General features: G+C 47.3%; 51 protein-coding genes, 1 other RNA gene and 1 pseudogene. 21 read left to right on the forward strand and 32 right to left on the reverse strand.

Features of this window, described 5'->3' with window-relative positions:
• A pseudogene (locus ABNT28_RS01000) lies at positions 1-854 on the reverse strand (glutamine--fructose-6-phosphate aminotransferase); the annotation flags it as partial.
• Between the two features lie 202 nt (positions 855-1,056).
• Between ABNT28_RS01000 and glmU the strand changes: the two are divergent.
• Positions 1,057-2,391 carry a bifunctional UDP-N-acetylglucosamine diphosphorylase/glucosamine-1-phosphate N-acetyltransferase GlmU gene (gene glmU, locus ABNT28_RS01005; protein WP_332924251.1) on the forward strand — a complete coding sequence of 445 codons (1,335 nt, stop codon included), beginning with the start codon at positions 1,057-1,059 and terminating at the stop codon, positions 2,389-2,391.
• A 47-nt stretch (positions 2,392-2,438) separates the two neighbouring features.
• Positions 2,439-3,887 (forward strand): bifunctional heptose 7-phosphate kinase/heptose 1-phosphate adenyltransferase, encoded by a 1,449-nt coding sequence (locus tag ABNT28_RS01010; RefSeq protein WP_348720863.1) that lies wholly within the window; start codon positions 2,439-2,441, stop codon positions 3,885-3,887.
• Positions 3,888-3,900: 13 nt separating this feature from the next.
• Here ABNT28_RS01010 and sbmA read toward each other — a convergent pair whose 3' ends face one another.
• From sbmA to miaA, 10 genes are all read right to left on the reverse strand, one after another.
• Positions 3,901-5,157 carry a peptide antibiotic transporter SbmA gene (sbmA, locus tag ABNT28_RS01015; protein ID WP_332924249.1) on the reverse strand — a complete coding sequence of 419 codons (1,257 nt, stop codon included), beginning with the start codon at positions 5,155-5,157 and terminating at the stop codon, positions 3,901-3,903.
• Positions 5,158-5,255: 98 nt separating this feature from the next.
• Positions 5,256-6,347 (reverse strand): rod shape-determining protein RodA, encoded by a 1,092-nt coding sequence (rodA, locus tag ABNT28_RS01020; RefSeq protein ID WP_332924248.1) that lies wholly within the window; start codon positions 6,345-6,347, stop codon positions 5,256-5,258.
• Positions 6,344-8,296, reverse strand: a complete 1,953-nt coding sequence (mrdA, locus tag ABNT28_RS01025) for a penicillin-binding protein 2 (RefSeq protein ID WP_332924247.1) — start codon at positions 8,294-8,296, stop codon at positions 6,344-6,346. Before mrdA ends, rodA begins: the two co-directional genes overlap by 4 nt.
• Positions 8,293-8,832, reverse strand: a complete 540-nt coding sequence (gene mreD / locus ABNT28_RS01030; protein WP_332924246.1) for a rod shape-determining protein MreD — start codon at positions 8,830-8,832, stop codon at positions 8,293-8,295. The genes mrdA and mreD overlap by 4 nt, the downstream gene beginning before the upstream one ends.
• Positions 8,832-9,746 (reverse strand): rod shape-determining protein MreC, encoded by a 915-nt coding sequence (gene mreC, locus ABNT28_RS01035; RefSeq protein WP_332924245.1) that lies wholly within the window; start codon positions 9,744-9,746, stop codon positions 8,832-8,834. Before mreC ends, mreD begins: the two co-directional genes overlap by 1 nt.
• A gap of 13 nt (positions 9,747-9,759) precedes the next feature.
• A complete protein-coding gene (locus ABNT28_RS01040; protein ID WP_013045582.1) occupies positions 9,760-10,797 on the reverse strand; it encodes a rod shape-determining protein in 1,038 nt (345 codons plus the stop codon).
• A 116-nt stretch (positions 10,798-10,913) separates the two neighbouring features.
• Positions 10,914-11,933, reverse strand: a complete 1,020-nt coding sequence (gene ilvC, locus ABNT28_RS01045; protein WP_332924244.1) for a ketol-acid reductoisomerase — start codon at positions 11,931-11,933, stop codon at positions 10,914-10,916.
• A gap of 87 nt (positions 11,934-12,020) precedes the next feature.
• Complete coding sequence (gene ilvN / locus ABNT28_RS01050; RefSeq protein ID WP_332924243.1) at positions 12,021-12,545, reverse strand: acetolactate synthase small subunit; 525 nt, start codon at positions 12,543-12,545, stop codon at positions 12,021-12,023.
• A 36-nt stretch (positions 12,546-12,581) separates the two neighbouring features.
• Positions 12,582-14,402 (reverse strand): acetolactate synthase 3 large subunit, encoded by a 1,821-nt coding sequence (locus ABNT28_RS01055; RefSeq protein WP_332924242.1) that lies wholly within the window; start codon positions 14,400-14,402, stop codon positions 12,582-12,584.
• Between the two features lie 191 nt (positions 14,403-14,593).
• Positions 14,594-15,526 (reverse strand): tRNA (adenosine(37)-N6)-dimethylallyltransferase MiaA, encoded by a 933-nt coding sequence (gene miaA, locus ABNT28_RS01060; RefSeq protein ID WP_348720865.1) that lies wholly within the window; start codon positions 15,524-15,526, stop codon positions 14,594-14,596.
• 105 nt (positions 15,527-15,631) lie between these two features.
• On the opposite strand from miaA, the gene serB reads away from it, so the two are divergent.
• A complete protein-coding gene (gene serB / locus ABNT28_RS01065) occupies positions 15,632-16,528 on the forward strand; it encodes a phosphoserine phosphatase SerB (RefSeq protein WP_348720866.1) in 897 nt (298 codons plus the stop codon).
• Positions 16,529-16,627: 99 nt separating this feature from the next.
• Here serB and ABNT28_RS01070 read toward each other — a convergent pair whose 3' ends face one another.
• The 3 genes from ABNT28_RS01070 to hflK form a co-directional block, all read right to left on the reverse strand.
• Positions 16,628-18,115: a DegQ family serine endoprotease gene (locus tag ABNT28_RS01070; protein ID WP_332924239.1), complete on the reverse strand. Its 1,488-nt coding sequence runs from the start codon at positions 18,113-18,115 to the stop codon at positions 16,628-16,630.
• Between the two features lie 155 nt (positions 18,116-18,270).
• Complete coding sequence (gene hflC / locus ABNT28_RS01075; RefSeq protein ID WP_332924238.1) at positions 18,271-19,158, reverse strand: protease modulator HflC; 888 nt, start codon at positions 19,156-19,158, stop codon at positions 18,271-18,273.
• A gap of 1 nt (position 19,159) precedes the next feature.
• Positions 19,160-20,287, reverse strand: coding sequence for an FtsH protease activity modulator HflK (gene hflK, locus ABNT28_RS01080; protein ID WP_332924237.1), 1,128 nt, complete (start codon positions 20,285-20,287; stop codon positions 19,160-19,162).
• A gap of 178 nt (positions 20,288-20,465) precedes the next feature.
• On the opposite strand from hflK, the gene ABNT28_RS01085 reads away from it, so the two are divergent.
• A complete protein-coding gene (locus ABNT28_RS01085) occupies positions 20,466-21,563 on the forward strand; it encodes an Mrp/NBP35 family ATP-binding protein (protein WP_332924236.1) in 1,098 nt (365 codons plus the stop codon).
• 15 nt (positions 21,564-21,578) lie between these two features.
• On the opposite strand, the gene ABNT28_RS01090 is transcribed toward ABNT28_RS01085, so the two are convergent.
• A complete protein-coding gene (locus ABNT28_RS01090) occupies positions 21,579-22,142 on the reverse strand; it encodes a dihydrofolate reductase (RefSeq protein ID WP_332924235.1) in 564 nt (187 codons plus the stop codon).
• Positions 22,143-22,150: 8 nt separating this feature from the next.
• Positions 22,151-22,945: a thymidylate synthase gene (locus ABNT28_RS01095; RefSeq protein WP_332924234.1), complete on the reverse strand. Its 795-nt coding sequence runs from the start codon at positions 22,943-22,945 to the stop codon at positions 22,151-22,153.
• Between the two features lie 115 nt (positions 22,946-23,060).
• Here ABNT28_RS01095 and ssrA point away from each other — a divergent pair.
• The 3 genes from ssrA (at position 23,061) to ABNT28_RS01110 (ending at position 25,689) form a co-directional block, all read left to right on the forward strand.
• Positions 23,061-23,448, forward strand: a transfer-messenger RNA (tmRNA) gene (gene ssrA, locus ABNT28_RS01100).
• A 68-nt stretch (positions 23,449-23,516) separates the two neighbouring features.
• The gene (locus tag ABNT28_RS01105) at positions 23,517-24,005 is read left to right on the forward strand and encodes a ClpXP protease specificity-enhancing factor SspB (protein ID WP_348720867.1); all 489 of its coding nucleotides are present in this window, start codon (positions 23,517-23,519) and stop codon (positions 24,003-24,005) included.
• A gap of 76 nt (positions 24,006-24,081) precedes the next feature.
• On the forward strand, positions 24,082-25,689 hold the full coding sequence (locus ABNT28_RS01110; RefSeq protein WP_332924232.1) for a fumarate hydratase: 1,608 nt from the start codon (positions 24,082-24,084) through the stop codon (positions 25,687-25,689).
• A gap of 9 nt (positions 25,690-25,698) precedes the next feature.
• Here ABNT28_RS01110 and glcF read toward each other — a convergent pair whose 3' ends face one another.
• From glcF to ABNT28_RS01145, 7 genes are all read right to left on the reverse strand, one after another.
• Complete coding sequence (glcF, locus tag ABNT28_RS01115) at positions 25,699-26,988, reverse strand: glycolate oxidase subunit GlcF (protein ID WP_348720868.1); 1,290 nt, start codon at positions 26,986-26,988, stop codon at positions 25,699-25,701.
• Between the two features lie 14 nt (positions 26,989-27,002).
• Positions 27,003-28,205 carry an FAD-binding protein gene (locus tag ABNT28_RS01120; protein ID WP_332924230.1) on the reverse strand — a complete coding sequence of 401 codons (1,203 nt, stop codon included), beginning with the start codon at positions 28,203-28,205 and terminating at the stop codon, positions 27,003-27,005.
• A gap of 63 nt (positions 28,206-28,268) precedes the next feature.
• Positions 28,269-29,756, reverse strand: coding sequence for an FAD-linked oxidase C-terminal domain-containing protein (locus tag ABNT28_RS01125; protein ID WP_348720869.1), 1,488 nt, complete (start codon positions 29,754-29,756; stop codon positions 28,269-28,271).
• A gap of 180 nt (positions 29,757-29,936) precedes the next feature.
• Entirely contained in the window at positions 29,937-30,062 is a 126-nt protein-coding gene (gene ykgO, locus ABNT28_RS01130) for a type B 50S ribosomal protein L36 (protein WP_009604061.1), read from the reverse strand.
• Between the two features lie 173 nt (positions 30,063-30,235).
• Entirely contained in the window at positions 30,236-30,796 is a 561-nt protein-coding gene (locus tag ABNT28_RS01135; RefSeq protein WP_348720870.1) for a hypothetical protein, read from the reverse strand.
• Positions 30,797-30,925: 129 nt separating this feature from the next.
• Positions 30,926-31,564, reverse strand: coding sequence for a peptide-methionine (S)-S-oxide reductase MsrA (gene msrA / locus ABNT28_RS01140; RefSeq protein ID WP_332924516.1), 639 nt, complete (start codon positions 31,562-31,564; stop codon positions 30,926-30,928).
• A 62-nt stretch (positions 31,565-31,626) separates the two neighbouring features.
• Complete coding sequence (locus ABNT28_RS01145; protein ID WP_332924515.1) at positions 31,627-32,826, reverse strand: phosphoglycerate kinase; 1,200 nt, start codon at positions 32,824-32,826, stop codon at positions 31,627-31,629.
• A gap of 215 nt (positions 32,827-33,041) precedes the next feature.
• Here ABNT28_RS01145 and ABNT28_RS01150 point away from each other — a divergent pair, with 215 nt between their 5' ends.
• A complete protein-coding gene (locus ABNT28_RS01150; protein WP_332924514.1) occupies positions 33,042-33,767 on the forward strand; it encodes an FkbM family methyltransferase in 726 nt (241 codons plus the stop codon).
• 134 nt (positions 33,768-33,901) lie between these two features.
• A complete protein-coding gene (locus ABNT28_RS01155; protein ID WP_332924513.1) occupies positions 33,902-34,984 on the forward strand; it encodes a hypothetical protein in 1,083 nt (360 codons plus the stop codon).
• Here the strand turns inward: ABNT28_RS01155 and ABNT28_RS01160 are convergent.
• A complete protein-coding gene (locus tag ABNT28_RS01160) occupies positions 34,981-35,370 on the reverse strand; it encodes a DUF6165 family protein (RefSeq protein ID WP_332924521.1) in 390 nt (129 codons plus the stop codon). The genes ABNT28_RS01155 and ABNT28_RS01160 overlap by 4 nt on opposite strands.
• Positions 35,371-35,581: 211 nt before the next feature.
• On the opposite strand from ABNT28_RS01160, the gene ABNT28_RS01165 reads away from it, so the two are divergent.
• Entirely contained in the window at positions 35,582-36,316 is a 735-nt protein-coding gene (locus tag ABNT28_RS01165) for an AzlC family ABC transporter permease (protein WP_332924512.1), read from the forward strand.
• Entirely contained in the window at positions 36,313-36,627 is a 315-nt protein-coding gene (locus ABNT28_RS01170; RefSeq protein ID WP_332924511.1) for an AzlD domain-containing protein, read from the forward strand. Before ABNT28_RS01165 ends, ABNT28_RS01170 begins: the two co-directional genes overlap by 4 nt.
• A 74-nt stretch (positions 36,628-36,701) precedes the next feature.
• Here the strand turns inward: ABNT28_RS01170 and ABNT28_RS01175 are convergent, their stop codons facing one another.
• Both ABNT28_RS01175 and ABNT28_RS01180 read right to left on the reverse strand, forming a co-directional pair.
• Complete coding sequence (locus ABNT28_RS01175; RefSeq protein ID WP_332924520.1) at positions 36,702-37,301, reverse strand: amino acid synthesis family protein; 600 nt, start codon at positions 37,299-37,301, stop codon at positions 36,702-36,704.
• A gap of 85 nt (positions 37,302-37,386) precedes the next feature.
• A complete protein-coding gene (locus ABNT28_RS01180; RefSeq protein ID WP_332924510.1) occupies positions 37,387-37,701 on the reverse strand; it encodes a 4a-hydroxytetrahydrobiopterin dehydratase in 315 nt (104 codons plus the stop codon).
• Between the two features lie 114 nt (positions 37,702-37,815).
• Between ABNT28_RS01180 and ABNT28_RS01185 the strand changes: the two genes are divergently transcribed.
• Positions 37,816-38,280 (forward strand): flavodoxin family protein, encoded by a 465-nt coding sequence (locus tag ABNT28_RS01185; protein ID WP_348720872.1) that lies wholly within the window; start codon positions 37,816-37,818, stop codon positions 38,278-38,280.
• Between the two features lie 10 nt (positions 38,281-38,290).
• On the opposite strand, the gene ABNT28_RS01190 is transcribed toward ABNT28_RS01185, so the two are convergent.
• The 3 genes from ABNT28_RS01190 to ABNT28_RS01200 are packed head-to-tail and all read right to left on the reverse strand — an operon-like array spanning position 38,291 to position 40,437.
• Positions 38,291-38,818, reverse strand: a complete 528-nt coding sequence (locus tag ABNT28_RS01190) for a copper chaperone PCu(A)C (protein ID WP_348720873.1) — start codon at positions 38,816-38,818, stop codon at positions 38,291-38,293.
• A gap of 24 nt (positions 38,819-38,842) precedes the next feature.
• Positions 38,843-39,994 carry an alpha-hydroxy acid oxidase gene (locus tag ABNT28_RS01195; protein WP_332924507.1) on the reverse strand — a complete coding sequence of 384 codons (1,152 nt, stop codon included), beginning with the start codon at positions 39,992-39,994 and terminating at the stop codon, positions 38,843-38,845.
• Between the two features lie 53 nt (positions 39,995-40,047).
• Entirely contained in the window at positions 40,048-40,437 is a 390-nt protein-coding gene (locus ABNT28_RS01200; protein ID WP_332924506.1) for a cytochrome c family protein, read from the reverse strand.
• Between the two features lie 219 nt (positions 40,438-40,656).
• Between ABNT28_RS01200 and ccmE the strand changes: the two genes are divergently transcribed.
• The 4 genes from ccmE to ABNT28_RS01220 are packed head-to-tail and all read left to right on the forward strand — an operon-like array spanning position 40,657 to position 44,700.
• Positions 40,657-41,109, forward strand: a complete 453-nt coding sequence (gene ccmE / locus ABNT28_RS01205) for a cytochrome c maturation protein CcmE (protein ID WP_332924505.1) — start codon at positions 40,657-40,659, stop codon at positions 41,107-41,109.
• Positions 41,106-43,082 carry a heme lyase CcmF/NrfE family subunit gene (locus ABNT28_RS01210; RefSeq protein ID WP_332924504.1) on the forward strand — a complete coding sequence of 659 codons (1,977 nt, stop codon included), beginning with the start codon at positions 41,106-41,108 and terminating at the stop codon, positions 43,080-43,082. The genes ccmE and ABNT28_RS01210 overlap by 4 nt, the downstream gene beginning before the upstream one ends.
• Positions 43,079-43,615: a DsbE family thiol:disulfide interchange protein gene (locus ABNT28_RS01215; protein WP_332924503.1), complete on the forward strand. Its 537-nt coding sequence runs from the start codon at positions 43,079-43,081 to the stop codon at positions 43,613-43,615. Before ABNT28_RS01210 ends, ABNT28_RS01215 begins: the two co-directional genes overlap by 4 nt.
• A complete protein-coding gene (locus ABNT28_RS01220) occupies positions 43,612-44,700 on the forward strand; it encodes a cytochrome c-type biogenesis protein CcmH (protein ID WP_332924502.1) in 1,089 nt (362 codons plus the stop codon). Before ABNT28_RS01215 ends, ABNT28_RS01220 begins: the two co-directional genes overlap by 4 nt.
• Positions 44,701-44,702: 2 nt before the next feature.
• Here ABNT28_RS01220 and ABNT28_RS01225 read toward each other — a convergent pair whose 3' ends face one another.
• On the reverse strand, positions 44,703-45,737 hold the full coding sequence (locus ABNT28_RS01225; protein WP_348720874.1) for a DMT family transporter: 1,035 nt from the start codon (positions 45,735-45,737) through the stop codon (positions 44,703-44,705).
• Positions 45,738-45,985: 248 nt separating this feature from the next.
• On the opposite strand from ABNT28_RS01225, the gene ABNT28_RS01230 reads away from it, so the two are divergent.
• Genes ABNT28_RS01230 through ABNT28_RS01250 form a run of 5 tightly spaced genes read left to right on the forward strand, consistent with a single transcriptional unit; the run spans position 45,986 to position 51,173 of the window.
• Positions 45,986-46,357 carry a GFA family protein gene (locus ABNT28_RS01230; protein WP_332924500.1) on the forward strand — a complete coding sequence of 124 codons (372 nt, stop codon included), beginning with the start codon at positions 45,986-45,988 and terminating at the stop codon, positions 46,355-46,357.
• A gap of 51 nt (positions 46,358-46,408) precedes the next feature.
• Positions 46,409-47,857: an aldehyde dehydrogenase family protein gene (locus tag ABNT28_RS01235; protein ID WP_348720875.1), complete on the forward strand. Its 1,449-nt coding sequence runs from the start codon at positions 46,409-46,411 to the stop codon at positions 47,855-47,857.
• A gap of 2 nt (positions 47,858-47,859) precedes the next feature.
• Positions 47,860-48,840, forward strand: a complete 981-nt coding sequence (locus ABNT28_RS01240; RefSeq protein WP_332924498.1) for a membrane dipeptidase — start codon at positions 47,860-47,862, stop codon at positions 48,838-48,840.
• An 18-nt stretch (positions 48,841-48,858) separates the two neighbouring features.
• Positions 48,859-50,556 carry a hypothetical protein gene (locus tag ABNT28_RS01245; protein ID WP_348720876.1) on the forward strand — a complete coding sequence of 566 codons (1,698 nt, stop codon included), beginning with the start codon at positions 48,859-48,861 and terminating at the stop codon, positions 50,554-50,556.
• Positions 50,557-50,558: 2 nt separating this feature from the next.
• Positions 50,559-51,173, forward strand: a complete 615-nt coding sequence (locus ABNT28_RS01250) for a DUF3726 domain-containing protein (protein ID WP_332924496.1) — start codon at positions 50,559-50,561, stop codon at positions 51,171-51,173.
• Between the two features lie 7 nt (positions 51,174-51,180).
• Here the strand turns inward: ABNT28_RS01250 and ABNT28_RS01255 are convergent, their stop codons facing one another.
• Positions 51,181-52,623, reverse strand: coding sequence for an aldehyde dehydrogenase family protein (locus ABNT28_RS01255; protein WP_348720878.1), 1,443 nt, complete (start codon positions 52,621-52,623; stop codon positions 51,181-51,183).
• 148 nt (positions 52,624-52,771) lie between these two features.
• A partial coding sequence (locus ABNT28_RS01260; protein WP_332924519.1) for an EamA family transporter occupies positions 52,772-52,931 on the reverse strand: 160 nt, incomplete at its 5' end.

Here is a 52,931-nt window from a genome sequence, read left to right on the forward strand (position 1 = left end):
TCACGCGACATTTTGGCTGATATGCGGCCATCATCCCCAGTCATGCCTGCTAATGAATTCAGAATGGCATCCGGTTGTTCATGGATTTCCTTTTCCATGAAATGACGATAGCCACCCTTATCGATCATGCCCGGGCTAGCGGCCACAATGACCGTCTCGCGGTTTGCCGGGGTACCATCGCTGAGAAAAATATCCACACCATCTGCACGCACAAGCGCATAATCATGATCTTTGAGATAAAGAACTTTACGTGTCAGATGCGCAAGTGCCGTTGCATCCGACCCGATATAAGAGCCGTCATCGCCCAGACCGATTGCCAACGGTGATGCATTGCGCGCTACCATAATCACATCAGGAAAATCTTGTGCAATAGCGGCAAAAGCATAGGCGCCTCTGATTTCCGCTAAAACCTTTTGCATAGCCTGGCTTGGATCCAGACCAGCATCAAAGGCCTCGACAAATAAATGCGCTAGAACCTCGCTATCGGTATCGCTGGCAAATGTATGGCCTTGCTCTATTAAACGAGCGCGGATTGGTCGATAATTTTCGATAATGCCGTTATGGACTATTGCCACCCGGTCTGATGCCACATGCGGATGCGCATTCATCTCGGATACACCGCCATGCGTTGCCCAGCGTGTATGACCAATGCCGACTGTTCCTGAAAGTGGGTTTTGCGTCAGAACCGCATCAAGATTTACAAGCTTGCCAACTGCACGACGAAGGTCAAAGGTCGCGCCATCAAGCGTAACAATGCCCGAACTGTCATAACCACGATATTCAAGCCTTTTTAGGGCATCAAGCAAAAGTGGACTACAAGCCTGATTTCCAATCGCCCCAACAATACCGCACATCGTCACACCTCTTCATATCTATGCCAAGGCATGATTATGCCAAGCTCATTCATGTTTTGTTGATAAAGACATTTTGCGGCAAATGAAAGGCATGCCATCGCTGTAACAACAGTTTTTCGACATAGGGCGTCAATTTACTAAAACATAGCATAGTTAATGGCATTTGTTTGGAATTTGGCGTGTTTCATTCTATAAGAGTGACATGAACATTGTCGCAATTATTCTAGCTGCCGGTCAAGGCACACGGATGAAATCTGCTTTACCAAAACCACTTCATCAGGTGGGCGGTATGCCGATGCTTGGTTGGTCACTCAATGCAGCACAGGCACTTGGGACAAAACGCATCGTAACTGTATTACCCCAGCATTCGGAAACAACCCAAAGTTGGCTTGGCGATATTGAATTCGCAATTCAGCAAGAAGCCCGTGGTACCGGCCATGCTGTATTGGCCGCCAAAGACAAACTGGGGGGATTTTCTGGTGTTGCGCTGGTCATGTTTGGTGATACGCCATTAATTACCGCCACCACCCTAAGCCAACTTACCCGCCATATTGCAGATGGTGCCAATATTGCCGTGCTTGGCTTTCATGCAGATGACCCGAGTGGATACGGACGGTTCATCTGTAGCGAAGACGGGCAGTTGAACGCAATTATAGAGCATAAAGATGCCAATGAAACTGAACGCCAGATAGATTTCGTAAATGGTGGTGTCATGGCGGTTGCATGCCCACTTATATTTGACCTTTTAGACGCGGTTTCTGATGATAATGCCAATGGTGAAATTTATCTGACCGATATAGTTCATATTGCGAATGAACGTGGACTCAAGGTAGCTACATGTGAAACTGATGAAGCTGAAGTCATCGGCGTCAATAATCGTGCTGACCTTGCCAAGGTCGAGGGTATCATCCAGTCACGTTTGCGTTCAATCGTTATGGATCAAGGTGTGACGATGCTTGCACCTGAAACTGTTTTCCTATCTGCAGATGCCGTAATCGAACAGGATGTCATTATCGAACCGCATGTCGTGATTGGTACAGGCACGCATATTGGTGAAGGCAGTATAATCAAGTCATTCTCACATCTGGAAGGTGCGCGCTTGGGCCCCTGCTGTATCATTGGTCCCTATGCACGGCTTCGCCCGGGAACAATAGCTGGGGATGGCGTCAAAATTGGGAATTTTGTTGAAACCAAAAACACCAACCTTGCCAATGGTGCCAAAGCCAACCATTTGACATATCTTGGTGATGCAACGATTGGAGAGCATGCAAATATTGGCGCGGGTACAATCACCTGCAACTATGATGGTGCCAACAAATTTAAAACCCTTATTGGTGATCGCGCCTTTATAGGGTCAAATTCGGCACTTGTTGCGCCTATAAGCATTGGTGCAAACGCCATAGTAGGTGCTGGCAGTACTATCACAAACGATGTGCCAGATAACGCCATTGCTATTGCCCGTGGTAAACAGAAAAATATAGATAATGCAGCCACCGTATTTCGCAAACGCGCACAAGACAAAAAACAAAACACATAGGCCGGAAGCGTGAACATACAGGCGTATCAAAATAAGGAAATGAATGGATGACTGCTGACCTTGCTACCATTTCACAGGCATTTTGCACCATTCAAGACAGCCATATTCTTGTTGTGGGTGATGTGATGCTTGATCGGTTTGTCGATGGACATGTCAGCCGCATTTCTCCCGAAGCCCCCGTTCCCATTCTAGAAAAATCAGCCGTCAAACAGATGCCAGGCGGCAGTGCCAATGTTGCCTGTAATTTGGCTTTTCTTGGTGCAAAAACAACATTGATCGGCGTCATTGGTGACGATGAATCTGGACAGCTTCTTGTTGCTGAACTGGGCAAGAATCCATCAATTACATTTCTGCCTCACATAGTTGCCGGACGCCCAACAACGTTAAAAACACGCTATCGGGCGGCAGGCCAGCAAATTTTGCGGGTTGATGATGAAGACATGTCACCGCTTGCATCTGATGCGACCAAAGCCATTCTTAGCCAGATTGAAGTCAGCCTGAAATCCACGCCGGCTGTTGATGCGGTGATTATTTCCGACTATGCAAAAGGATGTCTGACGCCAACCATCATTCAGAAGATTGTCGCTTTATGTAAAAAGGCAGGAATCAAATCTGTAGCTGATCCGAAACTGGCTGATTTTTCAGCTTATCATGGTGTGGATATTCTGACCCCCAATCTGGCCGAATTGCGTGCAGCCAGTGATGCAACACTGACCGATATAGATGATATAGTCACAGTCGCGCATGACCTTGTTATCAAACATGAACTTGGTGCCATTTTGGCAACATTGAGTGCCCGAGGCATGGTTTTGACTATGGCAGGCGGCACAACAATTCATGGGGCAGCAACAGCCCGGGACGTATTCGATGTATCGGGTGCTGGCGATACTGTTGTCGCCGCAGTTGCCGCATGTGTGGCGCAAAATATTGAACCTCCGCTTGCTGTTGATATTGCCAATCTTGCCGCTGGTGTTGCTGTTGCAAAATCTGGCACAGCCATTGTCAGCCCTGGCGAGGTTCTTGGCCAACTTCACGCGCCACAAATTGCGACTGACTGGCCCCATTGGGCCGAACAATGCCGACAATGGCGTGAAAATGGTGTCAAAATAGGATTTACCAATGGATGTTTTGATTTATTGCATCCGGGACATATTTATCTGTTGCAACAGGCCGCTTCGTATTGTGAGCGCCTGATCGTAGGGGTAAATAGCGATCGTTCGGTAAAGCGCCTAAAGGGCAATAGCCGCCCATTGCAGGCCTGTGACAGTCGCGCAAGCGTGCTGTCATCCCTCCCCTTTATTGATGGCGTTGCCGTGTTTGATGAAGATACGCCGCTTGATCTTGTCAGCATATTACAGCCCGATGTCATCATAAAAGGCGGCGATTATACAGCAACAGATGTTGTCGGCGCAGATATTGTCAATGCGCGCGGGGGTGAGGTTGTGATCATCCCCACCCTTGGCACATTTTCTAGTAGCACGATTATCAACCGGTAAAAATTCCAGTTCACTAATCCTCTATTTTCCTTTGCGCATCAAGATAGTCCTGATCGATTTTTGGCAATGGCATATCTGCCATAGCAGCCTCGAATGATGCCAGGCGTTTGTGAATAGATAATAATTCAACGATTGTAGGCCATGAATTGACCAAAAACTGGAATGAAGACGCGACCTGACCAAAGGCTGTCAAAATCTGCTGTAAAATACCATAGGTGATTTTGGCAGCGACAATTGTTGGGACCAGAATAAAATAGGCAAACAAATTATCGGCCTGTAAATATAATGATCGCGTGACGTTGAAATACAGATAGTGAAAATAAAGTTTGAAATAGTTCCGCCTTACATTCATGAACAACTCTTCCAAAGTTATTGGAGCCGCACGGTTGGAATCATCTTCACCAAGTACGAGTTCTTTTCTGAATGCCGCTTCAACGCGCTGGTTTTTAAAATAAAGACCTGGCAGTTTAACGCCAACCACCGCCAGCAAAACTGTTCCAAATAGAGACCAGAACAAAACAGCTGTCATTAATGGCGCTGGTATCTCTCCCACGATTGGAAGCTCGGTCACATGCACAGACAATTCAAACAAAATTGGAAGAAAGGCAAATAATGTCATTATGGAATCAACGATTGAGACGCCCAGCCCTTCAACAATGCTAGCAAATCGTTGCGTGTCTTCCTGAATACGCTGTGATGCGCCTTCAACATGACGCACACGATTCCATTGTGCGGTATAATATTCATTCATCGCTGTACGCCAACGAAACACGTAATGACTTACAAAAAAACGCGTGAATGTGAAGATTGCAACCGCGATAAAAGCGATTTCGGCAAACGTTCCCATAAGCGCATAAAAATCACCAATAGTGACGTTACCTTCACCCATTAACGAATTTTGAAGCGTGTCACCAAACGGACGGCGCCAGTGATTGATGGCGACAGACACCTGAACGCCATAATAAGTGCTGAACAGGATAAGAGCTGACCCAAGGATTGACCATCTATGCCATTTGCTGGGGGATATTTTTTGCCAGAACAACCAGAACGGAACCGTTGCCAAAATATAATATAGATAGAACCATAAAAAACTTGGCGTGACGAAAAAACCCATCCCTATGACTGGTGGCGCCCCTTCTTCCGCAAACTCAAACCCAAGAAGCGTGCCAACATCTGTCCCTAGGGTGAACCAGAACAAAACCACAATGGTTGCCCATATGAGCAAGCTTGAAAAAAACAATTTTGGTCTAGGGAAAAACGATTCAAACATCTTATTCCTTTCCATGCACAGCGGGTAAAATCATGCTTGTACAGGTTTTGTTATAATTTCATCAGTAAACTACATTAAACTAATTTAGTCTTTTAATTTTACTGTTCAATGCGATCATGCACACTGGCGCTCGCCACAATGCCGATACCAACAAATACCGTAAGCATGGCAGTGCCCCCATATGAAATCAGCGGCAGCGGGGCGCCAACAACAGGCAGTAAGCCTGTCACCATGGCAACATTAACGAACATATAAAGAAATAACATGACGGCAATGCCAACACAGGTTAGCTGGGCAAATCGTGACGCCACGCGGTAGCTGATATGCAAAATCGCGGCAACGATCAGCATATATATCAGCAATATAAACAAATTGCCGACAAGGCCAAATTCCTCACCAATCATGGTAAAGACAAAATCCGTCTGTTTTTCTGGCAAGTAGTTCAGATGGGCTTGACTGCCTAGCAGAAAACCTTTGCCAAACATGCCCCCTGACCCCAATGCAATTTTTGACTGGGTAATCTGATAACCCGTTCCAAGCAGATCAGCCTCAGGGTTCAGAAATGTCATAACCCGCGCTTTCTGATAGGCATGCAAATTCATCCATAAGACAGGAATGGCCGCACAACCTGAGAGGAACGCAATCGCTACATAGCGCCAAGGTATGCCAGCGACAAAAATAACAGCAACAGCCCCTAAAAACAGCATGAGCGCAGTACCAAGGTCTGGCTGTTTTAGCACCAGCAAAAAGGGCACGCCAACAAGTACCAAGGTTGGCAAATAGGTCAGGATTGACTGAAATTTATCCGCTGGTTGTTCATCAAAATAACGCGCAAGCGCCATTATAACGGCAATTTTAGCTGGCTCTGATGGCTGAAACGTAAAACCACCAATGGTGATCCAGCGTGACACGCCGCTACCTGTTCCAATAAACAAAAGTAAAATCAGAACAACAATTGTGGCCAGAAATAATGGATAAACAACCGCGCGTATATATTTGAAATCTATAAAGGCGAAGATGATGACAATCGCCAGACCAGCACCCGCACGCATGGCATGACGCCCTGCCCATGGCACCCATGACCCTTCAGATGCTGAATATAATGCCAGTGATCCCACCACAACCAGAATGCCAGCAAGAAAAATAATATGCCATGGTATCCGGAACATGACTTTGCTAACGCTGATCATACGCCCAGCTCTGAAATTGTTTTGGCCATAATATCGCGGGCAATCGGCGCCGCCATTGATGATCCACTACCACCATGCTCAACCACTATTGAAATCGCATATTTAGGCGCGATAATGGGCGCATAGGCTACAAATAAAGCGTGGTCACGTTCTTTCCACGGACGGTCGATGTTCTTGGTGATACCGTCCTCGCGTTGCTGTTTGGTAATGCGCTTTACCTGCACCGTACCTGTTTTGCCTGCCATGCCACCATATGTCTTGGATAACGCATAGTTTCGCGCTGTGCCCAACGGCCCATCTGTAACCGCAAGCATACCTTTACGAATTATTGCCAAAGCTGATTCTGGAATATTAAGCGGTTCAAAAACGGGGGGGGTATTTGGATCATGCATAACCAGCGATGGGTTAACCGCATATTTTCCATTGGCAATTCTTGCCGTCATGACCGCAAGTTGAAGCGGTGTTGTCAGCACATAGCCCTGCCCAATCGCTGCCACAACTGTTTCGCCAGGTGTCCAGACTTTTCCGTGCGTTGCCAGTTTCCATTCATGACTAGGAATAATACCTGACTTTTCACCAGGTATATCAAGACCTGTAACATCGCCAAGCCCAAGCCGAAGAGCCATATTCCGGATGCGTTTAATGCCGGTTTTTAACGCCACTTCATAAAAATAAACATCACAGGACTGTTCCAACGCCGAAGTGATATTCATGCGTCCGTGCCCACCTTTACGCCAGCAATGAAATGTTGCGTTGCCAAGCTCCATATCACCTTTACAGAAAAAAGATGATGTTTCGGAAATGATGCCGGCTTCAAGTGCGGCAAGGCCAACCACCATTTTAAAGGTTGATCCCGGGGCATACATCCCAGACGTTGAACGATTCAATAATGGCCGCCGCGGATGGTTGTTCAATCGCCGCCAGTCGCGTGTCAGCAGTTTTTCAGTAAACATATTCGGGTCATACATTGGCGTTGAAACCAAGGAAACGACGTTACCTGTATGAATGTCCATGACCACTGCCGCACCAGACTCAGGCGGCGTCAAACGCCCTTTTGAATCACGCAAGATCAGATCATCGCCGCTGGTAATATGCGCAACCAGTTCTGGATTAGTGGCCAAGCCAGCCTGAACATCCTTTTCGCCAAAAGACACGACTTCTGAGCGTCCATGACGCAAAACCTTGCTAGCATGAAGCTGCACACCAATATCGATGGATAGCTTAAGATCGTTGCCTGCCTTGGGATCGGTATCGCGCAACACGCGAATGGGGCGCCCACGTGCATTGACTTCAATTCTTTCATAGCCAGGCATACCGCGTAAGCTTGGCTCTTGTGCATATTCAACGCCAATTTTTCCTGTCGATAAATCAGGCATTTGTAGCAAGCTGCTATCACGTTCGATTTCATCGCTGCTGATTGGCGACACATATCCCGTGATATGACAGGTTAAGGCACCTTGAGGATAAATACGCCGTAACGACTTTTCAAAAGAAACACCGGAAAAATAAGCACTTCGTATAGCTAGGCGCGCCAATTCACGCTGCGTAAGGTTGCGTCGTACAATCAATTCGCGGAAAGATGGCTGTTTTTTTGCCGTTTCTAGCACACTGGCCTGAACCGAATCCGGCAGGTTAATAACTCTAGAAAGTGACCGAAGCGTCCTAGCCATATCCTTGACATGCATAGGCGTCATTCTCAGCTGGAACGACTCGGCATTACCAGCGATCAGGCGCATCTTGTTATCATAAATCCGCCCACGCGGGGGCGCTACAACACGAAGATCAAACTGGTTTTTATCTGAAAGCCTCTTATAACGACGATTCTGTGTAACTTGAAGCTGATACAGACGGCCACCCAAAAACCCCGTCAACAATAGTTGACCAATACCCAAGACGGCACTACGCCGCGACACATTGCGGCGAAAATCTCTTTCCTTTGCCCTATTCACGCGAACACCTTTATGCGCTCAAGCAAATTTGAAATAGCAAAAAGAAAAATATAAGAAATTGGAAAGAGTATCAACGTCACGCCAATCTGGAACATCATTGGTGATAATGATGGAATAGCAAAGTTGATTGCCGAAAAGAAAATAAGCTGAAACAACATAACCGCAATGATGGCGATCACAAAATTGATCCATACTTTCAGGAATTCATCATCTTGGGGATCAGTTACACGCAAATTCATAAACAAAACAAGAAGCATATAGGATGTTGCACGACCACCGATAAGATCGGAAAACAGAATATCTGAAAGCAACCCCATGATAAAAATTGTAATAAATGGCATCAATTTATTATGATATAGCGTCATCCAGTAGATGAAAATCAGCGATAATAATGGCACTGCGCCATAAAATATTGGCCAGCTAGCCAACGCCCCTTCAAACAGCACCAAAATTATACCAACAAAGCCGATTAAAAAGCGTCCTGATACCTCAGAATGCTCCATTGCTTTTTCGAAATACTGTCCTGTCTTTTTCATTATTGCCGCGCCCCTGAAGCATTAACGCCTTCAAGTAAGCGTGTGTTTTCATCAATGGGCAAGGGTGTATAGAATTCTTCGAGTTCCAAATTATTTGTATCAACGCCCTCTAGTCCTCCCAAAAGGACAGAGACAAAACTCAGATGCCGAAAATCGACTGCAGGCTTAATTCTTACGAAACCCTTCTCGACAAGATCGACGCGGCCAACTGGCAATCCTGCTGGCAAAACACCACCATGGCCAGATGTCAGCACCAATTCACCTAATGATGGCACTGCCTCCTCAGGTAGAAAAGCTAATTCAAGATAGGTACCATTCTTGCCCATTGTCAAACCGGGCCAAGATGATGATGCAAGAATAACTGGTATTCGCGCATTAATATCACTAATCAGCAAAACGCGCGAATGTGATGCCCCGACATCAACGACCATACCAACCAGCCCATCAGCTGTAACAACCGGATTGCCAGGTTGCACACCTTTATCAGCCCCATTCGAAACCAGCACTGTATGGGCAAAACTGCCACCAGGAGCCGTCACAGCACGTGCGGTCAATGGTACACGCCCTTTAGGCGCAAGCGCACCTGTAACACTTCGTAGCTGGCGGTTCTCACTTTCAAGAATCTCAGCGCGTCTTTGCCAGCGTTTCAGCAAATCATTTTCGGCCACAAGGCGAACGTTTTCAGCACGCAATGACGCAACTGTACGGATGCCTTCTACCATGGTTTCAACACCACGGACAGGAATGGAAATGAAATCAATGGCGGGCGCAAGAAAATCGTTCGCGCCCATCTGGGCATTACGCCACGCCAATATGTCTGCCTTGCCGACAAACATCAGCGAAAAGCTTATCACCATTAGCAGACCATGCGCGACACGCCTTTGTCTGACCCTATGTTTATCAGACGCTCGCATAGCCATGCCTACCCTAAGCGCCGATCAGCACATTCCGCAAAGTTTTGAGTTCCTCAAGGCAACGTCCGGTTCCAAGAGCCACACAGCTAAGCGGGTTTTCGGCAATCGATATAGGAAGCCCTGTCGCATCACGAAGCACACCATCAATATCACGTAACAACGCCCCGCCACCTGTCATGACAATGCCTTTTTCGACAATATCGGCAGCAAGTTCAGGCGGCGCCTGTTCAAGTGCCATTTTCACACCGTCAACAATCTGGCGAACCGGATCTGAGATGGCTTCGGCAACTTGTGCTTCGGTAATCGTAATTTCTTTTGGCACACCATTTACAAGGTCACGACCACGCACCTCGATTTTTGTCCCACTGCTTTTTTCAGGCTTGCGGGCAATACCAATTGTTTTCTTGATGCGCTCGGCGCTTGCTTCACCAATCAGCAAATTATGCGTGCGCCGCATATAGGCGATGATCGCTTCGTCAATTTTATCACCACCGACGCGAACTGAATGGGCAAAGACAATATTACCAAGGGAAAGAATAGCCACCTCGGTTGTGCCACCGCCAATATCAACGACCATAGAACCTGATGGTTCGGTCACAGGCAAGGCAGCACCGATAGCGGCGGCCATTGGTTCTTCGATCAGAAATACACGGCGCGCACCAGCGGCCTCAGCCGACTCCTGAATAGCGCGGCGTTCAACAGCTGTTGACCCCGAAGGAACACAAATAATAACCTGTGGGCTGGCAAATGATAAACGACCATTAACCTTGCGGATAAAGTGCTTAATCATTTCTTCGGCGACTTCAAAATCAGCAATCACACCATCAGCCATTGGCCGGATCGCGCGAATGTTGCCAGGTGTTTTACCCAGCATCACTTTTGCTTCTTCACCAACAGCCAAAACCTGAGTCTTACCTCTCATTTCAGCCATCGCAACGACAGATGGTTCATCCAGAACCACGCCCCTACCCTTAACATAAACAAGTGTATTAGCAGTACCTAGATCAATACCAATATCTGCCGAAAACAAACCAAGTAGCGAGCCAATCATTCGGTGTCTCCAGAATTTTAGTTACACACAATGCGTAACTTAAGGCCTATGTGACAAAGAACATACGTCCTTTGTCACCATTTGTTTATACATGTAGATGATAAATGCGGCGAAATCTAGTTCTTTGCCTTATCTACAAGACGGTTTGCACCAATCCACGGCATCATACCGCGCAAACGCTCACCAACTTCTTCAATTGGATGTTCTGCATTGCGGCGACGCGTGGCTTTAAAGCTGGTCTGACGAACGCGATTTTCAAGCATCCAGTCACGTGTAAATCGGCCTGACTGAATATCCTCAAGCACACGCTTCATCTCAGCCTTGGTCTCTTCGGTTACGATCCGAGGACCCGTGACATATTCACCATATTCAGCCGTGTTTGAAATTGAGTAATTCATGTTTGCGATACCGCCTTCATAAATCAGATCAACGATCAGCTTTACTTCATGCAGACACTCAAAATAGGCCATTTCAGGTGCATAACCAGCTTCGACCAGAGTTTCGAAACCAGCTTTGATAAGCTCACACAAACCACCACAAAGAACGACCTGCTCACCGAACAGATCGGTTTCGCACTCTTCCTGAAATGTTGTCTCGATGATGCCTGAACGGCCACCACCTACAGCAGAAGCATATGATAGACCAATGGCATGCGCATTGCCTGATGCGTCCTGATGAACAGCTAACAGACATGGCACCCCGCCACCTTTGGCATATTCAGACCGGACAGTATGTCCAGGTCCCTTTGGCGCGATCATCATCACGTCAATGTCGCCACGTGGCTCAATCAAATTGAAATGGACATTCAAGCCATGCGCAAATGCAATGGCGGCACCCGGACGGATATTTTCGGCAATTTCATCTGAATAGATGTCTGCCTGCAATTCGTCAGGTGTCAGCATCATAACCACATCTGCCCATGCAGACGCTTCTGGCACATCCATAACCTTAAAACCAGCTTCGCTGGCTTTAGCCCGCGTGCTAGAATCGGGACGAAGCGCTACCGCCACGTCAACAACGCCACTGTCTTTCAGATTAGCAGCATGGGCATGGCCCTGACTTCCATAGCCTACGATAACGACCTTTTTCTTTTTGATAAGCCCGACATCGGCATCACGATCATAATAGACACGCATTGATATGTTTCTCCTAGTTCAAAAACGTAAAAGCAAGCGCATGCTTGCCTGCACCACATAGAGGTGGTGACTTGATTAGACATAAAGCTACCGAGCCGAAAGATCGACTAGATTACCCCTAGAAATAGCCGATACCCCTGTACGGGCAATTTCGACCTCACCAAGCGAGCGCATCAGATCAATGAATGCACCAACCTTGGATGAATTTCCTGTTACTTCAAATACAAAACTATCTAGTGTGCTGTCTAGTGTTCTTGCACGGAAAGTGTCAGCAATTCTCAAAGCTTCTATCCGCCCATCACCTTTATTGATAATTTTCACCAATGCAAGCTCGCGTTCGATAAAGGCTGTTGTCTCGGTAAGATCGCAAACGCCATGTATAGGCACAAGGCGCGATAATTGCGCCTTGATTTGCTCTATTATCATCGGGGTACCGCTGGTTACGATAGAAATTCTCGAGATAGCAATGTCCACATCCACTTCGGACACAGTCAAACTTTCGATATTGTACCCACGTCCGGAAAATAACCCAATAACACGCGCCAACACGCCAGGCTCATTATCAACAAGTACAGAAATTATGTGGCGTTCTACCACGTCAGTCGTCTTCATGCTTAACTCCTTGAGTGTGCGATCTAGTTGGTTGCTCTAGACCAACACCATGCCTTCTTCAGAAATCGGCTTTTCAGCCTGATCAGCTGGACCAAGCAACATTTCGTTATGTGCTGCACCCGACGGGATCATGGGAAAACAGTTTTCATCTTTGGTTACGCGAATGTCAGCAATGACCGGCCCATCAGTCTCAAGCATTTGCGTTATGACATCATCCAGCTCATTCGCAGATTGTGCCACAAGGCCTGTCATGCCAAAGGTATCAGCCAGTTTAACAAAATCAGGCAATGACGCACTATAGGATTCCGAATAGCGGCCACCATGAATCAATTCCTGCCATTGCCGAACCATGCCCATCCATTCGTTATTGATGATAAACATCTTCACTGGCAAATTATATTGCGCCAGAGTCGATAATTCCTGCATATTCATCATGAATGAAGCTTCTCCAGCAATATCGATTACCAGCGCGTCTGGATGCGCCACCTGAACGCCCATTGCTGATGGCAGACCATACCCCATCGTACCTAAGCCACCAGATGTCATCCAGCGGTTAGGCGCTTCGAAATCAAAATATTGTGCTGCCCACATCTGATGCTGACCAACTTCAGTGGTGACATAGACATCATGTTCACGCGTCATGTCACATAGCCGCTTAATGGCATGCTGGGGTTTGATAATATCACCCGACTGATCAAAACCAAGACACTTGCGTGCCTGCCAGCCTTTAATCTGTTTCCACCAGGATGTAAGCGACTCAGCATGCGGTTTAAATGATTGCGCTTTCATCTCGGCAATCAACATTTCCAGAACCACTGTCGCATCACCAATGACCGCCAGATCAACCGAAACATTCTTATTGATTGATGAAGAGTCGATATCAATGTGAATTTTTTCCGAATTCGGTGCGAAACCTGAAATACGGCCTGTTACACGGTCGTCAAAACGCGCACCGACATTCAACATAATATCACAATCATGCATCGCCAGATTAGCTTCATAGGTGCCATGCATGCCAAGCATGCCTAGAAAATGAGCGTCAGATGCTGGCAATGCGCCTAGCCCCATCAAAGTCAAAGTTGTTGGCCAGCCTGTCATATGCACAAGTTCATGCAATAACTGAGACGCTCTGGGGCCTGAATTAATGATGCCACCACCCCCATAAATGATTGGGCGACGCGCACGTTTCAGCATCGCCACAGCCTGCTTGATCACGTCATTATCTGGACGGGTGGCAACCGAATAGCGCCCGCGCGCCTTTGATGCCACAGCATCATCCAAGGATGTATCATGATAACCATATTCACCCATCAAAATATCTTTGGGTAAATCAATCAATACCGGCCCGGGGCGTCCGGTGCTGGCAACATGAAAGGCTTCAATTACAGTATGCTGAAGTTTGGTGCCGTCTTTGACCAGATAGTTATGCTTGGTACAAGCACGCGTAATTCCGGTGGTATCAGCTTCCTGAAATGCATCATTACCAATAAGATGCGTTGGTACTTGGCCTGTTAGACATACAACCGGCACTGAGTCCATCAAGGCATCGGTCAAGCCAGTAACAGCATTTGTTGCCCCTGGGCCAGAAGTCACCAGCACGACCCCGACCTTGCCTGTTGACCGCGCATAACCTTCTGCCGCATGCACTGCGGCCTGCTCGTGGCGCACAAGTATGTGACGGATCTTATTGTTTTTAAACAAAGCATCATAAATAGGCAGAACAGCCCCGCCCGGATATCCAAAAATGACTTCAACGCCCTCATCTTCGAGCGTTTTGAGCAAAATTTCAGCACCAGCCATAGGCTGTGTAACTGCGTCGGGGGACATAGGGCTATTCTCAGGGGATGACTTAGCCATCATTTTTTCCTTTAGTAATATCTGTAAACAAACAAAGCTGCCATTTAAGGCAGCAAAGCATATTTTTAATCCGTTGTAACGACACCAAATCGCTGTTAAGGCAACTTATATTTCTTGCAACTTTAACTTTTTTACAAGAAATCCAATGTGATTCAGGCAGTTCTTTAATGATTGGTGCCAGTTTTTTACCTCTAGGTCAACCTATTTTCACAAAGATTAGCAAAGATTTCTTCAAAAAAACTTTCCGAATATTTCTTATTCAATTCAAATTTCGCATTAAAATTATTTCTTAGCCATGTCATCTGGCGTTTTGCGTAATGCCGACTATCCTGTTTGGATTGATGAATTGCATCAGCTTTAGCAACATCACCATCAAGATATGCTGATAATTGGCGAACCCCCAACGCTTTCATCACGGGCAAGCCACCATCAAGGTTGCGCGCACATAGTGTTTTCACCTCATCAACCGCCCCTGCCTCTATCATCATATCAAAGCGGTCATTTATCCGTTTATAAAGAACATCGCGATCAGGTAGCAGTTTGACAGTCGTTGCCACACCTTCAAACGCGCCTTCATGCGGGTCTTCCTGCCATGCGCTGATTGGTCGTCCGGTTGCCTTCACCACCCCCATCGCGCGAATAAGCCGCTGGGTATCACCATCAAATAGACGCGCGGCTGTTACCGGATCAAATTCAGCCAACGCCTGTCGAAAGCCAGCACCCCCCATATCGGTATGAAGCGCAACAGCGGCATCATGAACAGCGCGCGGCACTTCGGGAATTGACGCCAACCCAGACAAGCCAGCATTTAGATACATCCCTGTGCCACCAATGATAATCGGTATTTTACCAGCGTCCCAGGCTGCTTGCATTTCGGTAGCGGCCATTTCCAGCCACATGGCCACCGATGCCCGTATATTGCCATCAAGCACACCATAAAGACGGTGCGGTGCCAATGCCATATCGGCATCTGAGGGGCGCGCTGTAATGACATGAAGGTCTTTATAAAGCTGCATCGAGTCTGCATTTATGATGACCCCATCCAACCTGATAGCCATCTCGATAGACAATTTGGACTTGCCCGAAGCGGTCGGCCCCGCGATCATGATGTAATGTTTCGTCATAAATGTTACCCCAGCATTTTATGGCATAATTTATAGTGGCATGATACATCCCTGCATACCTTGCTCTTAGGACGAACAGACACTCATTTCAAACAAAGGCTTGTCATGAATTACGCCATAATTTTCACTACCAGCCAGATGTCTGTTACGCCAGAAAGTGCCGCCGATTGGATGGCTCCTTTTTTAGCAACATTGCCGGACATTGATATAGCTGGTGAGGCAACATGGTTAGCCAAAAGCCATGCCGCCGAAATAATCGTGGCAGATAATACAGAAATAGATATTGCCAAGCTCCGTAATACTGCGAATGAAATGCATATTGATGTGAATATCGTTCCCACCCAGAACCGCCGTAAACGCCTGTTAATTGCCGATATGGACAGCACAATCATCACATCAGAGTCGCTTGACGATTTGGCACGCATGGCCGGACTTGACGATCAAATTGCCCAGATCACCAAAGAATCAATGGCTGGCAACATAGATTTTGATGAATCAATCGATGCCCGCGTAGCGATCTTAGCAGGAAAACCGGCAACTCTATTTAACCAGTTACTTGATGACATGACACTCACCGCCGGTGCTATTTCACTTGTCAAAACCATGCGCGCTAATGGTGCTTATTGTTATCTTATATCTGGGGGATTTGACTTTGCCACAGCGCATATCAGGGATATATGCGGCTTTCATGATGACCATGCCAATCATATGAACATATCGTCTGGCTTGATTGAAGGCACGGTCAGAAAACCAATCCTGAACCGCAGCGCAAAGGCTCACTATCTGGCGCAATATTGTGCAACGCATCACCTGACAATGGCTGATGCGGCTACGATAGGTGATGGGGCTAACGACCTTGAAATGCTACAAGCGGCCAGCTTTGGCGTTGCCTTTCAAGGCAAACCAATACTCCGTAAACACATAAAGTTACAGCTCAACCATACTGATCTGACCGGTTTACTATATCTTCAGGGCTATGCCCGTCACGAATTTGTTTCTTAACAGCCAGATTTAGCCATCAAACACAGTTCCACTAATCCCACTAAAAAGGCGCCCCTCTTATTTGAAAGGGCGCCCTTTATTATATCGTTCAGTATCCGGCTATTCTGCTTTATCGGCAAAACCAATCTGCACAAACCGTTCACGGCCATCTCGTTCTACCAAGATGAGGATGCCTGATTTGCCGCCGTTTTCTGCTGCCTTAATATCTTTGGCAAGGGCAAGGGCATCATCAACACGACGTTGGCCATAGCGTCGAATGATGTCACCCGGGGCAACACCTTTATCTGCCGCTGGACTTCCCGGAATAACGTCAACAACTACAACGCCTTTCAATTCCGGATCAATACTCAGTTCCTCGGCCAGTTTGGCATCAAGATCCTGAACTGACATGCCCAAGCTTCCAAAGCTCTGCTTTTTACCAGGTTCGGAGTCCGAGTCGCTGTCGACAAGCCCAACAAGTTCGGCCTTTTCAAGCTCACCTAGCTCTACCATCACTGTCATTTTCTTACCTTGACGGAACAGTACGACATCAACTTTTGAGCCAATATCTGTTTCAGCAACGATGCGCGGTAAATCCCGCATACGCTCAATGGCTTTGCCATCAAATGTTAAGATCACATCGCCTGGCTCAACACCCGCGACAAAGGCAGGGCTGTTTTCATTCACTGTCGATACCAAAGCACCCGCAGCTTCTTCAAGCCCCAGAGACTCAGCGATGTCTGTAGTTACTTCCTGAATAAATACACCTAGCCAACCTCGGCGCGTCTTGCCAAATTCGGATAGCTGATCGGCAACACGGCTAGCCAAATTTGACGAAATGGCAAATCCAATTCCAACCGATCCACCTGATTGCGAAAAGATAGCTGTATTAATACCAATCACTTCGCCTTCAACATTGAAAAGTGGCCCGCCTGAATTACCGCGGTTGATTGATGCATCCGTTTGGATGAAATCGTCATAAGGTCCATTCCCGATATCACGACTACGCGCAGAGACAATACCTGCTGTCACCGTTCCACCAAGACCAAACGGGTTGCCAATCGCCAATACCCAATCACCAACACGCAAAGCGTCTGAGTCGCCGAATTTGACTGATACAAGCTTTGTATCACCAGGCTCAATTTTCAATACAGCAATATCGGTCTTCTTGTCCTGACCTAGCACCTTGGCCGTAAAGCTGGTTTCGTCAGACAAAATGACCCGAATTTCTTCTGCATTTTCAATAACATGATGGTTGGTGACGACAATACCTTTGTCATCGATAATAAAACCTGATCCCAACGACTGGGCACGTCTTTTACGGTTGTTATCACCAAAATTTTTGAAAAACTCTTCAAAAGGTGAGCCTGGCGGAAATTGAGGCATTTCCATGCTTTGCCCATCATTGACAATGGTCGTGGTTGAAATATTGACCACCGCTGGTGATAGACGCTCAACTTGATCTGCAAAACTGTCTGGCCGTTCACCAGCACCTGCCATGCCACCAAACAAGTTGACGGACATGAACATAACAACAAATAACGTAACGCCGGGCTTCACAAAGTCAGCACGCATGCTTGCTGCCGACCGCACCAAATTGACTAACATTCTTGATATCTCCTTGATAAACCCCCGTAGAATGGATGAGAAAACAATACATATTTCCTCATCCAATCAGGATTAACCCACTTTATGAAAGGCTATACAGGTCAAACTAGGCATATATGATGACCAAAAAATGGCAACATCATGTTTATGACGATCTAGTTTGATGTCTTACCAGTCATACCATCTTTGTTCTTGAAGAACCGGAAAAAGCTACTGTTAGGTGAGATGACCATTGATGTACCACTATCGGTCATAGACTTGTCATAGGCTTCCATCGACCGGTAGAAGGCAAAGAACTCAGCGTCCTGTCCAAAACTATCGGCGTAAATACTGATAGCCTTGCTGTCACCAGCACCGCGTGTTTCCTGCGCTTCACGTTTGGCTTCAGAAATAATCACCGTACGGGTTTTTTCAGCATCAGCACGGATCTTCTGCGCTTCTTCTTCACCTGTCGCACGAAACTCCTTAGCTTCCCGCTCACGCTCGGACTTCATCCGGTTAAAGATATTCTGACTTGTGGCTTCCGGGTAATCAGCACGGCGTAACCGCACGTCAATGATCTTAATGCCAAGCGATGATACAGACTCGTTCACTTCATCACCAATTGAGCGGGTGATGTCATTTCTTTGACCTGTCAGAATCGATCCCAAGGTTTCACGACCAAGAGCCCGACGAACAGATGAGTCGATGATCGCTTCAAGACGGCCACGCGCACCAAGTTCGTTACGTACTGTTTGGAAGAACAACAAAGGGTCTTCAATCTTGTAGCGCGCATAGGCATCTACCTGCAAACGCTTCTGATCTGATAGAATGACCTCTTCGGCATCCTGTGGAATCAAACTCAATACACGCTTTTCGTAAAAGACGACGTCCTGAATAAACGGAAGTTTGAAAGCAAGGCCTGGTTCCTGAATAGTGCGCTTAGGCTCACCAAACTGAATGACTAGGGCTTGTTGGGTTTGATTGACTGTGAATAGTGAACCATAGGCTACTATTCCCAAAACACCAACGATGACAAGACTTATAAAACGTAGAGATGCCATTTTAGTTGCCCCCTGACTTTTTGTTTAATTCATTTAGCGGCAGATAAGGCACGACGCCGTTACCAGAAGAACTCTCGTCAATGATTATCTTGTCAACATTGCTGAGAATTTTTTCGATCGTTTCAATATAAATACGCTCTTTGGTTACATCTTTGTTCTGTAAATAGGCTTTGTACACCTGATCAAAACGTGACGCGTCACCTGTTGCCCTGTTTACAACCTCGGCTTCATAGGCTTGCGCCTCTGCAACAAGCTGGGCAGCTTCACCTCTTGCCCGTGGGACAATGTCATTACGGAAGGCATCTGCTTGGTTCTTGAGCTTGTCTCGATCCTGCCTTGCCCGTTGCACCTCGTTAAAGGCGTCAATAACGTCGGCAGGCGGGTCAACCGCCAAAAGCTGGACATCACGCACACGCACACCGGCTTTATATTCATTAAGCAAGTCTTGTAATTGTTGGCGCGCTTGCACTTGGATTTCCTGACGACCTTCAGTCAAGACTGTTTGAATTGTCGTACGTCCAATGATTTCACGCATCACCGCTTCTGCGGCAACCTTGATTGTTTCATCAGGCTCAGCAAGATTGAACAAATACTGACCTGCATCTGACACGCGCCAGAAAACAACAAAATCAATATCGACAATGTTTTCATCACCTGTAATCATCTGGCTTTCATCGGCAATATCCCGACGCGACGAACTGCTGCCGCCAACATCGCGGTAACCAACCTCGATACGGTTATCACGGGTGACCTCGGGGGTCAGAACAGTTTCAACCGGAAACGGTATGTGATAATGCAATCCTGGGGCTGTGGTACGAACCCATTCACCAAAACGTAAAACCACACCTTGCTGTTGCGGGTTAACACGGTAAAAACCGGTAGCCGCCCAAATGCCAGCAAAAATGATAAGAAGAAGAATAAATGAGCGTCCAGAAGATTTGCCGCCCCCCGGGATAATACGGCGTAAAGCGTCACGACCCTGCTGAACAAGTTCATCAATGTCTTGCGGGGGTTTTCCGCCGCCACTTCCACCTTGTCCCCAAGGTCCACTGCCGCCGTTATTTCCACCATTGCCGCCGCCTTGTCCCCAAGGTCCGCCGCCATCATTGCCTTGATTATTCCATGGCATAATATTTGTGCTCCGTTTCAAAAATTCACGCCAACTATAAGCTAATCAGGCACTAATGCCTAATAAACTATGGTCAGCTCGGTAGCATATGCCCTGTTTGCCTTGTAAATAGCTGAACAAAGGCTTATGTCACCATTCAATAGACAACATATTTGTATCGGAACGGTTTATTTCAAGCATGACAAATGAATTGAATGACATAAAAATTCGTGAAGCGCTGGCCACTGTAACGGCATCGGGCGCCGACACTGACATTGTTACCGCCGGCGCGGTTTCTGGCATCGTCATCAAAGATGGTCATGTTGGGTTTTCAATTGAAATTGACCCTAAAGATAAAGACACTGCCGAGCCGTTGAAACGAGCTGCCGAAAAGGCCGTGTTAGCGCTTGATGGCGTTTTATCTGCCACCGCTTTATTGACCGCACATCAGGCAGGATCAGCACCGCAGACCCCGCCTCAAAACGCGCCACAAGGCGATCATGGTACACTTCAACCTGCAACGCATGTCATTGCTGTTGCCTCAGGTAAAGGCGGTGTTGGCAAATCTACCACAGCCATAAATTTAGCATTGGCATTGGCCGAAACTGGCAAAAAGGTTGGTATTCTTGATGCCGATATCTATGGCCCGTCACTACCGCGCTTGATTGGTGAAAACCGAAAGCCTGAAAGTGACGGCAAGAAAATCAAGCCGATTGAGGTGTGGGGCTTGCAGACTATGTCTATCGGCTATCTTGTGGCCGAAGAAACCCCAACAATTTGGCGTGGTCCCATGGTTATGAGCGCGCTAGAACAAATGCTTCGTGACGTGTCATGGCATGGTCTGGATATTCTGGTAATTGATATGCCACCTGGTACTGGCGATGCCCAGCTTTCACTGTCACAACGCGCATCACTGGCTGGTGCCGTTATCGTGTCAACGCCTCAAGACCTTGCTTTAATTGATGCGCGCAAGGGATTGAATATGTTTAAAAAGGTAAATGTGCCACTTTTAGGCATTGTGGAAAATATGAGCTTCTTTACATGTCCGGACTGTGGGGGACGACACAATATCTTTGGTAATGGCGGTGCAGCCGCCGAAGCCAAAAAGCTGGGCGTGCCATTCCTTGGTGAAGTGCCGCTAGAGATGGATATTCGCGAAACCTCGGATGCTGGCAAACCAATCGTCGTTAGCGCGCCAGATAGTCCGCATGCTGATCATTATCGCAAAATTGCCAATGGTGTGCTGGACGCATTGGACATCGGCAAGGCCGCCGCCCCTAATATCGTTTTTGAATAGCTATTGTCTGGCTGACTAGGCGATCAATTCGCGGGGTGTTGCCAGCCGCGTTAACGTTTCATACCGAAACGCGGGCGCGTCATCGCTGACAGCTATATCTGCCTCAATAACATTGTGCCAGTCAGCTGGATTAATGTCGGGAAAATAGGCTGGGCTTGCGCCGCCATCTGGCAAAAGATCAACAATCGTCATTTCAATCCGATTACAATACTCCAACCCTTGTTGATAAATCTCACCGCCACCAAATAGAATGATGTTGGGCTTCGCCGCTTCAGTGGCGTTGATCCAGTCGATTGAGGCCGCGATAGCAGCAGGCATATCAGCAACAGTATGCGCCCCTTCGGCAGTCCAGCTTGGATCACGTGTCATCACGATACTTGCCCGCCCGGGCAAAGGCCGGCCAATAGAATCCCACGTTTTGCGTCCCATAATCAACGGGCACCCCATAGTCAGCGCCTTGACGCGTTTCAGATCATCGCGCAGATGCCATAGCAAACCAGCCCCATCACCGATGATTCTGTTTTTTGCCATCGCCACAACAGCTGTCATCTGGATAGCCAGACCGTTCGTTTCAGTCATTATATCTCCTAAACAGCAATAGGCGCGGGAATATGCGCCTGCGCGTGATAATCGACAATTTCAAAATCATCAAACGTAAAGCCATCAATATCTTCTGGCCGATTATGAATGAGAAGCCTTGGCAGCACATCCGGAGTTCGTGAAAGTTGCAGGCGCGCCTGATCAAAATGGTTTGCGTAGATATGTGCATCGCCCAACGTATGGACAAATGTACCAGCCTCAAGATCGCAGATCACCGCAATCATATGTGTCAGCAAAGCATAGGACGCAATATTGAACGGCACGCCAAGAAAAATATCCGCACTGCGCTGATATAGCTGGCAAGATAGGCGACCATCAGCGACCTGAAACTGAAACAGGCAGTGGCATGGCGGGAGTGCCATATTCGGAATATCTGCTGGATTCCAAGCTGACAGAATAAGACGACGCGATGTTGGGGTGTCGCGAATCATCCGGATCAACTCGGCAAGCTGATCAATTTCACCACCATCAGGCGTTTTCCAGCGTCGCCATTGCTGGCCATAAACCGGACCCAGATCACCTTTCTCATCCGCCCATTCATTCCAGATCGAAACGCCATTTTCCTGTAAATAGCGAATATTGGTGTCACCGCTTATGAACCATAGCAATTCGTGGATGATTGACTTGAGATGTAGCTTTTTGGTTGTCATGGCCGGAAAACCATCGGCTAAATCAAACCGCATCTGATGCCCAAAAACAGCTCTTGTTCCTGTCCCTGTTCGGTCATCACGATCAATACCTTCGTCCATAACACGAGCAAGTAGGTCAAGATATTGTTGCATCAATAGTCATCCCTTGAATGTGGCGCAGAAGGCATAGCGGATTGCTTGATAAAATGCCATGTACACCCAACAAGGGGCAAGCGCTTTATAGGCAATAACATACTATAGCAAAACTAAGCTTCCATTGCGTGACTATTAGCCCTATATTAAGGGTGCTGGTTTTCCAGCTATGGCGATAAACGTGCTGTGTAATAAGCAGAGCGGACCCGGGGGCGGTACCCGGCGCCTCCACCATATCAGCTCACCCCTTTAGTTTTATAAAATTGGGTCAATCAGGAGCTGATAGCATGGGGGCGAAATAGGATCGACGCATGTAGTAAAGGCAGTATTTTCGTTCGGTATGGTACCCACCGTTATCGGGCCATGTAGTAGTTGCAAATGACAACACTGCTCCGGTAGCAATCGCAGCCTAAAGGCAGCGGGAGTAACCGATCTTAAGTCCAGATTGATTGAGCTCAGTCTGGCGGGGTTTGGGGCGCACCTGGCAACAGAAGCGTTCCGCTTATTTTAGAGTAGATCGCAAAGCTGGCTCGACTTATTATAGCCTGAACAATTAGAAAAGGCGCCACTTATGGAAAATGATGACGGCCAGCATGTTGGGCTAAATTACGAGCTTCTGGTTGAAGACGCATTGCGCTCGGTCGTTCGTGGCTCTTTGCTTATTGCGCAAAAAGCTGGCCTACCAGGCGACACGCATTTCTATATCAGCTTTAAAACTGATTATCCGGGCGTCGAGCTGGCTGATGATTTGAAGCTCAAGCACCCTGACATCATGACCATTGTTCTCCAGCATCAATATGCCGATCTTGAAGTTGATGATGACAGTTTTTCCGTCACCTTGTTTTTTGGGGGAAAACCATCGCCAATGATCGTTCCCTTTGCATCGGTTACGGGTTTTAATGATCCGTCGGTTGGTTTTGGTCTCCAGTTTGGTGCGCTTGACGAAGATAATGATGATCTTGGAGATGATGAAACATCATCAGGCACCAAGGATGGTGGCAATGAAGAGACTACGGCTGATGTGGTTTCACTAGATACATTCAGAAACCGCCCAACGTAAATAACTAACTGTTTTTGATTGCTTCTAATTGTTAGCTTAACACGAGTGTAATTGTTTATCATTCAGGATGAAGATAATGGCTGATTTTGCTTATAGCCCGATGTTTCCGGTTGGCGCTGATGACACCGAATATGAATGTATTTCCAGCAAATATGTAAAACTTGTTGAGCTTGATGGTGAAACATTCTTGCGCGTTGATCCGGCGGCGTTAACCCTTTTGGCCGAACATGCTATGCGTGATATTTCGCATTTATTGCGCAGTAGCCATCTTGGGCAGCTTGCCGTTATTCTGGAAGACCCCGAAGCCAGTCATAATGATCGTTTTGTTGCCCTGGAGATGTTGAAAAACGCAGTTGTGGCGGCGGATGGTCTTTTACCCATGTGTCAGGACACCGGCACAGCCATTGTCAGCGGTTATCGTGGTGATCATGTTCTGGTCGATGGTGATGATGGCGAAGCGCTTTCTCGCGGCATCTACAACACATATCAGACTAGTAATTTACGTTATTCACAACTAACTGCACACAGTATGTTTGAAGAAAGCAACACCGCAACGAATCTGCCAGCGCAAATTGATATTAGTGCCAGCAAGGGACTGGAATATAAATTCGCCTTTATCCAAAAAGGGGGTGGTTCAGCAAACAAAACCTTTTTGCACCAGAAAACCAAGGCTGTTTTAAACCCGGACAGTTTGCGCGAGTTTATCCGCACAGCGATACTGGAATTGGGCACATCTGCCTGCCCCCCCTATCATCTGGCGATCGTCATCGGTGGCACGTCAGCCGAAATGACAATGAAAACAGTCAAAATGGCGTCGATCCGCTCTTTGGATTCTTTGCCCTCAACAGGTAATGATCTAGGGCATGCCTGGCGTGACAAAGAATGGGAAGCTGAAATTCTGAAGATCACACGTGAGCTTGGCATTGGCGCACAATTCGGCGGCAAATATTACTGTCATGATGTCCGTGTCATTCGACTACCGCGTCATGGCGCGTCCTGCCCGATTGGCATTGGCGTTTCCTGCTCGGCTGATCGTCAGGCGCTAGCCAAGATCAATGCAGATGGCCTGTTTATTGAAAAACTTGAACGTGATCCAGCAAAGTTCTTGCCAGAGGTCGAGACCGATACAGCAACACATGTCGTCAACATTGATCTGAACCAGCCAATGGCAGATATCCTAGCAAGCTTGACCAAGCATCCGGTTGAAACACGCCTATCCCTCACTGGTCCCCTTATCGTCGCGCGTGATATTGCCCATGCAAAATTACTTGAGCGTTTAAACGAAGATGGCGCATTACCGGACTATATCAAAAATCATCCTGTTTATTATGCTGGCCCTGCCAAAACGCCAGAAGGCATGCCATCCGGATCATTCGGCCCCACGACAGCTGGACGCATGGATTCCTATGTCGAAACTTTCCAGAAAGCAGGCGGCTCTATGGTCATGCTTGCGAAAGGCAACCGTTCGCGCCAAGTCCGCGAGTCCTGTAAAAAATACGGTGGCTTTTACCTAGGCTCCATTGGTGGTGCTGCGGCCAAATTGGCTATTGAATCGATCAAAAAGGTCGAGGTTCTTGAATATCCCGAACTGGGCATGGAAGCCATATGGCGGATTGAGGTCGAAAACTTCCCAGCTTTCATCATCACAGATGATAAAGGCAACGATTTTTTCGACATTGGTTAATCTGCTAATTCAGGGCTTTGGCCCACCGCTTGCCCAATCGATAAACTGGACTGTATGGCGCACAGGCAATGCGGTATCATCAAGCTGGGCAATACAGCCAATATTTCCGGCTGCCACATAATCTGCGCCCGTATTGACCAGACTGTCTTTTTTACGCGCTTTCAAACTGTCTGCCATATCTGGTTGTAAAATATTATACACACCAGCAGATCCACAACATAGATGGCCATTTACCGGTTGACGTACGTCAAAGCCAGCATGCCGTAAAAGGTTTTGGGGCAGATCATGTATTTTTTGCCCATGCTGTAGTGAACAGGCTGAATGATAGGCAATGACAGGCCTCGCGCCATCTTTGATAGGCGTGATTATGTCATCAATGCCAATGTCATTTATAATTTCCGAAATATCCTTGCACAGCGCAGATACATGCCTTGCCTTGGCCGCATAAGCAGGATCATCAGCCATGACATGCCCATAATCCTTAACCATCGTTCCACAACCAGACGCATTAGCAATAATAGCATCTACACCTTGGTCATTAATTTCTTCGTACCAAGCATCGATCGCCAAACGGATGGTTTTATGCGCAAAGTCGGTTTCACCAATATGTTGCGTCAGGGCGCCACAGCAATGCGCTTCGGCACGCACAACCACCTCAACACCAAGCTGGTTCAAAACTCGGATTGTGCTTTGGTTAATGGCCGGATCCAGCGCCCGTTGTGCACATCCTGCCAACAGCACAACACGCATAATCGGCTGGCTTTTATGCGCTGAAAAAATCTTATTTTGTGATCCAATCATGTCTAGTTCTGGCAGCGTTTGCGGTAATTTATTCAACGCCGCCTGAAGCTGACGTGGCAGAAATGGCGCAAAAAGACGTCCCAAACTAGCGAAACGCATCATCATGTGAAACCGACCCGCATAGGGAATAACCATGCCAAGCATTCTGCGCATCAATTTATCGCCAAGGCCACGTGGGGCGACCAAATCCATTTTTTCACGCCCAATTTCAAGCAGATGAATATAGTCAACACCAGATGGGCATGTTGTCATACAAGACTGGCATCCAAGACAACGATCAAGATGATAGCGCGTATCTTCAGATACCGTTTGTGGCGATTCCAATAATTCACGCATCAGCCAGATACGCCCACGCGGACTATCGCGCTCGTCACCTGTCTCTACAAAAGTCGGGCATGTCGCCGTGCAAAAGCCGCAATGCACACATTTGCGCAAAATGTCGTTGGCGTCCTTGATTTTTGGATCGCTAAGCTGTTCAGGCGAAAAATGTGTTTGCAAGACAGTAACCTTCCTTAAATGCCATCATGCATGCGGCCAAAATTCAACACGGATTTTGGATCAAAAGCAGCTTTTACACGTTTATGAAGCTCAAACATTGATGTTGCCAATGGCTGAAATGGTGACACATGGGCTTTGCTATCCCCCACATCACGCATCAACATTGCAAAGCCGTCTTGCCCCAAAGCCGAACGAACAGCACCGCCAAAATTTTTATCTGATACCCCCGATAGCCAGATAAGCCCACCAGCCCAATCAGAATAGAAATCAAATGCAACTTGTTGGCGCAATTTATCCAGAAACCCTGCGGCTATCGAAGGGGGGCATGATATTTTCCAGACATCGGCTGGCATGCCAGCCAAAAGGTCAACATCACGAATTTTCTGCCACAGTTTTTTCGATTTGCCATGATCCAGCTTTTCGCCAGTTGCATTGGCATTCAACAGATGCATTGCACGGTCATTGACCGATACCGCAATACCTTCAAGCCGGACAACAATTATCATTGGCGCGTTCATGTCGATACGCGCGTCTTTGGCAATGTTATGTGGCAGAATGGCTGCCGACCCCGGTTCATGCGGAGTTGCAAAGATATCGGCAATCATGCTTGTTGCTTGTGCCATATCATCGGCTGGGAATAAAAGCGAAAGGCTGGTTTCTGGGCGTGGCAGGGTTTTCAGCGTTATTTCGTCAACCACCGCTAACGTGCCGAATGAGCCACAAATCAGCTTTGACAGATCATAACCAGTCACATTCTTGACGACCTTGCCGCCTGATTTGAATAATTCGCCGCGCCCTGACACGGCTTCAAAACCCAGCATGAAATCACGCGCCGCCCCTACTGTCAGCCGCCGTGGACCTGACAGGTTGGCGACCATGACACCACCTATCGTGCCTGCATCACCGCCTCCAAGAAGTTTGCCAAAATCTGGAGGATCAAAAGCCAGCATCTGGTTTGCATTTGTAAGCAAAGTTTCAACATCGGCCAATGGCGTTCCGGCGCGCAATGTTAGAATCAGTTCTTCTGGTTGATAATCAATGACACCAGCCATCTTAGTAACATCCAGCACGGCGTCAAAATCACCTGCATGCCCCAACGCTTTTTTGGTGCCTGTTGCGCACACATCAAGGCGCGTATTATCCGCGATCGCCGCGCTAATAATGTCGCGCACATCGGCCAGATTATGTGCCGTAAAAGATGCTAATGAACTAGCCATGAAACTTTGTCTCGCTTACTTTTGAAGTGACGGTCAAAAATACTATGACGCCTATAATAGCCTCTAAAATCTTGGCAGGTCGGCATGTGGCATCTTGCCTTTATGCACATGAAGTCTGCCAAGTTCAGCACAGCGATGAAGATGTGGAAACACTTTGCCAGGATTAAGCAAGTGATCAGCGTCAAAAGCACATTTTAGCCGTTGTTGTTGCTTCATATCATCTTCGGTGAACTGAATGCCCATCAGGTCGCGCTTTTCAATGCCAACACCATGCTCACCTGTCAAAACACCACCCATTTCGACACAGGCACGCAGAATATCACCACCAAAATTTTCTGCACGCTCAAGCTCGCCAGGTTCATTCGCATCAAAAAGAATCAGCGGATGCAGATTGCCATCACCAGCATGAAACACATTAGCAACACGAAGGCCATATTTCTGACTTAGTGACGCCATCCGGATCATCATATCAGGTAGGCGACGACGCGGAATTGTGCCATCCATACACATGTAATCAGGTGAAATACGCCCCACCGCAGGAAAGGCTGATTTACGCCCAGCCCAGAAAAGTGTGCGTTCTTCTTCTGATTGGCTGACCTTGATTGATGACGCCCCCGCATTCTTCATAATCACTTCAACACGGTCAATCAGCGTATCCACTTCAACCTCTGGTCCATCAAGCTCAACTATGATCAGCGCGGCGGCTGAGCGGGGATATCCAGCATTGGCAAAATCTTCGGCGGCATTAATGGCCAAACCATCCATCATTTCCATACCAGCCGGGATAATGCCGGCACCAATAACATCACCAACAGCCTTGCCAGCAGATGTGGTATCCTCAAAGCCAACAAGCAAAGCTCTGCGCGTGGCGGGCTTTTGCAAAATACGCAACGTCACTTCGGATACAATGCCAAGCAACCCTTCAGAACCTGTCATGATGCCCATCAGATCATAATCACCCGCATCAAGATGCTTTCCACCAAGACGCAGAATTTCACCTTCAATGGTCACAATTTCGATGCCAAGCAAATTATTGGTGGTCAGACCATATTTCAGACAATGCACGCCACCTGAATTTTCGGCAACATTGCCACCAACGGAACAGGCAATCTGACTAGACGGGTCAGGGGCATAATAAAAGCCATGATCCTCAACAGCGTTGGTAATGGACAGATTGGTAACGCCTGGCTGGGCAACAACACAGCGGTTATCGTAATCAATGTCTAAAATTTTGTTAAATTTGCCTAGCCCCAGAAGAACCGCATCGGCTAATGGTAATGCACCGCCCGACAATGACGTCCCTGCACCACGCGGCACTACCTTTACACCATTCTGATGGCACCATTTCATCACATCGGCGATCTGGTCAACAGTTTCAGGCAAAACAACAGCTAGGGGAAGCTGGCGATAGGCAGACAGACCATCCGAGTCAAAAGCACGCATACTCTCTATCGAATCAATCACACAATCAGCTGGAATAATCGTCCGCAAGGTGGCGCAAATTTCATCGCGCCGCTCAATCACATCATTATCAGGTTCAGGCATATGCATCTGCCGCACTCCTTATGCAAAATTCCCTACGCCTCTATAGCGCACCATCTCATCACAATAAACCACCCGATTTAAGGGTATATCTTGGACTGATTTAGCCGATTTTTCAAAAAATTATTTCAAATAAAAACGGCCGGGTTTCCCCAGCCGCATCATACATTATTTTCAAGAAAGAATTTATTATCCCTGACGCGCCTTAAAGCGAGGATTCTTTTTGTTGATTACGTAAAGCCGACCGCGACGACGCACGACCTGGCAGTTACGATCACGAGACTTCAATGTCTTTAGCGAACTTGCGACTTTCATAATCCTGACTCCGATTTTGACAGCTATAAGCCATCTATTCAAAAAGTTACAAGCGCTCAAACCAACACAGCACAGCGCCTAATCTTTTTTCAAACTCAACAGGCGCGGAAATTAGCATCTGGTTATCGATAGGTCAATGCCCTAAAAGCCAAATTAGAAGTTATTACATGCCTCTAGTTTATGTCACCAGCTGATGGTTTATTTTCTTGTGCATACATGGAAATTCCAAAATTAGCTGATTTTGTCATTTTGTTTGTCATCAATTCATCAGCGGCAAATACATTATCAAGCCTAACAAGTGTTTCTATATCAATGTTTGTCAACTGCGCTTGTGCATATATGATTTGTACCCGCGACGTAATCTCATCTGCATGCGTCATAGACCTTGCGATGGAAACCGCTTGCTGAATTTGATCAGGTGTTAATTCATAATTATCACTAATAGCTCTCTCAACAGCACCACTAATCACATCAATAATTTGCGGGTTAGATTTTTCCTTTAAATGTATAATTGGAATATGCGTAACGACGTCGCCGACTTTGACATACAGATGACCACTATCAATATCAGCGGCGTGGCTGAGCTGCGCACCCCCTAACAGCATTACAGCTATTATTGTTGCGACAATACATGCACCCATTCGCTTACAGAGGCTCACAAATGATGCAAAGTCAGGGTTAACGTTATAATTATGAAGGTATAACCCTACCCTAAAAACGTTTAAGCCAACCATTATCAATCTCCACTTATTCAATTGGTCATGAATAAATGGATTAACTTTTTACACTAACTTTTTTATGATTATCGCAGTGTTTGACTGACCCTTATGAACAGCCTGCCCCAAACCACTTATCCAGACCTATTAAATTACGCACGCAACGCCAGTCCCTTTCAGGCCACAATAGCCGTTTGGCACCTTATGCAAATATTGCTGGTGATAATCCTCAGCGTAATAGAATGTTGGCGCTAACCTGATTTCGGTTGTTATGTCGTCATTTCCGGCCTTCTTTAGCGCCTGTCCATAAGCTGTAGCAGATTCCTGAACCACAGCTAATTGTACCGCATCATCAGCATAGATAACCGAGCGATATTGCGTGCCAATATCATTACCCTGACGATAGCCTTGCGTTGGGTCATGGGCTTCCCAGAAAACCTTCAGCAATTTTGACAAATCAACGATTTGTGGGTCAAACACAACAAGCACAACTTCACTATGTCCGGTTTGCCCTGAACAAACTTCTTCATAAGTTGCATTAGGGGTTTTGCCACCTGCGTAACCAACAGACGTTGAATAGACACCGTCAATTGCCCAGAAAAGACGTTCAGCACCCCAAAAACAGCCAAGGCCAAAAACAATTTTCTGAAGATGCGCAGGAAACGGACCTATTGTAGGTGTACCCAGCACACAATGCGGATCACCGGCAAAAATGGTATTAGCCCGACCTGACAAAGCTTCGGTAGTTTCAGGTAACCTTGATTTGAATGGATTCTGAAATATCATCTTAATCTCCACCAACTTAAATGCTTTTCATGGTTTGCGATCCAACTAAATGGGATGCAACATTAACGAATGCGTAACGCTGCAACCCCTGGCAATGTCTTGCCTTCCAGCCATTCCAGAAACGCACCACCAGCCGTTGATACATAACTGAATTGGTCACTGACACCTGCATTTGCAAGTGCCGCCAATGTATCACCACCGCCAGCCACGCTCATCATGCCACCACTTGCTGAGCGCATGCCAACAGCTTTTGCAATCGCATTGGTCGCTGTATCAAAAGGAGGGATTTCAAAAGCACCCATCGGACCGTTCCAGACAACAGTGCTACAACTTGCCAGAAACGCTATGGCTGTATCTATCGCTTTTGGCCCTGCATCCAAAATCATATCATCATCTTTGATAGCATCGATTTCAGCAACACGATGCGCCGCACCAGCTTTAAATTCACTAGCAACCAAAGCATCATCGGGCAGGATTAGCTGACAATGACTTTCTTCTGCGCGTTGCATGATAGCGCGGGCAATATCAACCATATCAGGTTCGGCCAACGAAGCCCCTACAGCAACCCCCTTGGCAAGCAAGAATGTATTCGCCATCCCACCCCCCAGAATAAGGCCATCGACCTTGGTAACCAGATTGTTCAGCACATCAAGCTTGGTTGACACTTTGGCACCACCGACAAGCGCTGCCACTGGCCTTTTTGGATTAGCCAGTGCCGATTCCAAAGCTGTCAATTCAGCCCCAAGTGCGCGACCAGCCGCCGCTTTCATCATTTTTGGCAAAGCCTCAACCGACGCATGCGCACGATGCGTACAGGAAAAAGCATCACCTACATATAGATCGCCAAGTGCCGCAAGTGCCGCCGCAAAATCTGGATCATTCGCCTCTTCGCCAGGGAAAAACCGCAAATTTTCCATCATCAGAATTTGCCCAGCTTGCAAATTTGCTACAGCGGTTTTACCACCAGCACCAATCACATCGGCCTCGACTGCCACGTCCATATCTATCAACTTGGTCAAGCGATCCGCTATTGGTTGCACTGAAAATTCGGGCATCACCTTGCCTTTTGGCCGTCCAAAATGGGTCAGAATAATGACCGCCGCACCAGCAGAAAGCATATCTTTTAGCCCAGGTAAAATGCGCCGGATGCGTGTATCCTCACTAACCTTTCCATCTTGCAAAGGCACATTCAGATCAAGCCTGAGAAGCACGCGCTTTCCAGTTACATCTAGCTCATCAGCAAATAAAAAAGGGACTGTCATTATTCATCTCCATCCGAGCAGGCCTGCCATCGCATATGTGGAAACATCCAAAAGCGATTTATGTTGGTCAAGCGTAGGCACATCACTATATCTTCACGAGGTACTTATTAAACGATTTATCGCCTGGCAGAAACCTAGATTTTCGCTTTATTTGGCATTTGCTTTGCTAGCATGCTAATGCCAGTGATATTTCTAATATGATCGGAAAATTATTTATGTTATCAAGTGTTAGTCATTTTATTGGACGTATTTTCCGCCTGTTCCCAAATGTTATGCATATCCGGACAAAACAGGTCGAAGCTAAATTTTTTGTACCCTATTTCAGTCATTACGTGGCTCAGGATTTGACGCAGATGGCCGCAGGGAAACGCGAACCAGAGCTTTATAGCTGGATCGATAATTTGCCAAAACATGCCGTATTTTTTGATATTGGTACCAATTACGGACAGGAAAGCGTTTGGGCGTCCTCGCTAAAAGATAAAAATGTCACTGTCGTTGGATTTGACTGCGGATTACTTGGCGCCCATTTCTGTGCCTTGAACAGTGTTTTGAATGACAACCGCTTTTCCTTTGTTTTTGCCGCTGTTGGTTCAAAATCTGGCGATTTGATTGATATATCTACTAATTCTGATACGCACATCCGGGGTTTGCATAAAAAAAATGTGCCTTATGCCTATCAAGTGCCAAGCATAGCGCTTGATGACTTTGTAACGCACAGCAAGTTGGTACCAACACATTTGAAAATTGACGTCGATGGAGCCGAGGTGGGGGTTTTACAAGGCGCCCAAAAACTGCTTGAAAATGATGTCCTGCGTGAAATTTTCATTGAAGTAGAACGTGACAATCTTCATCTTATCGACATGCTCCAAGAGCATGGTTTTGCCATTAAATGGCATCGCGACAAACCCCAGAATAGTGAATATATTTTGACGCGAAACTAAGCTTTAGAAACCCTATCGAAGCTAAAATACGATACCTTTCTGCTTATTTATGATAAAACACTAAATTAGTTACTTATTATTAGTTGCATCGATGTCGTCTGACGTTGTGAAGACCATCGACCATATGGCGTTTTATGATTACTAGCAGTGTTTGCAATCCGGATTCAAAGCCTGCATTCCAGCACAGCATTGGTTTTGTGGCTGGCGGTATTGGCGACCAGATTTATCATCTGACGCAACTCAGAACGCTGGCTACCGCAAGCAAAGGCGGAGTCATAGATATTGCCTGCATCCATCCAAACCAGATTGGGCAACTGCTTGCTAACAGCCCCTGGGTTGGCAAGATTATTGATGCACGCCCGCTTCGGCGTTATGTACCTGGCATTCGTGGTCAGGCAGCTGTTGATGCCATCAAAAAACAATCCTATGACACCGCCTTCTTTCTGCATCGGTCAACCAGTTTCAAAATTGCGGCAATGGTCGCTGGAATCAGCTATCGGGTTGGTTTGCATGGTCATTGGCTTGATCGGCTCATTTTGAACCAGCATTTTAGCCGCGCCAGTCAGGAACGCGGTGACTTATGGGGACATCGCCCCTTTATTGGGGCAATTGACGATTTTGTCGCCGCGAGTGGCTTATCGCTTGACGATAAAACGCCAACCATTCTTCCATCCAGAAGTTCCCTAGCCGAAGCTGATGCAATGTTGGCACCTTTGTCTGGCCCGATCATAATGCTGAACCTGTTTGCAGCTGATCCGATGCGGCGCTGGCCTATCAGTGCCGCATTACATTCAGTTCTAAAACTGGTTGAATCGACTGGTGGCACCTTCATTCTGAACGCTGGGCCAGATGCCCGTGCCTATCACGAAGAATGCATGACAAGCTGGAAAGCCCTGACCATCTCTAAAAACAGTCGCATACAAAAATCTTTGATTAATGGGCTGGATCACAATCCATCTATGGCAAAAGATGTGGCATTATATCATCGTGCAGATTTCTATGTTGGCGTGGATTCATTTACCGCCAATCTGGCACTTAATTGCAATTTGCCCGCATTGATCCTGTTTGCCCGTGAAAGCGATATATTGCGTTATCGATCGATAAGCGAGCCTGTCTCAGCAACAAATGATGGGGATATTAGTTCCATTCCAACAGACAAAATCATTGCTGCCTTTGACAAGCTATCAAAGATCACAAAGATAATGCCAAATATCTAGCTGAATGTTTCATCCCGACTGTAATCCTCATAGGACTTTTCTTCGACGATGACCGAACCCGTGGCTAGGTTAATCTGTTTTTTGATATGCGCGCGCTGATCATTAGTGACATATACAGCTCTGGCAAGCTCGATGAACCGTGGTCCAAAATCACCTTTTGATTCTTCAATGCGGATATCATCTTCAATATCCCATAATGCTTTATTGACTGACTTTAAATTGCCAATCAACGTGATCATGTCATCTGCTAAAAACACGTCGCCCGACACAAGCGGGCGCAGATGCGATAATTCCGTCTCGACATTGGCCAATTTCGCCGTGTCATTGATATTTTCCAACTTGATTTCAAGAATGGTGATCTTATCCAGCACTTCACCAACTGACATAGGCACATTGAGCAACACGACACTAGCCTTTCGCCGTTATGTTAATGATCGCATCTTATTCGATTTGGATTTATGCGCAACCTAATAGCGGCGACCAGCACTTTAAAATGCTATATTGGATACTTGCAAGTTTCGTTAAGATAGATGTATTTGTTGCCTGTTACACAAAACAGATATAATCCATCTAACACTGACACAAAATACAGATTTCATGCCAAACAAAACCACGACATCATCCAAAGACGAATTCTGGCACGGCGTGCGCGACGAACTGCCCATGATGCTGGGCGTCATCCCATTTGGCCTTGTTTTTGGCGTGCTGGGCATTTCCAGCGGATTAACGCCACTTCAAACCATTCTGATGTCGTCAATTCTGTTTGGCGGAGCCAGTCAGGTGGTCTTTGTACAATTATGGGCCAGCAATATTCCAGCATTGGTGGTTGGCGGGTCAGTTGGTGTTGTCAATTTACGCCATGCACTATACAGCGCCTCAATGGCATCCTATCTGCGCCCTCTCCCGCTTTGGTGGCGCGTTATTCTTGGCTATTTGCTTACCGATGAGGCCTATGCAATTTCAATACGGCGTTTTACGAATATGCCACCCAGCCACAATCAGCATTTTCATCTTCTTGGTGCGGGGCTGACATTATGGATTAGCTGGCAATGCGCAACCATAGCCGGTGTGCTTGCAGGCGCAACCATTCCTCCTGAATGGTCGCTTGGCTTTGCCATTCCACTGACCTTTATTGCCATAGTTGCCCCTTCAATCAAATCCCGCGCCGATCTGGTTGCCTGCATCACCGCAGGCACCATCGCCATTATAGGTCAGGATTTGCCTTTCAAATCATGGATTGTGCTGGCCGCTTTTGGCGGCATTGCTAGCGGATGGGGCGTTAAAACCCTGATAAGACGCCAGCAGACACATGAAACAGGAAAGCGGTCATGATCTGGATTGTTATGATTGCCACCGGATTAATCAACTTTGCAACGCGCTTTAGCATGTTTTCAGGTTTCGCGCCCAAACAGTTGCCAAACTGGCTTGAAGATGCGCTTGGCTTTGTGCCTATTGCTGTGCTGACAGCGATCATTGCTCCGGCTGTACTGTTTAATGAAACGGGGACAATCACCATAGTCGATAACACGCGTGTCTATGCGGCACTTGTGGCAATAATCGTCGCTCTCATCACGCGTTCGGTTCTGGCCACAATTTCCACGGGCCTTATTGCGTTATGGACACTGACCTATTTTGGACTCTAGGTATATCAAATATGTCTTGTCTTTGGCGTATGCTGGCAGATAACCAGTCAACAAATCACAATATCGTGAACATTTTATACACCGGCAGGATTATCCACATCATTTCCCATTTCGGCAAGATCCTGATACCGGTCACCAATGCGATGATGTGGCCGTCCAGTCGTTGCGCCGCCAAGTGCTACCAGAATCTCATCAGGTCCTGGCGCGTCATTGATCGCAAATTGCAATGTCAGGTAATGTGACCGCCGTCCCGCATCGATTTTATCCATCATCGGAATGGTAATGGCGGTATTGGCTGGGCCACGTAAATTGGTAAAACTTAGATAAGATTTTGCCCCTACCGCTTCACGGAAGAAATTGCCAAAGCGCAATGTATGCGTTACCCCAGACGCGTGTTCAATCTCACCATTCATGCCCACAATAGCTGCCTTGCCATAGGCTTCGATTTTATCGCCACCACCTGCCATGTCAACAACGCGCGCGCTCAGCATTTCGCCAATCACCGGCGCAATTGCTTGAATACCGGGTCGTAAATCTTCGACAAATTTTCCTGCCCATGGATTTGTAAATACCGCCGCCGCCGCAAACATACGCCATGGCTCAGCCGCGGCCTTAAAACCTTCAATGAAGGTGGTGTCTTCATAGGTAACGATTTTCCGGATTTCAGGAGTGATATTATTATTCGACATGCTGTTCCTATCAAATATGTTGATCCAGATTTTCCTGTTCGCTTTCATACTAAACAGGCACTATCCGTATCTATTTTATCGATGTGCTGTTGGCAAGTGCGTTGCACATTTCAGCTAATTTTACATCAAGATTGCTGATGCCACCTTCGGAATGCGTTGTCCATCTTAAATGAACTTTATTATAAACATTCGACCATTCAGGATGATGATCAGCCTTTTCAGCGGCCATTGCAACCCGCGTCATAAAGCCAAATGCAGCATTAAAGTCGGCAAATTTGAATGATTTTTCAAGGCCAATACCATCGTCACTTATCTGCCAGTCGCCAAGCGTATTCATTGCCATATGAATAGCGCTCTCATCTAATTTTTCAGCTTGCGGTGCCATGGATAGTCTTCCTTTCATGCGATAAAGGTTACATGATAGTCACTGGGTAGGGCTATGTGCCAGCGCAAAATGGCAAATCTGTTCATCAGGCTATTTCATGGGTATTATATAAAAATGTCAAAACAGCTTTTGATTATCGCCCATACGCCATCTGACAATACGGCTAGGTTGGCGCGTGCCGCGTTTAACGCCGCCAATGACTATGCGTCAGATGATCTTATGGTCAGGCTTTTATCGCCGTTTGATGTCCAAACCGAAGATGTCGTAAAGGCCGATGGCGTTATCATCGGCACAACAGAAAATATTGGTTACATGGCTGGCGCAACCAAGGATATGTTTGACCGTTGTTATAATGACTGGATCGACCTATGCGCTGGCAAACCAGTTGGGCTTTATATTCGTGCTGGTCTTGATGGTACCGCAACGACACATGCGGTAAACAGTATTTTCACAGGTTTAAGATGGCGAATCATTGCACCGCCTTTGGTGCTTCATGGCAACTGGGATTCCAAATTCATCACTGACGTCGCCGACCTATCTTTGGCTATGGCTGCCGGACTAGATGCTGGGATTTTTTAACCATCCTGAATTAATGCGCGTGTTTCTTTTTGGTTTTTGCATCACCAGACATGGCACTAATATCGGCTGGCTTTTTGACAATGGCATGCAACTTCTGAGCCCCTGCCTTTTCAAAAACCAGCGTAACCGACAGCATTTTTCCTGCTTCCAGCGTACCCTTTACACCTGTAAACATGAGATGCAGTCCCCCAGGCTTTAGCGCAACACTGCCATGCGCTGGCACCTCTACACCGCCCATGACATGCCGCATTTTTGCAACGCCATCAATATTGGTCATTTCATGGATCATGGATTTTTGCGCAAAATCAGCTTTCACACCCATAAGACGATCAGCGCTCATCCCGTGATTGGCAATCGTAAGATAACCTGCTGTTGCCGACATGCCGATAGCAGTCGCGCGTATCTCAATCTCACTGATTTTCAAGTTACCTGTTTGCATGTCTGCATTGGCGGCTTGAATGCCAAAAATCGAAATAGAAAACAGCACAAGGATTCTGTAAAACGGGCGCCACAGAAAAAAGACAGACAGGACAGGCATTCATTGACCTCTTATAATGGATATTCAGGAAAGATTTAGGGATTTAACATCGGCAATCGTTTCAAGCCCAAGCTGCGCCATAACATCACGGACTTCTTCAAGCAAAATATCGGCGGCATGATCGCCGCCTTTTTTGCCCAACGCGGCAACCGCATACATAAAGGCGCGGCCAATCATTACAAAATCAGCTCCCTTTGCAAACGCGCGAACAACGTCAAGGCCTGACTGAATACCGCTATCAACGATCAATGGCACATCATCGCCAACAACCGCACGAATACCAGCAAGCTGCGCAAGTGGTTGCGGTGCTGCATCAAGTTGCCTGCCCCCATGATTTGAAACCACCAGCCCATCAACACCCATTTTCACAGCGCGCGCCGCATCCTGACCATGCAAAATGCCTTTTAATATGAGCTTACCATCCCATTCGGCGCGTATATCGGCCAGATAATCCCAATCAAGCGAGCCATTTAACTGTTCACCGATAAATTTGGTTATCCCCATAGCACCATCATTCTTGGCATATGGCTCCATATTGCGGAATCGCGCGCCCCCATTGAGCAAAGTACGGATAGCCCATTCGGGGCGCATCATGCTTTGCCAAATAACCTGAGGGCTAAAACTCGAATTACCGCGGCTACCAAGTGGTGCGCCGGCGATACGCATGCGCTCACGGCGACTTGGTGATGGCACATCGGCTGTCAGAACAATATTTTTGACACCACATGCCCGGGCTCGCCTAAGAAGATCCTGCATCAATTTGGGGTCGCGCGGTGCATATAGCTGGAACCATGTCATATCGCCAGCCACTTTACTCACGCGCTCAACCGAGTCACTGGCAACGGTGCTAAGCGCATAAGGAAACCCGTTCCGCTTTGCGGTCGCGCCCAAAATCTGTTCTGCGCCTGGCCAGATCAACGAAGCAAGCCCAATCGGCGCAACACCGAATGGCGCCTTATATGTTTTGCCAAATAATGTGGTGCTAATATCAGCATCAATTCGGCCACGCAGAAATTGCGGGGTGAGTTGAATCGCGTCAAGATACGCACGATTACTATCCCGGGCCGCGTCATGCCCTGTGCCTGAATCCAGATAGGCAAAAACAAATTTAGGAATACGGCGCGATGCGACAGGGCGCATATCGCTTAGTCGCGGATATCGATTCATCAAGTCCATGAAAACCTCTGGAGCAAAAGCTCACCCAAAACTGAAGACACTCTTTTACCCTTTTATTTCGGGCTTTTCAAATAGGCGATCACATTTTCTATATCAGCTTCTTTCTTCAGGCCAGCAAACGCCATTTTTGTACCTTTGAGAAATTTTTTGGGGGCTTTCAAATAGGCGATTAATGTCGCTTCATCCCAAACAATTTGTGACTCACGCATCGCCTTGGAATATTTAAAGCCTTCTAATGAACCAGCTTTCCGGCCAATCACATCGACAAGATGAGGTCCGGTTTTATTCTTGTCCTTGTCGGCATAGTGACAGGCCTTACAGCGTTTAAAAACAGCTTCGCCTTTTGCCGCATCGCCAGCTATTACTGGTGCTCCCAAAAAGACACCTGAAACGATCAGACAAAAAGTGCATGCCAATGCAGATGTAAAGAGGGTTTTTCGCATGAAATCACCTTTTGGCTAACATATCGTTCACAAGTTCAGAGCGATAATAAAGCGTAATATAGGGGTTAAGTTTTACAATGCATTAGTTTAGGTTTCAACTATCAACAATAAACTGCGTTATCATGCCGCTATAGTGAACAGGTTGAATATCTTGCCAAAACCGCAGTTTAGGCATACCAATGCGCATATTCTTGAGACGGGATTGAATAGGGGCTAGTGATGGTGCCAAAACGCAAAAGATTGATAATTGTTGCGTCATACGCCGCGCTGTTTGGTGTTGTCGTCACACTTACGCTAACTGCGTTGCAAGACAACATCGTTTTTTTCTATACACCCGAAGAAATTGCAACGGCTGATCTACAAACTGGCCAGCCATTGCGCCTTGGTGGCATGGTCAAAGATGGCAGCCTCGATATTGATGGTCTGAAATCAAAATTTGTTGTCACTGATGGACAGCATGACATAGCTGTTCATTATGGTGACGCGTTGCCTAGCCTGTTTCGTGAAGGTCAAGGCGTTGTTGCCGAAGGGCAGATTGTCGATGGTGTTTTCATGGCAAATAATGTCCTTGCAAAGCATGACGAAAACTACATGCCTGCTGATGTCGCTGAAAAACTGAAAGATCAAGGCGTCTGGCAAGGTGCTGATGCCAAAACGGGTGGTGTGCAATGATTGCCGAAGCTGGTCATCTGTTTCTGATAATCGCCTTTGCATTATCGGTTTTGCAAATCTTCGTGCCTACATATGGCATCATCAATCAAAAGCCTGACATGCTTGCCGCAACCGCCACGATTGCGCTTTTTGCCAGTGGTTTTGTTTTCGCCGCTTTTCTGGCTCTTATGCACGGATTTGTTACTTCAGACTTTTCGATCGCATTGGTCGCTGAACATTCACATTCGTCAAAGCCGATGATCTATAAAATATCCGGCCTATGGGGCAATCACGAAGGTTCGTTGCTATTATGGATTTTAATCCTATGCCTGTTTGGAGCGGTTCTGGCAGCACGTTTCAAGACAATACCAGCGCGCTTTAAAGCGCGCATTCTTGGCGTTCAAGGCGTCATAGCCACCGCTTTTATCGCCTTTAGCCTCTTCACATCTAATCCGTTTGCGCGGCTTGCAAACGCGCCTTTGGATGGGCGCGGCCTTAATCCGGTTTTACAGGATCCTGGCCTCGCGATGCATCCGCCAATGCTCTATATCGGTTATGTCGGATTATCACTGGCCTTTGCTTTTGCCGTTGCCGGATTGATCGAAGGACATATTGATACTTTATGGGCACGATGGGTGCGCCCCTTTATTCTGGCCGCATGGTGCGCCTTAACACTTGGCATCGGCCTTGGAAGCTGGTGGGCCTATTATGAACTTGGCTGGGGTGGCTGGTGGTTCTGGGATCCGGTTGAAAATGCGTCGTTAATGCCGTGGTTGGTCGCCACAGCTTTGCTTCATTCTGTCCTGGTGCTTGAACGTCGGGGGGCATTAAAAAGCTGGACTGTTTTATTAGCCATACTGGCTTTTTCACTGTCGCTTCTGGGTACTTTTATTGTCCGGTCTGGTATTCTGGTTTCCGTGCATAGTTTTGCCAGCGATCCGTCGCGTGGTGTATTTATTTTGGCGATCTTGCTGGTGGCAATTGGCATACCATTGGCACTTTTTGCATGGCGCGGTCCAAAACTGACAAGTGCCGCAGACTTTGGCATCATCAGTCGCGAAGGCATGCTGATCGTAAACAATCTTTTGCTTGTTTCATCTGCCGTTGTGGTTCTGACAGGCACATTATATCCACTAGCTTACGAGCTTGCCAATGGCGGCAAAATTTCGGTTGGACCACCATATTTCATAGCAACTTTCAATCCCCTGCTGGCCCTGATGGCGATCGGTATGGCCATAGGGCCATTATTTGCATGGCGAAACCAGCCATTAGGGCGGCTAAGGCGTATATTCAGCTTCATGGCACTTGCCGCGCTGGTTGGCATGATTAGCTATGTCTTTGGTCAAAACCAGACAGGCGTTGCGGCAATTGCCGCGGCTGGCATAATCATCTGGCTTGTTGCGGGGATAATCGCCGACATAGCTGTTCGTGTGCAGCTATTCAAAGTCCCCGTTGCTCATAGCTGGCGTCGCTTTACAGGTCTGCCAGTTGCCACCCACGCTGTCACTGTGGCGCATTTTGGCTTTGCCTTATTCCTGTTTGGCGCGGTGGCTGATAGCTATCATAGAAGTGAAACGATCATCCGCGCAAAAGCGAACAGCGTGATAGCATTGCCTGATACTGTTATGGGGCAAGGTCGCTATGTTGAATTTGCTGGCGTTGAAGCGCGTGAAGGCCCTAACTACATCACCCAGACAGCCTTGCTTAGTCTGCATGACAAGAACGCTTTGAAACTTGGTACTTTGACACCAGAAATACGGCGTTTCCCTGTCGAACAGCAAACCACATCTGAAGCCGCGATACGAAGTCGGCTTTCAGGTGATCTTTATGCTGTGCTTGGCGATGGCAACCAAACGATTGGCTGGACTTTGCGTATCTATCAAAATCCCTTCATCGGGTTTATCTGGATTGGCGCTATTGTGATGGCTTTTGGCGGCGGCCTCGCGATGGTTGGTGGGCGTCGCCACAAAACAACAAATGATACCACGTCATGAACAGGGCAACCTTCATCATTCCCCTATTTGGATTTTTGGTGATTGCGCTGATCGCAGGCTGGGCATTATTTGGTATGCTGGACGGACAGCGTTCGGATAATCAGCTTCCCTCAGCCTTGCTTAATAAACCAGCGCCTTCGACCATTCTACCTGATCTGGATAGCCAACAAATCGACCTTAGCCAATTTAAAGGCCACCCCATTTTGGTGAATTATTTTGCTTCATGGTGCGCGCCATGCCGCGCCGAGGCACCTGCCCTTGCGCTTTTATCCAAACGTATCAAAATTGTTGGCATTGCCTATAAAGACCGTCATGAGGACACACAGAAATTCCTGACCGAATATGGCAATCCATTTGGCGCTGTTTTGGTGGATAAAGATGGTATGGCAGCGATCAGTTGGGGGGTGTATGGCGTACCGGAAACCTTTGTTCTGGATAGTAGCGGTACGGTTTTATTGCGTCATGCAGGGCCAATCACCCGTAAGGTACTGGAACAGGATATTGAAGAGGTTCTAGAGGACCTAAAACTATGACTCGCCTCCTTTCAACGCGGCTGTATCTTATTACATTGGTGCTTTTGATTAGCGCTATTGCTGTTCATTTTACCCCACATCAACAGCAGGCCATGGCGATCACCGCCGAAGAAAAGCTGGATGATCCAGCTATGGAAGCGCGCGCGCGTAATATCGGGCGCGAATTACGCTGCCTTGTATGCCAAAACCAGTCGATTGATGATTCAGACGCCGAACTGGCTGTTGATCTACGTAAACTTGTCCGTGAACGGCTTGTGATCGGCGATAGTGATGATGAAATTATTGCTTTTGTTCGTGAACGTTACGGTGATTTTGTTTTGTTTAAACCGCCTGTATCATCTTCGACTTGGCTTTTATGGGGCGCGCCAATCATAGCCCTTGGTTTCGGTGTGCTGATTATTATAACAGCACGGCGCAAGATACAGCCTGACGTTACGGACATATCCATTTCAAACAAAACTGAGACATTAGACGTTGCTAACGCAAAATCTTCTGACCGCTTTTATCCAATGAAATTAATCATGGGCGCTGGCACCATTGCGCTTGTTCTTGGTGTCTATGCCATACTTGGACGTCCGGATCTGCCAGATCAGCCTCTAGCCGCCAGGCAAACTGATATTGCCGCGGAACGTGCCAACCTAAAGCAAATACGCGCTGCCACGATCACGGCGTTTCAAAAGGCACAAGAGGCAACACAGACCAACCCCGATGATATACGTAGCTGGCTTGATCTGGCAGATAAGGCCAGCTTGCTGAATGACTTTGAAACTGAACTATTTGCGCTGGGCATGGCCCTGAAAATGGCACCTGACTCGACACCACTTATGGCGATGCAAGCCGAAGCTATGGTGCGCGCCGCAGAAGGTCAGGTCACCATACCGGTGCGTGAACGTCTGGCCACCATTCTGGAACGTGATCCAACGCAAGCACGCGCATTGTTTTTGTCGGGTCTTGCCGCCTATCAAGATGGCCGCAAAGACCTTGCCCTTAGGGTATGGCAACAACTTCTTGAAAGCTTGCCTGAGGATGCCCCTGCTTTACCAATGCTAAAAGCGCAGATTGCCGCTATTCAAGCGGAAATGTGACATCATTTATCGCTATCGTCTTTGTTGATGCCATCGGTATCTTCTTCATCAAAATCGAAATTCTGCGATGCCGCCGCTGCGGCGGGCATAGGTGAAGATAACGTCACATCAACATCACGCGCTCTTTCCCTAAACACCATATATAGGCCACCAACCAGAATCAAAAACATGCCGATCCATGCGCTTGTTTCAGGCCATTCATCCCAAATTAACATGCCCCAGAAAATACCTGACGGGATCGCCACATATTCAAACGGCGCAATAACCGACGCTTCCAGAACACGATAAGCATGTGCTGACGTTACAGAAAGAAGTAACACCGAAATGCCGCAAATCAGAATGAACAGATAATCCATCAAGGATGCTGTAGCCGGAACGCGCAGCAGAAAATCAATAGTGGGGTTATCACTATCCGGGCGCTGCGTAAATATATTCATTATGACAAGCAAGCCGCCGACAACCAGATAACAAATTTGCTGAACTGATACCATTGTGGCCAGATCACCCATCCCGCTTAGACGCCGCGTCCATATCTGGCACATCGCATAACTAAAGGCTGACAGCACAACCAATAATGTTTCTGGTCGAAACTCATCCCCACCGGGCTGAATAATAACGATCATACCCACAAGCCCAATCGAAACAGCAATGGCACGATGAATACCTATGGTTTCACCAAGAAATGGCACCGAAAGCAGCGTGATAAAAAGAGGGGATACAAAAAAGATCGAAATGGCTATGGCTAGGGGCAAACTACCAAGCGCGGCAAAAAAGCTAATCATAGCTACCACAATGCACATGCCACGACCAACAAACAGCCAAAACACCTGTGCTGGCAATGTGAACATTTTGGATATGCCACGGCTGAAAAGCATCACAATGATAATTGAAAATATCGCCCGCACAAACATGATTTGGCCAAGCGATAGATATGCACTCATTAGCTTTATAAGTGCATCATTTATCGGAATGATGGTCATCCCGAAGGCAAATAGCGCAAGCACAATAACGGGCTTATGAAAACTATCTTGCCACATATTTCAAACCTTTCCACATGCGGATCAACTTCAGATCATGTGTCTATTTATGTCCTTTATCAGCAATTTCAAACATGCAAAAGCACCAAAATACGCTTAAACCCAACATTCGATAATCAGCATATCTGGCAGTTAAGAATTCAGATTGATATATAGCATTTCTTGAGGCAGTCTTAGGCATGTGCATCATGGCAACACATCTAACCAAATATGATGCCATCTTAGATAACCAATAATAAGGTGCCTTAATGACAGTTCTCAAAGGTTCATGCCATTGTGGTAACGTTCAATTCGAAGTACATACCGAACTTCGTGACGTCGTAAAATGCAACTGCTCGCTTTGTAGCCGCAAAAATGCGCTTATGGCTCAGGCAGAACCAGAAGAATTTGTCATTGTTGCAGGTGAAGACAGCCTGGGGCTTTATCAATGGAATACAAAGGCGGCACGGCATTATTTCTGCACGAATTGTGGTATTTACACGCATCATTGGCGACGAAGCAAACCTTGCTTTGCCTATAATATTGCCTGTATTGAAGGGGTGGATAAAGATAGTATCACCGACTATACACAAGTTGATGGACGTACCTTTTCAGTTACCAAAGATCACAACAACACCTAGTTAGGTGTATATTTTAAATCCCAGAATTCAGCAAAGGCGTGGAACATAGGCATGGCGTTACAGAAAAATTTTATTGCAGGCGAATGGCTCGAAGGCGATAGCAGCATCGAGAACCGCAATCCGTCTGACCTTAGCGATCTAATCGGCACATATGCACAGGCAAGTCAGGCACAATTGGACACGGCTTTTGAAGCGGCAACAGCCGCTCAAAAAATATGGGCAAACACCGGTCTTGAAGCGCGCCAAACCGCGCTTATGAATATTGGCAATGAATTGATGGCACGCAGTGCCGAGCTTGGCACCTTATTAAGTCGTGAAGAGGGGAAACCTCTAGCCGAAGGTAAAGGCGAAGTTTACCGCGCTGGCCAATTCTTTACCTATTACGCCGCAGAAACATTAAGGCAAATGGGCGATACCGCTGACTCTGTGCGCCCCAATATTGAAATTGATGTGCGGCGTGAGCCGGTTGGCGTGGTTGCTATCATCAGCCCATGGAATTTTCCTACGGCAACCGCTGTCTGGAAAATCGCGCCCGCGCTGGCATTTGGAAATGCCGTTATCTGGAAACCAGCTAATTTGGTGCCTGCTTCAGCTGTTGCACTAGCCGACATCATTGCACGTCAGGACTTACCCAAAGGCCTATTCAATCTTGTAATGGGGCCAGGTGGTAGCATTGGACAGGCACTTGTTGAAAGCTCTGCGATTAATGCCATCAGCTTTACTGGTTCAGTTGATGTTGGCAAACAAATCGCCACATCGGCAATAGGCAACCTGACCAAAATCCAGATGGAAATGGGATCAAAAAATGCATTGGCAGTCATGGAAGATGGCGATCTTGATCTGGCTGTCACCTGTGCGCTTGGCGGAGCATTTGGAGGCACTGGCCAGAAATGCACGGCCTCGTCTCGCTTGATAGTGCATGAAAATATTCATGACGAATTTGTTGAAAAACTGTCAAACGCTACCAAATCTATGATCGTCGATCATGCGCTCAAAGACGGTACCCAGTTGGGGCCAGTGGTAAGTGAAACACAGTTAAACGAAAACATGGCATATATTGATCTGGCCAAAAGCGAAGGTGGCGATATTTTGTGTGGTGGTGAACACGTAACGCGTGAAACCGAAGGCTTTTACATGACGCCGGCTTTGGTTGCCAACACCAGCAATGACTGGCGTATCAATCGTGAAGAAATGTTTGCGCCTATCGCTTGTGTTATCAAGGCTGGTTCATATGACGAAGCGCTTCATCTTGTAAATGATACGCATTTTGGCCTGACCTCGGGAATCATCACAAAGTCACTTGCCCGCGCCACGCATTTCCGTCGTAACGCCCGTACCGGATGTGTCATGGTCAACCTAGCCACAGCTGGTACCGATTATCATGTGCCGTTTGGTGGCCGCGGTGACAGCTCATATGGTCCCCGCGAACAAGGTGGTTATGCGGAAGAATTCTACACCACTGTAAAAACATCCTATATTTCATCGGGAACGCCGGAATAATCATGCATCTGATCGATAATTTACAATATGCCAATTGGTCTGAAAAAATATTCTGCCAAATGCGTGAAGGCAATGTCGATGCGGTTCATGTAACCATTGCCTATCATGAAAATTTTCGTGAGATGGTTGCCAATGTCGAAAAATGGAATCTCTGGTTTGAACGATTTCCAGAACTGATTTTTCATGGAAAAACAGGCGATGATGTCAGGCGCGCAAAAACCGAAAACCGTACTGCCATTTTTTTCGGCTTTCAAAATCCCTCACCCATCGAAGACGATATTGGGCTAGTAGAAATATGCCATATGCTTGGTGCGCGGTTTATGCAGCTGACCTATAACAACCAATCGCTGCTGGCTACCGGCTGTTATGAAGATGAAGATACCGGTATCACGCGAATGGGACGGCAAGTTATTAAGGAAATGAACCGTGTTGGTCTGGTCGTTGATATGAGCCATTCAGCTGAGCGTTCGACACTTGAAGCCATCGCCATATCCGAGCGCCCAATAGCCATCACACATGCCAATCCTAATTTCTGGCATCCAGCCAAGCGCAACAAGTCTGACGATATATTAAAAGCACTAGGCGCGTCTGGTGGCATGCTTGGATTTTCACTTTATCCGCATCATTTAAAAGATAAATCAAATTGCACATTGGATAGCTTTTGCGACATGATCGCGCGCACAGCCGATTTAATGGGTATCGATAATATCGGCCTTGGCTCTGATCTATGTCAGGATCAGCCTGACTCTGTTGTCGAATGGATGCGCGTTGGTCGCTGGACAAAAGACATCGACTATGGCGAAGGATCAGCCGCCCATGCAGGGTTTCCCCCTATGCCAGACTGGTTTGAAGATAATCGGCATTTTGGTAATATTGAAGCAGGTTTGCTGGCGCGTGGCTTTTCGACGACAGAAACTGCCGCTATTATGGGAGAGAATTGGTTGCGGTTTTACGATAACAATTTCGGTGTATTAGGTGTTTAAGATATAGCAGGTATATGTATGGAAAAGACTGTCACAGCACATAATCAGGCACATCTATCGCTTCGGGCGGGCAATGATGTGATGCGCCTTGCGCGTATGGGGTCTTTCCACCAAAGCAGGCTCAGCTTCATGCGGGTGTTACTGCGGCGCCTCAAAAGCGAAAACTGGACATTCAAACGCCCTGTCTGGAAAATCGATGCGAATGGCGTCGGGGTTGCCACATATACCGCCATTGGCCCTCACAGAACCTATACGCTGGTTGCGTTTGCGCATGATCTGCCTGATGAACTGCGCTCTGACCGTGTTATTGCCGAAGCATGGGACGCTACATTCAGCTTGCATGACGGCGACGTTAGGCAGGCTGATATTGAACGGCTAAAAAACAATGTGCCATTACAAGAAGCTGGTCGTATTTCAGATGGTGAATTTGTTCTGTCACGTGCAAACAAGTCGGTTAGATTGTTCGACTATGTGCGCAACTGTCTGGCCACTGGCATCCAGCCGGATCTGGCCAAGATTGAACCTATTGGTTATCTGATGCGTACAAGCGCTGTTTATGGATCAGGAAAATTTGGTGCCGCAGACCGAAACGCATGGGCGGATCGGCCTGAATTTGCCGGCTCATTTCAACCTGAATTGCTGGCTGTATGGTTAATACGCGCCTTTACCATAGACATGGTTGAACATATGGCCAAAATACAAGCGCCAGACACCGCCGTGACGCTTGCGCCTGATATTCGCCGCCGCATTGGTGTTGGCAATTCGACAGGCCTTGGCATGGCGCCATTCCTCATCAATCACCCTGCTCTTATTCATGCGTGGATCAATGCACGCGAAACAGCATTAGGGCGAGTTCGAGCCATAGTAAAAACCGAAACTCAAACACTGGCTTATTTTCTGTCGCTTGTGAAACGTGCGGCAATCAATGCCGAAGCATGGCAAGTTGAGCATCCATACCAAAAATCAAAAACCGAAGGGTTGCGCGCAGATTTGGCCAGCCTTTCAACATATATGGAAAATTTTGACGCGCATCAGCCTTGTCCGTGGGACGCACTATATCGCTGGGGGCGTGATAATCTGACGATAGAGGGGCAGGAACAGCTTGTATCCCTCCTCATTGAACCTTTTGGTGACCTTGTCGATGATCTTGCCTACACAATGTCTGCTGATGAAACAACGCGTCATATCATTGATGGCACCCAATCCATAGCGGCACTACGTAAACAGATCACAGCGCAATATGGCTGGGCACATTCACTTGATTTTAGCCAAAAAGCCGAACAGGCTCGCGGCTGGTATGTATCAGAAGAAAAGCTGGAACCACGCCTTGGCGAACGGTTTGAAGAGCCAATAGCCCCCTATGAACAACCACTTGCGCCTGGACGTGATGCAATCGCATGCTATGAGGCCATAAAAGACTGGGATGATAATGACACGGTTGCCCGGTTTTTAATGGCACATCCTGAACATCGGCATATCGTGCGCCGCGCACAATTTACCAATGGTCTCGATTACGCTGAAATCCGCGACAATACAATCGCTGCCGACATGATGCCGATTGATCTTTTGCGATGTAAATTGTCATTTTTTGGTGCCACAAAATTTGATCCGCGATCAGATCGGTGGTTGCGCATCACCATGTATCAAGGCGCCCCCTTCCCCGACGAATTGGCAAATCTGGATCCTGATGATCTGGTTTATCCACCGTTGCAATAGACATGACAGATGTCAGTTGGTCTCTTGGTGAAACTGGTGCCCTTGCTCTAAAGGCGGCGCGTGGGGCTGGCATGTCCTGGGGGTTTGCCGAAGAGGCCAGTCATGCTGTTATCTGGTTGGCGCATCGTGGCGCACCTGGCGTTGCCTCATTATGCCGGCATCTTAACTGGTACAACACGGATGCTTCGGGCAAAGCAGAAAACTGCCCAATTACCATTGGGGCAGCAATCTCAGATGGTGCAATCGCTTTGCCAAACGATCTTGGCATCATACGCGAACCATTGCTACTTGTGCCCTTTATATCCGCCTGTGCAAGTCAAAACGGATACGTATTACATATTGATACGCTCACGATAGATATAAGCACAAATGGCTTTTCAAGTGACGTTATCAATACCGCGCTTTTGATTGAAAGTGCCACATGCCGCATTAGCCCGGGTACGCTTTCCACCGAAACCATTGCACAGCATAAAACATCTGCATCACTTAACCGCATTCCCGCCACGGCATCCGCCTGTATCAAGACTTTTGAGGCTTTTGCCCATCACACATACGCGCCATCGACTGAACAGTCACGCCTTGCGGGGGCTGGTTCGGGTCTAAGTGATAACGATTAAGCGCCTATCAGGCGTCAACAATGCCGCTGATCGTTTTGACTTCAAGAAATTCTTCAATACCCATCGCACCGCCTTCACGGCCAACGCCTGATTGCTTGAATCCACCAAAGGGACTTCCTGAGGCACGCGATGCACCATTCACCTGAACCATGCCTGCACGTAGCTGGCGCGCGACACGATGCGCGCGTTCACTGTCACCTGTTTGCAAATAGGCTGATAGTCCGAATGGCGTATCATTAGCGACCGAGATAGCTTCTTCTTCGGTGTCGAATGGCATAATTGCCAGAACGGGGCCAAAAATTTCTTCGCGCATGATTGTCATGTCATTGTTTGTATCGGCAAAAACGGTCGGCTTGACGAAATAACCGCGATTTAAACCGTCAGGACGTCCCGTGCCACCAGCAACCAGACGCGCCCCTTCATCAATGCCTTGCTGAATCAAATCCTGCACCTTGTTGAATTGTGCCTCAGAAACCAAAGGGCCAATATGCGAGCCTTCTTTGGAAGGCATATCCACCTTGGTTTCATTCGCTACTTTTGCCGCAACCTCAACAGCTTGGTCATAGGCGCTTCGCTCGACAAGCATCCGCGTTGCCGCATTGCATGATTGTCCGGTATTATTAAAACAGAATTTTGTTCCACGTGTCACCGCGGCTTCAATATCGCAATCATCAAAAATCAGATTTGGCGATTTACCACCAAGTTCCAAGGATACATTCTTGACACTGTCAGCCGCCGCTTTGGTGATCAGAATGCCCGCGCGCGTAGAACCAGTAAAAGATACAACATCAATATCTGGATGTGATGACATGATTGATCCAGCGCCCACACCATCACCATTGATCATGTTGAATACACCAGCAGGCAAGCCAGCTTCATGTATCATTTCGGCAAACAGCATACCTGACATTGGTGCAATTTCAGACGGCTTTAACACCATTGTGCATCCAGCCGCGATTGCTGCTCCTACTTTCAATGCAACTTGATTCATAGGCCAATTCCATGGCGTGATAAGCGCGGCTACGCCAGCTGGCTCATAGGCCAGATCCTGACCGGCAGTTCCAGGTCGCAACGGACGTACCCATTCAAAAGCCGCCAGCGTCCGGATAAACGCTTTCAGATGTGATGACCCTGAACTTGCCTGCTCGGAAATCGCCAGATTGATAGGCGCGCCCATTTCCTCAGAAATAACTTGAGCCATTTCAAGCTCACGCGACTGATATACCTCTAGAATTTTTTTCAAATAATCCAGACGCTCTTCTGGCGAGGTCATAGACCATGACGGAAATGCGCGTTTTGCCGCGGCAATCGCTGACTCGGTATCCGCCTTGCCTGCAAGCGTAATTGACGCATATTCCTCTTCGGTTGCCGGATTGATAACCGGAATTACGTTACCATCACGGCTCTTAACCCACGCGCCATCAATATATAATTCGGTTTTATCAATCATACTGTCATTCCTGTCATCAGCACATACACTCTAAATGCCACCTGTTTAGGCAGACCCGCATTAGAGATTAAGTCTATGTTTGAAAGAGTTGTTCTATAAACGCATAATGTCAAGAAACATGGCGGCAAAATCTTGTCAAGTCAGGTCTTTATTGTAGTAGGGCTTTCTTGCCTCTTTCTGCCATGTAGATACCGCCAAGAACGAATGCAAGAGACAAAATATGATAAAAATGCATGACCTCGCCCAGAATCATAACCGCAAATAGTGCCGCAAATACCGGAACCAGATTTACATATAGTCCAGCACGA

The sequence above is a fragment of the uncultured Candidatus Puniceispirillum sp. genome, assembly GCF_963979125.1.
Classification (GTDB): domain Bacteria; phylum Pseudomonadota; class Alphaproteobacteria; order Puniceispirillales; family Puniceispirillaceae; genus Puniceispirillum.

What these genes read in the sequence shown, in the direction of transcription:
- glmU (WP_332924251.1), top strand. Translation starts at nt 1,057, where the DNA reads ATGAACATTGTCGCAATTATTCTAGCTGCCGGTCAAGGCACACGGATG.
- ABNT28_RS01010 (WP_348720863.1), top strand. Translation starts at nt 2,439, where the DNA reads ATGACTGCTGACCTTGCTACCATTTCACAGGCATTTTGCACCATTCAA.
- sbmA (WP_332924249.1), bottom strand. Translation starts at nt 5,157, where the DNA reads ATGTTTGAATCGTTTTTCCCTAGACCAAAATTGTTTTTTTCAAGCTTG.
- rodA (WP_332924248.1), bottom strand. Translation starts at nt 6,347, where the DNA reads ATGATCAGCGTTAGCAAAGTCATGTTCCGGATACCATGGCATATTATT.
- mreD (WP_332924246.1), bottom strand. Translation starts at nt 8,832, where the DNA reads ATGAAAAAGACAGGACAGTATTTCGAAAAAGCAATGGAGCATTCTGAG.
- mreC (WP_332924245.1), bottom strand. Translation starts at nt 9,746, where the DNA reads ATGCGAGCGTCTGATAAACATAGGGTCAGACAAAGGCGTGTCGCGCAT.
- ABNT28_RS01040 (WP_013045582.1), bottom strand. Translation starts at nt 10,797, where the DNA reads ATGATTGGCTCGCTACTTGGTTTGTTTTCGGCAGATATTGGTATTGAT.
- ilvC (WP_332924244.1), bottom strand. Translation starts at nt 11,933, where the DNA reads ATGCGTGTCTATTATGATCGTGATGCCGATGTCGGGCTTATCAAAAAG.
- ilvN (WP_332924243.1), bottom strand. Translation starts at nt 12,545, where the DNA reads ATGAAGACGACTGACGTGGTAGAACGCCACATAATTTCTGTACTTGTT.
- ABNT28_RS01055 (WP_332924242.1), bottom strand. Translation starts at nt 14,402, where the DNA reads ATGGCTAAGTCATCCCCTGAGAATAGCCCTATGTCCCCCGACGCAGTT.
- miaA (WP_348720865.1), bottom strand. Translation starts at nt 15,526, where the DNA reads ATGACGAAACATTACATCATGATCGCGGGGCCGACCGCTTCGGGCAAG.
- serB (WP_348720866.1), top strand. Translation starts at nt 15,632, where the DNA reads ATGAATTACGCCATAATTTTCACTACCAGCCAGATGTCTGTTACGCCA.
- ABNT28_RS01070 (WP_332924239.1), bottom strand. Translation starts at nt 18,115, where the DNA reads ATGTTAGTCAATTTGGTGCGGTCGGCAGCAAGCATGCGTGCTGACTTT.
- hflC (WP_332924238.1), bottom strand. Translation starts at nt 19,158, where the DNA reads ATGGCATCTCTACGTTTTATAAGTCTTGTCATCGTTGGTGTTTTGGGA.
- hflK (WP_332924237.1), bottom strand. Translation starts at nt 20,287, where the DNA reads ATGCCATGGAATAATCAAGGCAATGATGGCGGCGGACCTTGGGGACAA.
- ABNT28_RS01085 (WP_332924236.1), top strand. Translation starts at nt 20,466, where the DNA reads ATGACAAATGAATTGAATGACATAAAAATTCGTGAAGCGCTGGCCACT.
- ABNT28_RS01090 (WP_332924235.1), bottom strand. Translation starts at nt 22,142, where the DNA reads ATGACTGAAACGAACGGTCTGGCTATCCAGATGACAGCTGTTGTGGCG.
- ABNT28_RS01095 (WP_332924234.1), bottom strand. Translation starts at nt 22,945, where the DNA reads ATGCAACAATATCTTGACCTACTTGCTCGTGTTATGGACGAAGGTATT.
- ABNT28_RS01105 (WP_348720867.1), top strand. Translation starts at nt 23,517, where the DNA reads ATGGAAAATGATGACGGCCAGCATGTTGGGCTAAATTACGAGCTTCTG.
- ABNT28_RS01110 (WP_332924232.1), top strand. Translation starts at nt 24,082, where the DNA reads ATGGCTGATTTTGCTTATAGCCCGATGTTTCCGGTTGGCGCTGATGAC.
- ABNT28_RS01120 (WP_332924230.1), bottom strand. Translation starts at nt 28,205, where the DNA reads ATGGCTAGTTCATTAGCATCTTTTACGGCACATAATCTGGCCGATGTG.
- ABNT28_RS01125 (WP_348720869.1), bottom strand. Translation starts at nt 29,756, where the DNA reads ATGCATATGCCTGAACCTGATAATGATGTGATTGAGCGGCGCGATGAA.
- ykgO (WP_009604061.1), bottom strand. Translation starts at nt 30,062, where the DNA reads ATGAAAGTCGCAAGTTCGCTAAAGACATTGAAGTCTCGTGATCGTAAC.
- ABNT28_RS01135 (WP_348720870.1), bottom strand. Translation starts at nt 30,796, where the DNA reads ATGGTTGGCTTAAACGTTTTTAGGGTAGGGTTATACCTTCATAATTAT.
- msrA (WP_332924516.1), bottom strand. Translation starts at nt 31,564, where the DNA reads ATGATATTTCAGAATCCATTCAAATCAAGGTTACCTGAAACTACCGAA.
- ABNT28_RS01145 (WP_332924515.1), bottom strand. Translation starts at nt 32,826, where the DNA reads ATGACAGTCCCTTTTTTATTTGCTGATGAGCTAGATGTAACTGGAAAG.
- ABNT28_RS01150 (WP_332924514.1), top strand. Translation starts at nt 33,042, where the DNA reads ATGTTATCAAGTGTTAGTCATTTTATTGGACGTATTTTCCGCCTGTTC.
- ABNT28_RS01155 (WP_332924513.1), top strand. Translation starts at nt 33,902, where the DNA reads ATGATTACTAGCAGTGTTTGCAATCCGGATTCAAAGCCTGCATTCCAG.
- ABNT28_RS01160 (WP_332924521.1), bottom strand. Translation starts at nt 35,370, where the DNA reads ATGTCAGTTGGTGAAGTGCTGGATAAGATCACCATTCTTGAAATCAAG.
- ABNT28_RS01165 (WP_332924512.1), top strand. Translation starts at nt 35,582, where the DNA reads ATGCCAAACAAAACCACGACATCATCCAAAGACGAATTCTGGCACGGC.
- ABNT28_RS01170 (WP_332924511.1), top strand. Translation starts at nt 36,313, where the DNA reads ATGATCTGGATTGTTATGATTGCCACCGGATTAATCAACTTTGCAACG.
- ABNT28_RS01180 (WP_332924510.1), bottom strand. Translation starts at nt 37,701, where the DNA reads ATGGCACCGCAAGCTGAAAAATTAGATGAGAGCGCTATTCATATGGCA.
- ABNT28_RS01185 (WP_348720872.1), top strand. Translation starts at nt 37,816, where the DNA reads ATGTCAAAACAGCTTTTGATTATCGCCCATACGCCATCTGACAATACG.
- ABNT28_RS01190 (WP_348720873.1), bottom strand. Translation starts at nt 38,818, where the DNA reads ATGCCTGTCCTGTCTGTCTTTTTTCTGTGGCGCCCGTTTTACAGAATC.
- ABNT28_RS01195 (WP_332924507.1), bottom strand. Translation starts at nt 39,994, where the DNA reads ATGGACTTGATGAATCGATATCCGCGACTAAGCGATATGCGCCCTGTC.
- ABNT28_RS01200 (WP_332924506.1), bottom strand. Translation starts at nt 40,437, where the DNA reads ATGCGAAAAACCCTCTTTACATCTGCATTGGCATGCACTTTTTGTCTG.
- ccmE (WP_332924505.1), top strand. Translation starts at nt 40,657, where the DNA reads ATGGTGCCAAAACGCAAAAGATTGATAATTGTTGCGTCATACGCCGCG.
- ABNT28_RS01210 (WP_332924504.1), top strand. Translation starts at nt 41,106, where the DNA reads ATGATTGCCGAAGCTGGTCATCTGTTTCTGATAATCGCCTTTGCATTA.
- ABNT28_RS01215 (WP_332924503.1), top strand. Translation starts at nt 43,079, where the DNA reads ATGAACAGGGCAACCTTCATCATTCCCCTATTTGGATTTTTGGTGATT.
- ABNT28_RS01220 (WP_332924502.1), top strand. Translation starts at nt 43,612, where the DNA reads ATGACTCGCCTCCTTTCAACGCGGCTGTATCTTATTACATTGGTGCTT.
- ABNT28_RS01225 (WP_348720874.1), bottom strand. Translation starts at nt 45,737, where the DNA reads ATGTGGCAAGATAGTTTTCATAAGCCCGTTATTGTGCTTGCGCTATTT.
- ABNT28_RS01230 (WP_332924500.1), top strand. Translation starts at nt 45,986, where the DNA reads ATGACAGTTCTCAAAGGTTCATGCCATTGTGGTAACGTTCAATTCGAA.
- ABNT28_RS01235 (WP_348720875.1), top strand. Translation starts at nt 46,409, where the DNA reads ATGGCGTTACAGAAAAATTTTATTGCAGGCGAATGGCTCGAAGGCGAT.
- ABNT28_RS01240 (WP_332924498.1), top strand. Translation starts at nt 47,860, where the DNA reads ATGCATCTGATCGATAATTTACAATATGCCAATTGGTCTGAAAAAATA.
- ABNT28_RS01245 (WP_348720876.1), top strand. Translation starts at nt 48,859, where the DNA reads ATGGAAAAGACTGTCACAGCACATAATCAGGCACATCTATCGCTTCGG.
- ABNT28_RS01250 (WP_332924496.1), top strand. Translation starts at nt 50,559, where the DNA reads ATGACAGATGTCAGTTGGTCTCTTGGTGAAACTGGTGCCCTTGCTCTA.
- ABNT28_RS01255 (WP_348720878.1), bottom strand. Translation starts at nt 52,623, where the DNA reads ATGATTGATAAAACCGAATTATATATTGATGGCGCGTGGGTTAAGAGC.